The organism is Lysobacter sp. N42 (assembly GCF_004344885.1).
Map to the genome: position 1 here is coordinate 1 of NZ_SKFB01000002.1, position 57,671 is coordinate 57,671.

Annotated in this window: 49 protein-coding genes, 1 rRNA gene and 1 other RNA gene (1 of these 51 running past the window's edge); 12 read left to right on the plus strand and 39 right to left on the minus strand. The window is 46.2% G+C overall.

Annotation, left to right across the window (positions count from 1 at the left end):
- Positions 1–17: 17 nt before the first annotated feature.
- The 15 genes from EYQ95_RS05295 to EYQ95_RS05360 form a co-directional block, all read right to left on the minus strand.
- A 16S ribosomal RNA gene (locus tag EYQ95_RS05295) occupies positions 18–1,560 on the minus strand.
- A gap of 405 nt (positions 1,561–1,965) precedes the next feature.
- Positions 1,966–3,891, minus strand: a complete 1,926-nt coding sequence (gene htpG / locus EYQ95_RS05300) for a molecular chaperone HtpG (protein WP_111914869.1) — start codon at positions 3,889–3,891, stop codon at positions 1,966–1,968.
- Between the two features lie 87 nt (positions 3,892–3,978).
- A complete protein-coding gene (recR, locus tag EYQ95_RS05305; RefSeq protein WP_111914870.1) occupies positions 3,979–4,584 on the minus strand; it encodes a recombination mediator RecR in 606 nt (201 codons plus the stop codon).
- 11 nt (positions 4,585–4,595) lie between these two features.
- Complete coding sequence (locus tag EYQ95_RS05310; RefSeq protein ID WP_111914871.1) at positions 4,596–4,928, minus strand: YbaB/EbfC family nucleoid-associated protein; 333 nt, start codon at positions 4,926–4,928, stop codon at positions 4,596–4,598.
- A gap of 63 nt (positions 4,929–4,991) precedes the next feature.
- Complete coding sequence (gene dnaX, locus EYQ95_RS05315; protein WP_111914872.1) at positions 4,992–6,887, minus strand: DNA polymerase III subunit gamma/tau; 1,896 nt, start codon at positions 6,885–6,887, stop codon at positions 4,992–4,994.
- Between the two features lie 54 nt (positions 6,888–6,941).
- The gene (locus tag EYQ95_RS05320) at positions 6,942–7,505 is read right to left on the minus strand and encodes an adenine phosphoribosyltransferase (protein ID WP_111914873.1); all 564 of its coding nucleotides are present in this window, start codon (positions 7,503–7,505) and stop codon (positions 6,942–6,944) included.
- The gene (locus tag EYQ95_RS05325; protein WP_165831947.1) at positions 7,506–7,883 is read right to left on the minus strand and encodes a response regulator; all 378 of its coding nucleotides are present in this window, start codon (positions 7,881–7,883) and stop codon (positions 7,506–7,508) included.
- A gap of 42 nt (positions 7,884–7,925) precedes the next feature.
- The gene (locus EYQ95_RS26965) at positions 7,926–8,054 is read right to left on the minus strand and encodes a hypothetical protein (protein ID WP_256371950.1); all 129 of its coding nucleotides are present in this window, start codon (positions 8,052–8,054) and stop codon (positions 7,926–7,928) included.
- 174 nt (positions 8,055–8,228) lie between these two features.
- On the minus strand, positions 8,229–9,536 hold the full coding sequence (locus EYQ95_RS05330) for a tetratricopeptide repeat protein (protein ID WP_111914875.1): 1,308 nt from the start codon (positions 9,534–9,536) through the stop codon (positions 8,229–8,231).
- Positions 9,537–9,539: 3 nt separating this feature from the next.
- Positions 9,540–10,154, minus strand: coding sequence for a TonB family protein (locus EYQ95_RS05335; RefSeq protein ID WP_111914876.1), 615 nt, complete (start codon positions 10,152–10,154; stop codon positions 9,540–9,542).
- Between the two features lie 2 nt (positions 10,155–10,156).
- The gene (locus EYQ95_RS05340; protein WP_111914877.1) at positions 10,157–10,558 is read right to left on the minus strand and encodes a biopolymer transporter ExbD; all 402 of its coding nucleotides are present in this window, start codon (positions 10,556–10,558) and stop codon (positions 10,157–10,159) included.
- A gap of 12 nt (positions 10,559–10,570) precedes the next feature.
- Positions 10,571–11,098 (minus strand): MotA/TolQ/ExbB proton channel family protein, encoded by a 528-nt coding sequence (locus EYQ95_RS05345; protein WP_111914878.1) that lies wholly within the window; start codon positions 11,096–11,098, stop codon positions 10,571–10,573.
- A gap of 3 nt (positions 11,099–11,101) precedes the next feature.
- A complete protein-coding gene (locus EYQ95_RS05350) occupies positions 11,102–12,487 on the minus strand; it encodes a MotA/TolQ/ExbB proton channel family protein (RefSeq protein ID WP_111914879.1) in 1,386 nt (461 codons plus the stop codon).
- Positions 12,484–13,272: a DUF3450 domain-containing protein gene (locus tag EYQ95_RS05355; RefSeq protein WP_111914880.1), complete on the minus strand. Its 789-nt coding sequence runs from the start codon at positions 13,270–13,272 to the stop codon at positions 12,484–12,486. Before EYQ95_RS05355 ends, EYQ95_RS05350 begins: the two co-directional genes overlap by 4 nt.
- 366 nt (positions 13,273–13,638) lie before the next feature.
- Complete coding sequence (locus EYQ95_RS05360; RefSeq protein WP_111914881.1) at positions 13,639–16,380, minus strand: TonB-dependent siderophore receptor; 2,742 nt, start codon at positions 16,378–16,380, stop codon at positions 13,639–13,641.
- 499 nt (positions 16,381–16,879) lie between these two features.
- Here EYQ95_RS05360 and priC point away from each other — a divergent pair, with 499 nt between their 5' ends.
- Entirely contained in the window at positions 16,880–17,458 is a 579-nt protein-coding gene (gene priC / locus EYQ95_RS05365) for a primosomal replication protein PriC (RefSeq protein WP_111914882.1), read from the plus strand.
- Here priC and EYQ95_RS05370 read toward each other — a convergent pair whose 3' ends face one another.
- Positions 17,459–18,547, minus strand: a complete 1,089-nt coding sequence (locus tag EYQ95_RS05370; RefSeq protein ID WP_111914883.1) for a tryptophan 2,3-dioxygenase family protein — start codon at positions 18,545–18,547, stop codon at positions 17,459–17,461. It abuts the gene before it with no gap.
- Positions 18,548–18,617: 70 nt separating this feature from the next.
- The gene (locus EYQ95_RS05375) at positions 18,618–19,373 is read right to left on the minus strand and encodes an enoyl-CoA hydratase (RefSeq protein WP_111914884.1); all 756 of its coding nucleotides are present in this window, start codon (positions 19,371–19,373) and stop codon (positions 18,618–18,620) included.
- Between the two features lie 177 nt (positions 19,374–19,550).
- Between EYQ95_RS05375 and ffs the strand changes: the two genes are divergently transcribed.
- Positions 19,551–19,647, plus strand: an RNA gene (gene ffs, locus EYQ95_RS05380) — signal recognition particle sRNA small type.
- Between the two features lie 7 nt (positions 19,648–19,654).
- Here the strand turns inward: ffs and EYQ95_RS05385 are convergent.
- Both EYQ95_RS05385 and EYQ95_RS05390 read right to left on the minus strand, forming a co-directional pair.
- Positions 19,655–19,930, minus strand: coding sequence for a late competence development ComFB family protein (locus EYQ95_RS05385; RefSeq protein ID WP_111914885.1), 276 nt, complete (start codon positions 19,928–19,930; stop codon positions 19,655–19,657).
- A gap of 2 nt (positions 19,931–19,932) precedes the next feature.
- Entirely contained in the window at positions 19,933–21,018 is a 1,086-nt protein-coding gene (locus EYQ95_RS05390; protein ID WP_111914886.1) for a ketoacyl-ACP synthase III, read from the minus strand.
- Between the two features lie 140 nt (positions 21,019–21,158).
- Between EYQ95_RS05390 and EYQ95_RS05395 the strand changes: the two genes are divergently transcribed.
- From EYQ95_RS05395 to EYQ95_RS05410, 4 genes are read left to right on the plus strand one after another with little or no spacing between them, the layout of a single operon-like run.
- Positions 21,159–21,710 carry a YajG family lipoprotein gene (locus EYQ95_RS05395; RefSeq protein ID WP_165924690.1) on the plus strand — a complete coding sequence of 184 codons (552 nt, stop codon included), beginning with the start codon at positions 21,159–21,161 and terminating at the stop codon, positions 21,708–21,710.
- Between the two features lie 44 nt (positions 21,711–21,754).
- Positions 21,755–22,354, plus strand: a complete 600-nt coding sequence (locus EYQ95_RS05400) for a peptidylprolyl isomerase (RefSeq protein ID WP_111914888.1) — start codon at positions 21,755–21,757, stop codon at positions 22,352–22,354.
- Entirely contained in the window at positions 22,355–23,971 is a 1,617-nt protein-coding gene (locus EYQ95_RS05405) for an MFS transporter permease (protein ID WP_207801088.1), read from the plus strand. It begins immediately after the preceding gene.
- Positions 23,972–23,974: 3 nt separating this feature from the next.
- Entirely contained in the window at positions 23,975–24,871 is an 897-nt protein-coding gene (locus EYQ95_RS05410) for a ketopantoate reductase family protein (RefSeq protein ID WP_111914890.1), read from the plus strand.
- Here the strand turns inward: EYQ95_RS05410 and ribBA are convergent.
- From ribBA to glyA, 4 genes are read right to left on the minus strand one after another with little or no spacing between them, the layout of a single operon-like run.
- Positions 24,868–25,989, minus strand: a complete 1,122-nt coding sequence (ribBA, locus tag EYQ95_RS05415) for a bifunctional 3,4-dihydroxy-2-butanone-4-phosphate synthase/GTP cyclohydrolase II (protein WP_111914891.1) — start codon at positions 25,987–25,989, stop codon at positions 24,868–24,870. The genes EYQ95_RS05410 and ribBA overlap by 4 nt on opposite strands.
- 15 nt (positions 25,990–26,004) lie before the next feature.
- A complete protein-coding gene (ribD, locus tag EYQ95_RS05420) occupies positions 26,005–27,120 on the minus strand; it encodes a bifunctional diaminohydroxyphosphoribosylaminopyrimidine deaminase/5-amino-6-(5-phosphoribosylamino)uracil reductase RibD (RefSeq protein WP_111914892.1) in 1,116 nt (371 codons plus the stop codon).
- Positions 27,113–27,562, minus strand: coding sequence for a transcriptional regulator NrdR (gene nrdR, locus EYQ95_RS05425; protein WP_111914893.1), 450 nt, complete (start codon positions 27,560–27,562; stop codon positions 27,113–27,115). Before nrdR ends, ribD begins: the two co-directional genes overlap by 8 nt.
- 19 nt (positions 27,563–27,581) lie before the next feature.
- The gene (gene glyA, locus EYQ95_RS05430; protein WP_111914894.1) at positions 27,582–28,841 is read right to left on the minus strand and encodes a serine hydroxymethyltransferase; all 1,260 of its coding nucleotides are present in this window, start codon (positions 28,839–28,841) and stop codon (positions 27,582–27,584) included.
- 223 nt (positions 28,842–29,064) lie between these two features.
- Between glyA and EYQ95_RS05435 the strand changes: the two genes are divergently transcribed.
- Positions 29,065–29,745, plus strand: coding sequence for a TorF family putative porin (locus EYQ95_RS05435; protein ID WP_111914895.1), 681 nt, complete (start codon positions 29,065–29,067; stop codon positions 29,743–29,745).
- A 69-nt stretch (positions 29,746–29,814) separates the two neighbouring features.
- On the opposite strand, the gene ettA is transcribed toward EYQ95_RS05435, so the two are convergent.
- The 6 genes from ettA to prfC all read right to left on the minus strand — a co-directional run bounded on the left by ettA (position 29,815) and on the right by prfC (position 40,441).
- Positions 29,815–31,479: an energy-dependent translational throttle protein EttA gene (ettA, locus tag EYQ95_RS05440; protein ID WP_111914896.1), complete on the minus strand. Its 1,665-nt coding sequence runs from the start codon at positions 31,477–31,479 to the stop codon at positions 29,815–29,817.
- 74 nt (positions 31,480–31,553) lie between these two features.
- The gene (locus tag EYQ95_RS05445) at positions 31,554–34,058 is read right to left on the minus strand and encodes a PilZ domain-containing protein (RefSeq protein ID WP_111914897.1); all 2,505 of its coding nucleotides are present in this window, start codon (positions 34,056–34,058) and stop codon (positions 31,554–31,556) included.
- Between the two features lie 103 nt (positions 34,059–34,161).
- Positions 34,162–35,529: a DNA repair protein RadA gene (radA, locus tag EYQ95_RS05450; protein WP_111914898.1), complete on the minus strand. Its 1,368-nt coding sequence runs from the start codon at positions 35,527–35,529 to the stop codon at positions 34,162–34,164.
- On the minus strand, positions 35,529–36,830 hold the full coding sequence (locus tag EYQ95_RS05455; protein WP_111914899.1) for a dicarboxylate/amino acid:cation symporter: 1,302 nt from the start codon (positions 36,828–36,830) through the stop codon (positions 35,529–35,531). The genes radA and EYQ95_RS05455 overlap by 1 nt, the downstream gene beginning before the upstream one ends.
- A 54-nt stretch (positions 36,831–36,884) precedes the next feature.
- Positions 36,885–38,822, minus strand: a complete 1,938-nt coding sequence (locus EYQ95_RS05460; protein ID WP_111914900.1) for a M1 family metallopeptidase — start codon at positions 38,820–38,822, stop codon at positions 36,885–36,887.
- A gap of 29 nt (positions 38,823–38,851) precedes the next feature.
- A complete protein-coding gene (prfC, locus tag EYQ95_RS05465) occupies positions 38,852–40,441 on the minus strand; it encodes a peptide chain release factor 3 (protein WP_111914901.1) in 1,590 nt (529 codons plus the stop codon).
- Between the two features lie 190 nt (positions 40,442–40,631).
- Here prfC and EYQ95_RS05470 point away from each other — a divergent pair, with 190 nt between their 5' ends.
- Positions 40,632–41,519, plus strand: coding sequence for a DUF368 domain-containing protein (locus EYQ95_RS05470; protein ID WP_111914902.1), 888 nt, complete (start codon positions 40,632–40,634; stop codon positions 41,517–41,519).
- Between the two features lie 15 nt (positions 41,520–41,534).
- Here EYQ95_RS05470 and EYQ95_RS05475 read toward each other — a convergent pair whose 3' ends face one another.
- From EYQ95_RS05475 to EYQ95_RS05485, 3 genes are read right to left on the minus strand one after another with little or no spacing between them, the layout of a single operon-like run.
- Complete coding sequence (locus tag EYQ95_RS05475) at positions 41,535–42,335, minus strand: DUF6671 family protein (protein ID WP_111914903.1); 801 nt, start codon at positions 42,333–42,335, stop codon at positions 41,535–41,537.
- 10 nt (positions 42,336–42,345) lie between these two features.
- The gene (locus EYQ95_RS05480; RefSeq protein WP_111914904.1) at positions 42,346–44,796 is read right to left on the minus strand and encodes a DUF2309 domain-containing protein; all 2,451 of its coding nucleotides are present in this window, start codon (positions 44,794–44,796) and stop codon (positions 42,346–42,348) included.
- Positions 44,796–46,199, minus strand: coding sequence for an NADH-quinone oxidoreductase subunit L (locus EYQ95_RS05485; RefSeq protein ID WP_111914905.1), 1,404 nt, complete (start codon positions 46,197–46,199; stop codon positions 44,796–44,798). The genes EYQ95_RS05480 and EYQ95_RS05485 overlap by 1 nt, the downstream gene beginning before the upstream one ends.
- Positions 46,200–46,328: 129 nt before the next feature.
- Between EYQ95_RS05485 and EYQ95_RS05490 the strand changes: the two genes are divergently transcribed.
- Both EYQ95_RS05490 and EYQ95_RS05495 read left to right on the plus strand, forming a co-directional pair.
- Positions 46,329–47,219: a LysR family transcriptional regulator gene (locus tag EYQ95_RS05490; protein WP_111914906.1), complete on the plus strand. Its 891-nt coding sequence runs from the start codon at positions 46,329–46,331 to the stop codon at positions 47,217–47,219.
- A 15-nt stretch (positions 47,220–47,234) separates the two neighbouring features.
- Complete coding sequence (locus EYQ95_RS05495) at positions 47,235–48,440, plus strand: iron-containing alcohol dehydrogenase (RefSeq protein ID WP_207916238.1); 1,206 nt, start codon at positions 47,235–47,237, stop codon at positions 48,438–48,440.
- An 86-nt stretch (positions 48,441–48,526) separates the two neighbouring features.
- Here the strand turns inward: EYQ95_RS05495 and sohB are convergent, their stop codons facing one another.
- Both sohB and EYQ95_RS05505 read right to left on the minus strand, forming a co-directional pair.
- Complete coding sequence (gene sohB, locus EYQ95_RS05500; RefSeq protein ID WP_243699867.1) at positions 48,527–49,543, minus strand: protease SohB; 1,017 nt, start codon at positions 49,541–49,543, stop codon at positions 48,527–48,529.
- Positions 49,544–49,684: 141 nt separating this feature from the next.
- The gene (locus EYQ95_RS05505) at positions 49,685–52,144 is read right to left on the minus strand and encodes a VolA/Pla-1 family phospholipase (protein WP_111914907.1); all 2,460 of its coding nucleotides are present in this window, start codon (positions 52,142–52,144) and stop codon (positions 49,685–49,687) included.
- A 216-nt stretch (positions 52,145–52,360) separates the two neighbouring features.
- Between EYQ95_RS05505 and EYQ95_RS05510 the strand changes: the two genes are divergently transcribed.
- A complete protein-coding gene (locus tag EYQ95_RS05510) occupies positions 52,361–53,119 on the plus strand; it encodes a YciK family oxidoreductase (protein WP_111914908.1) in 759 nt (252 codons plus the stop codon).
- A gap of 5 nt (positions 53,120–53,124) precedes the next feature.
- Here EYQ95_RS05510 and EYQ95_RS05515 read toward each other — a convergent pair whose 3' ends face one another.
- Positions 53,125–54,069: a CpcT/CpeT family chromophore lyase gene (locus EYQ95_RS05515; RefSeq protein WP_111914909.1), complete on the minus strand. Its 945-nt coding sequence runs from the start codon at positions 54,067–54,069 to the stop codon at positions 53,125–53,127.
- A gap of 155 nt (positions 54,070–54,224) precedes the next feature.
- Between EYQ95_RS05515 and EYQ95_RS05520 the strand changes: the two genes are divergently transcribed.
- The gene (locus tag EYQ95_RS05520) at positions 54,225–55,217 is read left to right on the plus strand and encodes a hypothetical protein (RefSeq protein WP_111914910.1); all 993 of its coding nucleotides are present in this window, start codon (positions 54,225–54,227) and stop codon (positions 55,215–55,217) included.
- Here the strand turns inward: EYQ95_RS05520 and EYQ95_RS05525 are convergent.
- From EYQ95_RS05525 to EYQ95_RS05540, 4 genes are all read right to left on the minus strand, one after another.
- Positions 55,207–55,614 carry a hypothetical protein gene (locus tag EYQ95_RS05525; RefSeq protein ID WP_111914911.1) on the minus strand — a complete coding sequence of 136 codons (408 nt, stop codon included), beginning with the start codon at positions 55,612–55,614 and terminating at the stop codon, positions 55,207–55,209. The genes EYQ95_RS05520 and EYQ95_RS05525 overlap by 11 nt on opposite strands.
- A gap of 11 nt (positions 55,615–55,625) precedes the next feature.
- Positions 55,626–56,798 (minus strand): hypothetical protein, encoded by a 1,173-nt coding sequence (locus EYQ95_RS05530; protein WP_111914912.1) that lies wholly within the window; start codon positions 56,796–56,798, stop codon positions 55,626–55,628.
- A 146-nt stretch (positions 56,799–56,944) separates the two neighbouring features.
- Positions 56,945–57,175, minus strand: coding sequence for a (Na+)-NQR maturation NqrM (gene nqrM, locus EYQ95_RS05535; RefSeq protein ID WP_111914913.1), 231 nt, complete (start codon positions 57,173–57,175; stop codon positions 56,945–56,947).
- A gap of 43 nt (positions 57,176–57,218) precedes the next feature.
- A protein-coding gene (locus tag EYQ95_RS05540; RefSeq protein WP_165831948.1) for an FAD:protein FMN transferase crosses the window boundary here: on the minus strand, positions 57,219–57,671 show its 3' portion. Its footprint extends 405 nt past the window's final position; the window shows 453 of its 858 coding nt (coding positions 406–858); its start codon lies off the right edge, out of view; the stop codon is at positions 57,219–57,221.

The window sequence follows — 57,671 nt, forward strand, 5'->3', positions numbered from 1 at the left end:
AAAAAACATCTTATCGTTAAGGAGGTGATCCAGCCGCAGGTTCCCCTACGGCTACCTTGTTACGACTTCACCCCAGTCATGAACCACACCGTGGTAAACGCCCTCCCGAAGGTTAAGCTATCTACTTCTGGTGCAGCCCACTCCCATGGTGTGACGGGCGGTGTGTACAAGGCCCGGGAACGTATTCACCGCGACATTCTGATTCGCGATTACTAGCGATTCCGACTTCATGGAGTCGAGTTGCAGACTCCAATCCGGACTACGACGCACTTTATGGGATTCGCTCACTATCGCTAGCTCGCAGCCCTTTGTATGCGCCATTGTAGCACGTGTGTAGCCCATCCCGTAAGGGCCATGATGACTTGACGTCGTCCCCACCTTCCTCCGGTTTATCACCGGCAGTCTCCCTAGAGTTCCCGACCGAATCGATGGCAACTAAGGATAAGGGTTGCGCTCGTTGCGGGACTTAACCCAACATCTCACAACACGAGCTGACGACAGCCATGCAGCACCTGTCTCAGAGTTCCCGAAGGCACTAATCTATCTCTAGAAAATTCTCTGGATGTCAAGGGATGGTAAGGTTCTTCGCGTTGCATCGAATTAAACCACATGCTCCACCGCTTGTGCGGGCCCCCGTCAATTCATTTGAGTTTTAACCTTGCGGCCGTACTCCCCAGGCGGTCGACTTAGTGCGTTAGCTGCGTTACTCACTTCGTTTATGAAACGAACAACTAGTCGACATCGTTTACAGCGTGGACTACCAGGGTATCTAATCCTGTTTGCTCCCCACGCTTTCGCTCCTCAGCGTCAGTTTTTGACCAGGTGGCCGCCTTCGCCACTGGTATTCCTTCCAATCTCTACGCATTTCACCGCTACACTGGAAATTCTACCACCCTCTTCAAAACTCTAGCCTGCCAGTTCTAAATGCTATTCCCAGGTTGAGCCCGGGGCTTTCACATCTAGCTTAACAAACCGCCTACGTGCGCTTTACGCCCAGTAATTCCGATTAACGCTCGCACCCTCCGTATTACCGCGGCTGCTGGCACGGAGTTAGCCGGTGCTTCTTCTGTGGCTAACGTCAATCGTTGCAGCTATTAACTACAACGCCTTCCTCACCACTGAAAGTGCTTTACAACCCGAAGGCCTTCTTCACACACGCGGCATGGCTGGATCAGGGTTGCCCCCATTGTCCAATATTCCCCACTGCTGCCTCCCGTAGGAGTCTGGGCCGTGTCTCAGTCCCAGTGTGGCTGATCATCCTCTCAGACCAGCTAGAGATCGCAGGCTTGGTAGGCCTTTACCCCACCAACTACCTAATCTCGCTTGGGCTCATCTTGTGGTGTATGGCCCGAAGGTCCCATACTTTGGCCCGAAGGCATTATGCGGTATTAGCCACCGTTTCCAGTGGTTGTCCCCCTCCACAAGGCAGATTCCCAAGTATTACTCACCCGTCCGCCGCTCGTCAGCGAGAAAGCAAGCTTTCTCCTGTTACCGCTCGACTTGCATGTGTTAAGCCTGCCGCCAGCGTTCAATCTGAGCCATGATCAAACTCTTCAATTTAAGATTTTGATTCAAGGTGGTCCGTTAGGACCTGCTCAACTTCGAATTTCTGGTTCTTACTTATTTAGTAAGGCTCTTTCATTCTAAGCTTCGCGTTTTTGCCAAATTAATGGCTATAGTTCGATGCTTATCCTGTAAGTGCCCACACAGATTGCTTGGCTTGATATATTGTTAAAGAACGTTGCTTCATTCCGAAGCAGGGAAGCGAATTTTACGCTTCCGAGCGCTGAAGTCAAGTGCTTTTCGAAGGTTTTTGTAAGCTTCTTAAAGTGACTCCGCCGTTGCCACTTATTCGGTGACAACGGCGGCGCATTATAAAGATCATTGAACAACGATCAAGATCTTTTTTGAACTTTATTTTCAACTGCTCATAATTCCATCATTACGAGCAAAAAACAGTCCAAATTAACGTTGAGAAAGCTCCAACATCATTTTGTTTAGCTTACGCACATAGCTACCAGGATCTTTCAGAGAACCTCTTTCAGCTAATGTTGCTTGGTCAAGTAGCAGTTCCGCCCAAGAACCAAATCTAGATTCGTCTTGTTCTTCTGCTATTTTCTCAACCAATGGATGCGAAGGGTTAAGCTCGAAAATATACTTAGTTTCCGGCACACTTTGCCCCGCAGCTTCCATAAGCTTCGCCATTTGCGTGCTCATGTCGTTTTCATCCGTCACGATACACGCAGGAGAATCTGTTAAACGATGCGTTAAACGCACATTTTTAACTTTATCTCCTAAGGCTTCTTTGAATCTATCCACAACAGGTTTGAACTTCTCCTCTGTTGCTTCTTTCTCTTCTTTCGCTTCTTTATCGTCTAGATCACCAAGATCTAAGTCTCCGCGCGTCACTGACTGGAAAGATTTCTCTTTAAATTCGGTCAAGTGACTCATTAACCATTCATCAATACGATCTGAGAGCAATAGGACTTCTATTCCCTTTTTCTGGAAGATCTCTAATGCAGGGTTGTTACGTGCAGCTTCATAACTATCTGCAACGATATAATAGATCTTGTCCTGCCCTTCCTTCATACGCTCAATATATGCATCTAATGATACACGTTGCTCAGCAGTGTCTTCATGAGTCGACGCGAATCGTAATAATTCAGCGACCTTTTCTACATTTGAAGGATCGTCTGCCGGGCCTTCTTTTAAAACATTACCGAAGTTATCCCAGAACTCCCCATAGCCAGCTTCATCGTTACGAGCGAACTTACTCAGCATACTCAAAACTTTTTTGGTGCTCGCAGAACGCATTGCGCGGGTTACTTTATTGTCCTGCAATATTTCACGAGACACATTCAACGGTAGATCATTAGAGTCAATTAACCCGCGGACAAAGCGCAGGTATGTCGGCATAAACTGTTCAGCGTCGTCCATAATGAAAACGCGTTGAACGTATAGCTTAATACCCTTCTGGCTTTCACGATTCCATAAATCGAATGGCGCTCGCTTTGGAATATATAAAAGGCTGGTGTACTCGTGCTTACCCTCTACTTTGTTGTGGCTCCACAATAGAGGGTCGTCAAAGTCATGTGCGATCGACTTATAGAAGTCTTTATATTCTTCATCAGAGACATCTGACTTTTCACGTAACCAAAGTGCTTTACCGGCATTAACGGTTTCCCATTCACCTGGCTTCGCTTCAATTTTTTCACCGTCTGGGCCTTCGCGCTCTTCCTCTGGCTCTTTCCACATTTGTACCGGCATGCTTAAGTGATCAGAGTAAGTTTTGATAATACCTTTCAATTTCCACGCATCTAAGAACTCTTCAGAATCCTCACGAAGGTGCAAAATAATGTCAGTACCACGTTGAGGCTTGTTGACTTGAGACAGCGTATATTCGCCATCACCTTGAGATTGCCACTCAACGCCCTCACTTGGTTCGATACCTGCGCCTCGCGTTTGAACTGTTACTCGGTCAGCGACAATAAATGCTGAATAAAAACCCACACCAAACTGGCCGATTAATTGAGAATCCTTAGCTTGGTCGCCAGACAATTGACTGAAGAATTCTTTTGTTCCCGACTTCGCGATAGTCCCCAAATTATTCATAACTTCATCGCGAGTCATACCAATACCGTTGTCGCTGATGGTAATGGTTTTTGCGTCTGGGTTTACGCTTACTCGAACAAAAAGTTCAGCATTGTCTTCAAAAAGTGAATTGTTTTGCAAAGCTTTGAAACGCAACTTGTCCGCTGCGTCAGATGCATTTGAGATAAGCTCTCGTAGAAATATTTCCTTATTCGAGTAAAGCGAATGAATCATTAGATTCAAAAGCTGTTTTACTTCCGTTTGAAAACCGTGTTTTTCTACATTTTGCGTCTCAGCCATGGCTGACAATCTCCTGATCTAGGTTACCAATATGTTCTGGTAAAGATATGGGGACGCTGTCTGCTTTTTAAAGGGATTTCTTAGAAATTACTCAAACGCCTTACGGCCAGAAAACGCATGGCCTAACGTTCGATGGTCGACATATTCAAGTTCACCACCCACGGGGATGCCGTGAGCAATTCGAGTGGTAGGTATTTTATATTTTGTAGCCGACTCCGCAATGTAATGCGCTGTTGCGTCGCCTTCCGCTGTGGGATTGGTTGCCAAGATAACTTCTGTTACACCGCCTGCCGAGAAGCGCTGCTCTAAAACATCAAGACCAATGTCTCGTGGGCCAATTCCGTCTAATGGAGATAAATGTCCCATTAAAACAAAGTACTGGCCTTCGAAAGACTCTGTTTGTTCTACAGCTATAACATCTGCAGGAGATTCGACGATACACAGTGCGCCAGTTTCTTCACGCGTAGGGTTACTGCAAATATGGCATATCGTCGTTTCTGACAAAGTTCTGCACTTTTCACAACGCCCAACTCTTTCTAAAGCGTTGGTAATAGCTTGAGCCAATTTTTCCGCACCTTGTCTTTCGCGTTCCAATAATTGAAACACCATTCGTTGCGCACTTTTTTGACCTACGCCAGGTAGAACGCGCAGGGCTTGAATAAGTGACGCTATAGCTGGGGAAAATTGGCTCATCTTTAATTACCTTAAAACGGCATTTTAAATCCAGGAGGTAAGCCCATTCCTCCGGTAACACTCGCCATTTTTTCCTTTGAAGCTTCTTCTACGCGGCGAACAGCGTCATTTGTTGCTGCAGCAATAAGGTCTTCCAGCATTTCACGGTCATCGTCGTCGCCAAATACACTTGGGTCAATTTCAACGCGCTTAACATTATGGTTACCGTACATGGTTACTTTAACCATACCAGCACCTGCTTCACCGGTAACTTCCATGCTTGCTACTTCTTCTTGCATTTTTTGCATGCGCTCTTGCATTTGCTGCGCCTGCTTCATCATGTTACCCATTCCGCCTTTAAACATGCTTACTCTCTCTTTATTCAATGAACTAAATACATTTCTTAATGTGCGGTTATTCTATCAACCTCACACTCTAGGTTGAATACTTCCAGCTACAACTTGTGCGTCTAATTCAGACGCTATTTTTTGTACTTCACTGTGGTCGTTCAGTTTTTGCTCAGCTAGTCCTAGCTGAAAGCGATTAATTTCTTGTTGAATAATAAACGGTGTTCCCGACAAGCTCGCAAACCCTATATCCAAAGGCTCATCCATTATAAGCTTTGATAAAACTGAGCGAAGCTGCTCTTCCATATCGTCGCTAAATAGCGCTCGTTGGTTATCGTCTATAAGTAACCGATAGCCATTATCCAACTGCTCTAGCTTGGTATGTAACAAAATTTGCCGAGTAATACCGACGGTATTCAAACCGTCCACCGAAGCCGACCAAGGATCTATGTCCGCTGCTGATCTTATATTTGGAGTTAAATCCAAAGTTTCAGCTTGTTTCGTGATCTGAATAGGCTCTGACACCTGCTCGGTTTGCTCCGTAGCAGGTGCTTCCTTAATTTCCGGCTTTGGGGGGCTAGTAGACTCCGGCTTGTCTGAGCTAGAACGAATCGACTGCATTATGTCGCTTCTTGTAGCTAGCAAGTCATTCAGCTCGTCGTTTACTGGTGCGCCTTGTTGAGCATTGTGCTCATGCCTCTCTTCAGGCTCCGAAACTTGTTGTGTTGGCACGGAAGGCTCTGGTTCTGCCTCCACACTAACTTCAGCTTTAGGTTCTATTACTGGTGCTTCTGGTACAGACTCAGGAGTCGCTGGCGTTGCTACAGTAGGCGCTGCTTTCGGTTGCGGAGCAACTTCGGATCGAGACTGTTCAATACTTACCGAGCCATCTCCTAACCGAAAATTAAGCATCCGTAATACGGTCATCTCCACAGAAGAAAACGTGTCAGCCGAATAAGGCAGCTCTTTTCTACCTTCCAGTACTAATCGATACCAAACCTGCACTTGTTCTGCAGGGATGTTTTGCGCAAGCTCCTGTAAACCCTCTTTGGCTTCAGCAAGGCCTGAATCAACAAACTCTGGGGCGAGCTGGGCTAAAGCAATTTGATGCAATACATTTTGAAGTTCTGCCAACAAATCAGCGATATCCGTCATGCGGTTTGGTAGCTCTCGCAAGTAATTAAGCGCTTCTTTACCGTGACCACTAGCGACAAGTTTAAGTAGCTTAATGTTGTCGTTTGGGTTCAAAGACCCAAGCATCAACGCTACTACCTCTTCACTAACGGCTTGGTTTCCCTGTGCAATAGCTTGGTCAGTTAAACTTAAGGCATCCCGCATACTTCCGCGTGCAGCACGCGCAATAAGCTGCAATGCACTGTCGTCAAACTGTAAGTTTTCTGCGGAGAGGATCTTGTTTAGCTGCTGCGCTATTTCGTCTTTGGTTAATGCACGCAGCTGAAATTGCAAGCAGCGTGAAAGCACGGTAACAGGCAGCTTATCTGGGTCTGTGGTCGCCAGTAAGAAAATAGCATGCTCAGGAGGTTCTTCTAATGTTTTGAGAAGCGCATTGAAACTATGGCGAGAAAGCATGTGCACTTCATCTATCAAATATACTTTGTAGCGCCCTTGCGTAGGACGATACTGCACGTTTTCAAGAATTTCGCGTGTGTCTTCAACTTTAGTACGTGAAGCCGCATCTATTTCTAATAAGTCGACGAAGCGACCTTGGTCAATTTGCTGACAAATTTCACATTGACCGCATGGTGTCGCAGTAACGCCTTCAACACAATTTAAGCTTCGGGCAAGAATCCGCGCGATCGTGGTTTTACCTACACCACGTGTTCCAGAGAGTAAATATGCATGATGTAAGCGTTGGTGAGTCAGCGCATTAGTTAAGGCTTGTAAAACATGTTGTTGCCCAACAACTTCCGAGAAAGACTTCGGACGCCACTGTCTCGCTAACACCTGGTAACTCATGCAAACCTCTCTCGACGCATATTGAAGACGGAGTATAACTTAGAGGTTTCTATCCTACTTCAAGTCGTCGTACGCAACAATGGCGTAGCTCGAGATACCTTTGTTTGTGAGCGCTTTTCGTCCAGGAAGGTATAGAAGTTCAGCCAAGAATGCAGCTTCTACAATGGTTGCAGGTGTTTTCTTCAAGAGGTCTATGGCGGCCCCAATTGTTCCACCGGTTGCTAACATATCGTCCATCACAACTACGCGATCGCGTTTTGTTAGACCGTCTACATGGAGCTCCAATGCGTCTGTACCGTATTCAAGCTCGTAGTCTTCGCGGTGGCATTCACGAGGAAGTTTACCCGCCTTGCGAATCAAAGTTAGGCCAATACCTAAACGGTCTGCCAGAGCCGCAGCAAATATAAATCCACGCGCTTCTACCGCAACAATTTGGGTGAGGCCGTAATTTTCATAACGCTCGTGAAAAAGGTCGATGCTGTAACGAAGAGCCTTAGGATCTGCTAGTGCTGTCGTGATGTCTCTAAAAACCACCCCCTTTGTAGGGAAGTCCGCTACGTTAGTAATAGCGCGTTGAATATAATCACTTCTTAGGTCAGCACACACATAATGGGTCATTTAGGCAATATCTCGCTCTTCGTATTCGTCTAAAACATTTCCAAGTTCTTCGAAAGAAACTGGCTTCGGTAAAACTAAATTAACGCCGAGTTTTAATGCTTTTTGTTCGACATTTTGAAAATCGTCGGTGGTAAGCAGAACTATTGGCGTATCTTCATAAGTTGCATTGTCACGCAAGTTGCGTGCTAATGCAAAACCGTCCATGAGAGGCATTTTATGATCAGTAATTATCAGGGAGAACTCCTGATTCAACGCTTTATTGAGGCCGTCTAAGCCGTCAACAGCTGTAATGAATTGATAACCCGCCTGTGCTAAGAACAACGAGAGCTGCTCACGCGTTTTGGCATTATCTTCCACTAATAAAATTTGCTTACTCATCATGCGTCCATGTTTCGCTTTAACTCCGCCTTTATAGGCAAGTTAAGCTGCGCCAAAAAGTTGCACCAAACGAAGTACTGGTGTTAGTGAAGCAATACAAATAAAAGCAACTACAGCCATAGCTAAATGACGTTTACTCGCCGACTCTTTGAATTCAGTATTCTCTGACATTTGAACCTCAATTTCTTAAATATCAACAACTTGAGAAACGCTAGGAATATTGCACCTCTCAACCGCGGCGAATTTTACAGGAAAAGGAGAATATTTGAAAGTTACGGTTCAAATACAAAAAACCCGCACCGGATACCGGTACGGGTTTCTATTACAAAATAACGAGCTGTTACTTTACAAGTCTACGCCACGGTTACTTGCTGTTTGGCGAATAAATCCAATCCAGCTTTCCGCGTTACGACGTGTTGCTGAATAACGCGTAGCGTTCTCCATAGCATTCAATGCCTGACGATATTGACGGCTATAGAAGTGCGCTTCAGCCAATGACATGTAAATTCGGCCTGTCGTACTATCGTCTTCAGGGCCTAAATCTAATGCCGCTTGGAAAGAACGCGCCGCATTGCGGTATTCTTCAGCAAGTGCATAAGCATCGCCTTGCGCACGGTAGTAACCCACACGATCCTGAGTGTCTTCAGCAAGTTCAATTGCCTTGCTGTAGGTTTCAGCAGCTTGCTCAAATTCACGAGCTGTGTAGTAACTACGTGCTGCAGACGCCCAGTTAGACTGGCTCTCATCGATATCACCACTCTCAAGATGGCGAGTCATTACAGTCGCCGCATGATATGGGATACGAGCATTAGAGAACATCTGTACCAAATAACGGAAATCAGATGAACGCTCTAAATAGCCTGCGTCATAAGCAATAGCCAAAGTTTGTAGTGCTTTGTCGTTTTGCTCATTAAGTGCATAAAATGCACCTAATTGGCTCCACCAACGCGTCTCTGAAGGAATCGCGTTAATGCCGTCTTCAAGCACTCCAATTGCGTTTGGAATATCGTTTTGCTCGTAGTACGCACCAACCATTAACACATAAGGGTTACGGTTAGGTTCGGCATAATGCTCATTCGCTTTGCGAGCAAATGCTACTACAGAGTCAAAGTTTTTCAGCTCCATGTGCGCTGCGGCCATGCGGAATAAAATGTCCGCATCCCACTCGCCGGTAAACTGAAGATACGTTTGCATCGTTTGTAGCGAATCTTCATAACGCTCTTCTTGCAATTGCAAGTTACCTAGCAATTGCAATGAAGCGCTTTGGTCCGCAAAACTCAACATATCGTAACCCACAGCTTCCTGTAGCATCTCCAGTGCCTTTTCAGGCTGAGCTTGCTCTTCAGGAAGAGCCGCATACATCGTACCTAAGAAACGGTTTACATACGCTCTTTCGTAGTCTGTACGTGGTTCAACTTCCTCAAGAACAGTAATTGCTCCTGGAATGTCTTCAGCTTCATAAAGCTCGAATGCCTCAACTACAGCACGCGCCAAACGGTCACCCAAAGCATGCGTTCTGCGTGCTTCTTTAAAGGCTTCCACTTCTTCCTGAGTTGGAATAGTAAAACCAACATCAGTACCTTGCGCGTGCACTGGAAGGAAACTTGCGCCTAACAATGTAGCTGCTGCGAATAATGTTTTCATACGCATCATGAGTTAGGTTCCTTCTATGTTGAAGTCAAGTTGCACTGTCATGCCTTCTTGACGCTGCGGCGTGCCATTTACTACTTTCGGTGCATATCTCCACCGACGTAGAGCTTGACGAGCTGCTCGGTCAAATACTCGGCGTGGCTCTGCCTCAATAATCTCGATATCTTCAACACCACCGGTTTCGTTAATAGTGAAGCGCAAACGCACCCAACCATTAATACCGTCACGAGCTGCTGCTGGCGGATAACTTGGTTCTACTCGCACTAACGGCTGAGCGTCACCATCTCGCGTCATACCAGCACTCGGTCCAGATAACCCAGTGTCTGCACCACCAATATCGATTTCACCTACGTTAAGGTTAAAACCTACCGCATCGTCAGACTGCTGAGGTTCCTGTGGAGGACTCTCAGGCGGCTGCTCAGGCGGCTCTGGTGGTGGAGGCGGAGTACGATCTCGACTCGCGATATCTTGATCCGCCTGTGTTTGAACGATTTCGATCGTGGTCGGAGCTTCAGGCGGCTCATGCCGTGTCTCCCCGCCACTGATCAGGTATGCCATTAAGACAAACAGAGCGAAAGTGACAGCAGCGCCTAGTAATATCGATACTAATACGCGCACCATAATTAATCGTCCTCTGCTGCTATTGAAATTTGGGCAATACCCGCTTCTTTAATTTGGTCCATGACCTTCACAACTATGCCGTGACGCGCTTGGTCGTCAGCTTGAATAACTACCATGTCAGTAGGTTGTTCCGCTAACAAGCGCTCAAGGTTTGCTGCTACACGCTCCACGTCCACCTGACGACGGTCCATCCATACTTCGCCATTCTCACGAACCGCGATAAAGATGTTTGCCGAAGGCTTACTGGTAGCCTGTGAAGCTTCAGGACGATTTACGTCAATCCCTGCTTCTTTCACGAACGAAGTTGTTACGATGAAGAAGATCAACATGATGAATACGATGTCCAACATCGGAGTCATGTCTAGTGTTGCCTCTTCCTCTTCGCGTATACGTTTACGTGCCATAATTCTACTCTCTTAGTGATGAGGCATGCTGTCAATTAAGTTCGACTTCTCGCGGTTGATTCTTGAATCAAGTCGCTGAGCGAAGAACATTCCTGACAGTGCTGCCACCATTCCCGACATGGTCGGGATTGTCGCCATTGAAATACCGCCAGCCATAAGACGTGGGTTACCTGTACCCTGTACCGACATGATTTCAAATACAGTAATCATACCGGTTACGGTTCCCAAAAGTCCGATAAGCGGACAAATGGCAATCGTGGTCTTAAGTAGCAGCATTCGCGCTGATAAATTATCCGACGCTTTGGAAATCCATGCATCACGGATTCTATGTGCGTACCAAGAGGTGGTGTCATCCCGGTCATGCCATTTTTGGATGATCTGGTCTCGCTCGCGCGGGAACACACCCAAAAGGTACCAATAGCGCTCTATGAGGCAAATCCACATAATAAGGAGCGCTATCGCCACCAGGAATAAAACATTACCACCGGTGCCAATAAAATCCCTGACAGATTCCCATAGTCCTATCAGGTACAATTCCATGGCTTATTCCCCTTTAGCCGCTGTTGCGTTAGATTTTTCAGCGTGCTCTGCAACGATACCTGCAGCTTGCTCGTCAATTACATGAAGAATTGACTTCGCACGTGCAGCAACGATGCTGTGCACAATAATCAATGGCAATGCAGCAATTAGACCCAAGGCAGTTGTTACAAGTGCCATTGAGATATCACCAGCCATAATTCTTGGGTCACCAGTACCGAATAATGTGATTGATTGGAACGTACCAATCATACCGATTACCGTACCTAATAGACCCATCAACGGAGCGATTGCCGCAAGAATCTTAATCATGCTTACGCCTGATTCGATACGCGGTGTTTCACGTAGAATAGCTTCGTCGAGTTTCAATTCTAGGTTTTCAACGTCAGCTGAACGGTTGTCGTGATAAACCTTCAAGATACGACCTAGCGGGTTGTTATCTGAAGGGTTCTCAGTGTTCTTCAACTGTGAACGAATCTTACCGCCTACCGCTGTTAGTGTAACAAGCTTGTAGATTGCGATAAGGAAACCAAGTGCTAGCAATACAGTGATTGCGTAACCTACGGTGTCACCATTGTGGTAGTGCTCCATAAGTGTCGCTTTCTGAGTAAGCAAGCTCAAGATTTGGCCACGAGACGGGTCAAGGAATACACCAGCTGAACCAGACTCTAGCTCTTCGAAGTTAGATACCGCTGACAATACGTGACCTGCAGGTTGACGAGCGATTGGCTGCATCTGGCCTGTAGAGTCGTTGTAAGTTAGGTATTCACCGTCTGAAATAAGGTTGAAAGAACCAAGGCGGATAACGTCACGAGTCTCTGTACCACCTTCAAGCAACGACACTTCACCTTGGAAGCGAGAAACGTTACCAGACTCAGTCATTTCAGTAAGAAGCGCTAACCATAGCTCTTCTAGCTCAGAAATGTTTGGTAGCTCACGAGCTTCAGCAAGTGACTCAAGTACTTGGTGACGATCAGGGTACTGTGCACTTACGATTGAAGTTGAGATACGACCGATAGTGTCAGAAGCTGCACCACGGATAACACCGAAGATTTCACCCAAAGTACCGATCATGTTGTCTAGTTCGGTTTCTTTGTTGCCGATGTTAATTTCGTTTTGTGCGTATTCTTCTTGCAAACGCTGAGAACGAGCTTCTTCGTTTGCTAGCTGTTGCTGAGCTTCGCGAAGTAGAGCTTGTTTGTCTGCACGGTCCTGACGGAACGCACGCTCACGCGCCTGGTCGATTTGACGGTTTTCTTGACGGCTCTGTTGAACCTGTTCAAGTAACTGTTCCAAAGTTTGCGCTTCTTGAGCAGAAGCTGTAACCGAAGCTCCAGCTGCAATTGTGAAAACTGCTGCGGCGCTTACTAATGTTTTCATTAATTGTTTCATTCTGCATTCTCCGCGGCAAATACTGGAAGACGTACGATATCGAACGCAGTTTGACGACGTGACATTTTAATCGCTTCATTTAGCGGGCTAAGGAAGCTGTCGTCAGCTTCAATCCAGTCACGAGCAGAGTTGTCCCACAACCATGCTTGTTTACCGTCAAGTGTTTGCGCCATCATGACAACACGACCCATGTGGAAAAAGTCTACTGCAATTTCCTGGCCGTCGATGTTCAAGTTGCCACTGTATGAATTAGGACCGATGCCGTAATCCATTTCAATTTGATACGCTTCAACAATTAAGCGGAATTTCTCAGATTCAGTTACATCTGAACGTGTCATTACGTCACGTAGACGCTGAACACGTGCTGTACGCGAGTCGCTGTGAATTGGAATATCCAATTGTACGAATTCATCTAGAGCGTCAATCATTTTGTACATCAAAGGAACAACACCTTGACGTGTTTCTTCGATACCATCAATTTGACGCTGCAAAGATGCTAGCGTTGCGTTCTGATCATCTACAAGCGTTTGTACGTGATCGTTGTACACTTTCAACGCTTCGTATTCCGCTACTACTGCACGGTAGTCCGCCAGTAAGTCACGGCTTTGATCGAACAGCGAATCAATACGCTCTTGCGATGCTGCTTGATTACGATGTGTCTGAGACTGTTCAGACTGTAGCTGTTGCAGGTCTTGTGCAGATGCTGTTGCCAGTCCGCTTCCTGCAAGCGCCATCACACCAACCATGGCAGCGGCGATTTTGCTTCGTTTGATAACTGTGGTCATAGTTCCCAACCAATTTGACTTAACTTTACTTACAACGTTATCCAACTCGAAAAAATGAAGTTTGGCTAACCGTGTAAGCTCCAGTTGTGTGAGTGATGAAAAAAGTTATTAACACCAAAATACGCCATTCTTAAAAAATGGCATTGCCAGAATACTCCCACGAAGTGCGCAAGCATGTCAACCAGACAGTTAGGCTTAAAATGTCACCCATATGTAAAGCATAGTAGCGCTCACAAAAAGATCATAAAAATGACATAAAAACGTCTAAATTTCGGTCAACATGCACAAAAAAAAGCCGGCCCTCAAAGAGGACCGGCTTACTTTCTTTCCTTTACAAATTTTCTAAAACGTTACTAGGTAACTAGATTAGAAAGTTTGCGTGTAACGTACGTAAGTGAAACGTCCGTTCGCGTTGTAAAGGTTGAAGTTGTAGTTACGACCACCGAATGCGTACTCACCACCAGCGCGGTTAGCAGTACCGATCTTAGGTAGCTTCTCGAACAAGTTCTGAGCACCTACAGTGATACGGCCGTTCCACGGAGTGTTATAGCTAAGTTGTAGATCGTGAGTTACATAAGTACCCCAGTTACCACAGCGAGCTACGTCTACACCAGCGCCTGGATCGTTACAGTCGTCGAAGTTACCGTCAGCATCGCGGCCTTCAACAGTAGTGTACTGAGTACCGATAAGGTTCATGTTCCACGCTACAGTAAAGTCGTTAAGGCTCCACTGAGTTTGAAGGTTAACACGTTGCTCTGGTACACCTGGGTCAAGAACTAGGTCACGTCCGCCATCCAAAGAGTAGTCAAGCATGTGTGACACTTGGAAGTTTGAAGACACAGCACCTAAACCACCGAAGTCGAAGTTAACGCGAGCGTTGAGGTCAACACCAGAAGTTTCCAGTGTACCTTCGTTCACGAAACCACGTACAACACTAGTAACTTCGTCACGAGCGTTAACGTTTACTTCAGTACCTGCAGGTAGTGGGTCACCAGCGCGGTATGAGTTAATCAATGCGTCAGAGCTGATGCTACGGATACGGTTTTCAATCTCGATTGAGTAGTAATCAACCGCGAAGTTCAACCAATCAGTCGCTTGGTAAGCAGCACCGAAAGAGTATTGAGTTGATGACTCAGACTCAAGCTCTGGGTTAGCAATGATGAATGCGTTGATCTGACAGTTGTTTGAAGTACCACCAGATAGTGCTTGACAGGTGATTTCATCAGTTACTGAGTCAGCAGAGAATGAACGCTTCTGAGTTAGGATGTCCAATGTTGGAGCACGGAAACCTTCACCGTAAGAACCACGAAGCAACAAGTTGCTCATTGGCTGCCAGCGGAAGCTCACTTTAGGTGAGAAATCGCTACCGTAGTCAGAGTAGTCATCCTGACGACCAGCAATAGAAAGCTCTAGGTCATAAGTTACTGGTACTAGGAACTCGAAGTAAGCAGCGTCAACTGAACGGCCACCACCTGCAGAGTTACCAGAAGAACCACCAACTAGGCCAGCTTCTGACTGAGAATCGTATTGGTCATCGAAGAATTCGTCACGAGTTTCAAAGCCCAAGAAACCTTGAACCATGCCACCGCCGATTTCGAATACGTCGAACGCACCAGAAACATACATTTCGTCAATGTTGAATTGAGAAATACGTGAAGTTGTAACAACACCTGCAGATAGAACCTGATCTGGGTTATCTAGAGGACGGTTGATGTTATAACCAACGCGGCACGAATCTGGGTCGAATGAACCGTCTGCACAGTAACCTGGGTTAAAGTTGTTCACGTTACCCCAAGCTGTACGTGCAGCTAGGTAGCCATCACCCAACTCGTAAGTTTTGTTACGAACGCTACGAACACCGAAGTCCCAATCGATACCGAAAGCACGGCCTTCAGCACCTACTAAGAAGTCTAGGTTTTCGTTGTTCACTTCGTTGTCACGGTTACCCATCGCCGCGAAGCGGTGATAGATAGCTACTTGAGCCTGAGGACCAACAACGTTTGGATCGTAAACTACCGCGTTAGGGTTGTTTGGATCGTAGAACCAAGCATTCGGGTTAGTTGGGTTGTTGTATGAATCTTCAGGAGTCAACAATCCATCATAGAATACTGGGTGGTTGATATCTGGAACTGGTGCATAACGACCAAATGAACGTGTTTGTGCAACACTTGCATTTGAGTATAGAGTCCAGTCGTCGTTGATATCGTGACGTAGCTTAACGAATAGTGATTCGTTTGATGAAGAAGCTTCGTTCGCGTTAGTCGCGTTGAAGTTATATAAGCAACGTCCGTTAGGCGCGATGTAGAAGTTCTCTGTAGTACAAGAACCAGGAATCGCAGTTAAGCGACCATCTTGCCAGTTGATGAAGTTGTTACCGTATGTAGATGCACCCGGAGTGTTCCATGGGTAAGCATTTTCGAATACGATTTCACGTTTGTTCCAAGAAACACCACCAATTACGCTAGTTGTGTCGCTTGAAGAACCGAATACTAGTGAACCATTTTCACGGTCACCACCTTCTGAAGGTACGCTTACGCCACCTTCACCAACAGTTAACTCAGCGCCGTTGAAGTCACGACGAGTGATAACGTTGATTACACCACCGATTGCGTCTGAACCGTAAACCGCTGACGCACCGTCAGACAAGATTTCGATACGCTCGATAGCTGCCATTGGAATTGAGTTCAAATCTTGCGAAGAACCTGTAGAAGGAGACATCGTTAAACGACGACCGTCAACAAGAACTAGTGAACGGCTTGAGCCGATACCACGCAAGTCAACCATGCTCACGCCCTGTGCTGATGAACCAGACTGTGGACGGAATGAACCAGTTGAGTTGAAAGTTGTGTTACGAATAAGTTCAGCAGCTGAGATGTCACCAGACAACTCGATTGCTTCACGATCGATAACTGTTACAGGCAAAGCGCCTTCCATATCAGTACGCTGGATACGAGAACCAGTTACTTGGATACGCTCAACGCGCTCTTCTTCTGCTTCTTCGTCTTCGTTTTGGTCCTGCGCATTGGCAACGCCAGTCATCGCAGTCGCAGTAGCACCGAACATCAGTGCTAAACGAATAGACTTCGCTAATTTACTATTGGTGTGCATGTAAGTTCTCCCTGGATCACTTATTGTGATTTTTAGGTTTATATAACCTCAGGTTTTACCCCTTGGTCTAAGCTTCGATCAGCAAATTTGCTAACCAATCGAATCTGATACTAATCAAAAAAAAACATAGTGGCAACACTTGTGTTACAAGGTTTGACACAATTTTTTACAAGCTAAAGCATTGTTTTCTCGTTAAACCTCGTGCTAAGGCTTTTTACACAACCACAATGCTCGCAAATAAACCCTTAACTTTCAGTTACTTAAAAACAAGTAAATACAAGCACAAAACTCGTAATAAATATTTAACAGTCTTCTGAATCACTGAAAATTAGTTGTTTACGCAACCGACTATAGCAAACCGCATAGCGTTAGCAAGGGCTATTTATAAAGATTCTTCAACTAAAATGACGATCTGGCAATATTTTCACACTGACTTCCGCTTCGCCCTCTGGCACAATGCCTTGGCTTATCGTGAAAACTTGTATGGATAAACGAACCAATGCGCCAAGACGATTCATTCACAACCTTATTCAATACCCTGCGTGGCAAGGCGCATGAATTGAGTGGTGAGCTACTCCGGCCCTGGTTACATAGTTCAGTGTTTCATACGCAATCCACACATATCAGTGACTATATCGATGAGGCAGAAAACAATCTCAAAATTTTGTCAAATATCCAATCAAGATCAGAGCCTGAATTTGAGGTTCAAGCCGCATACTTATCGGAGCGAGTCACCCAGCAGCTTGAAGCGCTAACCCGAGCTTTATACCGCACCAAGCCACCCATTTCGGAGTCGGCCTCCGAGATTCGTCAGGCATACAGTGCAAAAACACAAACCAAGGTTACAAGCACGAATCCAGAGACATTAAAAAAATTGTATTCGACTTTAACTCAGTACAAGGGCTACGAACAGCGATTGGAAGACCAACTAAGGCTTGCGCAACAGAGTAACGATAAAAACCAACAAGAACTTGTGCTAAAGGCACAGCAAAGGCTTCTTCGTTGCCAAAGAGCCATTGTAGACATTGAGAAGAAAATTTACTGGTGTGAGAAGGCTCTCACACCAGACATTGATTGACTATGCATTCCCTCGTCGTAACTGCTCTTGCAACCCTTCTGGAAGTGGAGGTAAAGCAGACTTGGGTAGTAGATAAGTCGAAAGATTCATAAAATCCGCGAAGATACGGTTTTTCTCAGTCGTTTTGCGCAGGTATTCATGGCCGGAAGAACCACCGGTGCCAATTTTACTTCCTAACATCCGTTGTACCATCATTACGTGCCTGAAGCGCCACAACGTGATCTGCTCGTCTATATCAACCAAACTACTTAACACCTGCCACGGCAAGTTAAACACGGGCTCTTCCCGATACATGTATATAAACAACGCAGCTTGCATGGCCTTCTGAGACAGCCGCACGCGCCCAGCATTTTGAATTTCGGTATACTTCTCCGTATCGAACAGCGCTGCAAAATTGTCTTTTGTAGCTTCTAGACCTTTCAGTTCTTGTTCGCGCTCTTCTTCACTCAACAACGGATTGCCGTGAATAATCTCAGCGTCACTATCAAGTTGTTGTGTAATGGCTTGTTGGTAATGCTTCCAAAACGAAAACTCTTTCGTTTCTAAAAATGGCATACGCGACAACCAATCGTCCACTAACGAGAATAAGTCAGGCTGCTTCTCAAGCTTTTCCAAATACGCTCTGTCTTTGTCGTTGATCCGGTTATAAAACGACGCTTGGTCAAAGGCAATACGTGTATCCCTTTTCACACCTAAAGTAATTTCTAACTCTTTGAATTGAATACTTTGAAAGCCGCTTGCTGGTACTAGGTAGTCTCTAAACTCAAGAAAGTCTTGCGGTGTCATGGTTTCTAACACCTTAATTTGTTGGTTAATGAGTTCTTGAATCGACACCACCCTATTTAACCGGTGTACTACGGTCATGAGCTTTTCGTCAGGAATAGAGTCCTGGTTAAATAACGCATATACAGAGTGCAATTCATGCAACATCTGTTTAAACCAGAGTTCATACGCTTGATGCACAACGATAAACAACATCTCGTCATGGGCTTCTTCCCCGTACTTAGGGCTTACTGGCGCTTGTGCATCAAGCAATTTATTGAGCTGTAAATACTCGCTGTAATAAACAGGATCAGGTTTACGTTTCATATTTCTCGCCTTCCATTCATTTGCGGCGATAGTACGAAACCCCGCTCATACTCGCAACTACAACTCCGTATTAACTCTTCGACTTACGCTGAGCCTTTGCTGCAATAATCTTTTGCGTGTCTTCACTTGCCAGCACTCGTAAGAAGTCTTTTAATTCAGTTTGAATTCTTTCCTGCACAGTTTCCATCGGCGCTTTCAAAAGCTTCTTAGACAAACGCAAGCTCTCTCTTGGTTTGCTCGCTAAGCTTGCGCTTATTTTAGCAACCACATCATCTAGCTCATTCGACGATACAACTTTATTCACAATATTAAACTTCTCGGCTTTTTGCGCGTCTATAGTTTCACCAAGCAGTAATAGCTCCGATGCCTTCACATGACCACACAACAACGGTAACAACTGACTTGAACCCGCTTCAGGAACTAACCCCATGTCCACGAAAGGCATCACAAAAACGGCCTCTTCAGCTGCATACACCAAATCACAATGAAGCAACAGCGTGGTACCAATGCCCACAGCTGGTCCTTGCACCTTCGCAACCACAGGGACAGTAACCGAAGAAATCGTGTCTAAAAATTGGAATACCGGCGAATCTTGCGTCAAATCGCCGTGCCGAAGGAAGTCGGCTAGGTCATTGCCCGAACAGAACACGTTACCCTCACCCGAAAAAACAACTGCCGCAGTGCCTTTGGTGTCTGCGTCCGCCTCTCTCAATGCACGCGTCATCTCGGCATACATATCTTGCGTTAACGCATTTTTCTTTTCTGGACGGTTCAGGTGCACATTCACAATGCCGTCGGCTTTAGATACTTGAACCCAATCTGTCATCGAATTGTCCTCTGTCGATAAGAATGAATTCACCTTACCACTCGTCCGACCAGAACTCTACGCGAAAAATCGGTTTAAGAGGATTAATTGACTAATGATTAACCAGTGGTCAAAGGGGGGAATAAAAGAAAGGTTGAGAATCATAATTCAATCATGGATAATGCGCCGCGGTGGCCCCACGGGTCCCCTCGCAACGCGAACCAGCGAACCCGGTCAGGCCCGGAAGGGAGCAGCCGTAGTTGGGGTAGTGTGTGCCGAGGTGTGGCTTGTGGGGTTCACCACTACTCCTGCTCCGAAGCTTTCCTTTTTTCCAAGAACTTAACGCCCTTTTCGACAGCTTCCTGTACCTGCATATCCATTTCCATGCGCTTAGCAGCTGAAAGAAAAAATGCCATATCCACTTCATAACGAATATATCTTGGCGGCAACTGGTTCAATACCAAACAAATTAGGTCAGCCAAAAACTCATCGTCATACTTTTCATGCAAACCTTGTGCTTGCAGTTGATCAACCACAAGGCTCTCATAATAATTGTGAATATCGTCATTAATCTTCATTACTATTCCTCACGTTTTGCCCAAGCTGCCTTTGCCCCTTCGAACAACGGAACAATCAAGTCTAACGCTGTTTGTCCATTGTTTTCCAAAGATAGCTGATTATCTCGTAAAGGCGTAACGCGCTCGCCCCATTTAATCATTCCGGCACCGCATGTTAAGCCACCGCCAAATACGGCTGAAACAATCGTGTCACCAGGCTTTACCATGCCTGTTTCTAACGCTTCGCAAAAAGCGATCGGTAAAGTCGCAGAAGAGGTATTCCCGTACTTCTGAATGTTTACCATAGTTTTACCGTCAGGAACCTTACACATTTTGGCAAGGAAATCGATAAGGCGTTTATTGGCTTGATGAGGAATCAATGCGTCTACGTCGTCAATACTTTTACCGGTTTCTTGAAACACGGCTTCTACAGCTGCACTCATACCTTTAACGGCACGCTTAAATATTTCTTGGCCTTCGAAGTTAAACTCCATTACTCCGTCGAAGTCATAACGGTCGAAACTCATTCCGAAATCAAGTGACAACACATCACGAGCATCTGCGTCACAACTTACCTTAGATGCCAATAAGCCTACTTCTTTGTCTGTTTCCTGCAATACCATTGCGCCAGCACCATCGCCGAAAAGCACTGCACTCTCGCGCTTAGTCCAGTCTAAAATTCGAGTTAAACGCTCAGCGCCAATAATAAGAACGTTTTTATGCATGCCCATTCGAATAGTAGACGTAGCAAAGTGCATGGCATAGAGGAAGCTACTGCATGCAGCATTCAAGTCGAAAGCAGCCGCATTTTTTGCACCCAAGTCTTTTTGCACTTTGGAAGCTACGTTGGGAATAATTTCGTCTGCGGTGCAGGTTCCCACAATAATCAGGTCGATTGCTTCTGGCTCTAAATCTGCTGCCGCCAACGCATTTTTCGCGGCCACAGTAGCCAACGCAGAGGTTCCTACGGCACTTACTCGACGCTCTTCAATTCCCGTTCGACTACGAATCCACTCGTCGGAGGTATCTAAGAACGTTGCCAAATCGTCGTTGGTTAAAACCGCCGGCGGTACGCATTTTCCCCATCCTGTGATTTCAGCGTATTTCATGTTGTAGGTTCCCCTTTACTACTTTCACGCAAACGCGTGACTCAATAATTTTAATCGTATACCTTTATATCCATAACTCAAATTTAGAGAGGATATCGCTCGTGGTTCGTTGTCGTTGTTATTTTAAACTTACAATGATTATGCTTGGCTCGCTGCTTTTATTGTCGGGTTGTAAGAGTACCCCAGAGTCAGCGCTAAACCTTGAATTTGATGTCGAACAACAGCGCTCGCTTCCGCCTGTTCAACTCAGTGTTGTCGACCATAGGCCTCAAAACCATGTGGTAAGACTACACCGAGGAAATCAACCTGCAGAGTTTGCCACGACTGAGCGTCCTTTGGCTAGTCTGATGAGTGCCGCGCTTCGCCAAGCCATAACCACTTCAAACGAGTCTATCCAAACCCTAACTGTCACCGTCGACAAAGCGCTCTGTACAGTTGAGCAGTCACTAAGCAGCCATCGTGCTATTTGCGAGGTTGTAATTATTGCCGCAAGTGAAGACCCGCGTGGCGTACTTACGAAAACCTTCTCTCGTCGCAGAACCAGAGAAGGCAGTCTACAAGTCGATTTCAAAGATCTTGAAAACGACCTTTCTGCCCTATTTTCCAGTACACTCAACTCGTCTTTGCAAGACTCTGGAATGAGGCAATGGTTAAATAGCTATGAAAATTCAGAACTCGCTACTTCGAATTAAAACGATTAGATAAATTATAAACACAGCATTAACAGGACAATTTCATGTTTCGTACGTTTATTAGCGTTTTACTGCTCGCACTTTCGTTTACAGCGTCTTCCCAACAATCGGGTGAAGAAATACAGCCGAACAACCTATTCCCTCGTGTGAAATTTGTCACAAGCCATGGCGAGCTCGTTGTGGAACTTAATCGTATGCGCGCTCCCATTGCCGCCAATAACTTTCTCGGCTATGTAGCCGACGGTAGCTATAACAATACCCTCTTTCATCGTGTGGTGGTCGACTTTGTAGTACAAGGCGGAGGATTTGACACCGAATGGAATGAACTTCCAACGCGAGACCCTATATTCAATGAATCAGGAAACGGTCTCACTAATCGCTACGGCACCATTGCTATGGCAAGACAAAGTGACCCACATAGCGCCACAAGGCAATTCTATTTTAACGTCAGCGACAACGACACACTAAATCCAAGCACACGCAGATGGGGATACACAGTGTTCGGGGAAGTCGTTTCAAATATGCCGTTATTAGACGAATTAGCAGCGGTACCTGTTGGTGTTCACGAAGCTTATGGTTATGAAAATGTTCCCATTCAGCCTCTGATACTCGAGCGTGTTGAAATTATTCCGGCTGAGTTTTAATTGATGCAAGTTCCACCGCTGTCCAAGTTTGGCGAAGTCTTGAAGTTTTACTTCCAACGCCGATTACTCGTTATATTCGTTTTCGGCATCGCCAGTGGCTACCCATGGGTTCTTATTGGCTCGGCAATGTCTGCCTGGCTCAACGAGTCAGGTATATCTCGATCAGCTATCGGGTATTTTGGCGTCGTATTTGCCATGTACTCCATCAACTTTTTGTGGTCGCCCCTAGTTGATCGCATAAAAATACCTGTACTCAGCAATGCGCTTGGACACCGCAGAGGCTGGATTCTATTTTGCCAACTCGGTATAGCAGCAAGTTGTTTGTTACTGTCACAAGCAGACCTCGTCAATGGCAGCCTACACACTGCGGGTCTTATCGCTCTCTCTATAGCGCTTTTCTCTGCAACTCAAGACATTGCCATCGACGGCTATCGCATAGATTCTATTGCCGAAAACGAAGCAGAAGTTCAGTCTGCCGGCGCAGGAATGGCAACTTCCGGTTGGTGGACAGGCTATGCTGGATTAGGAGCCATTCCATTCTTCCTCAGTGACAGCGATGCATGGAATTGGTCATCCATATATGTTCTGCTAGCCGTCATTGTACTTGCAATAGCTTTACTGGGGTTATTCGCCAGAGAGCCAAAAACAGATCGGGCTATACAGCAACAAGAGGCCGAGCAGAAGTTTCGTCGAGACGTCGCCAGTCACCCAGGTGCTGCTGCAATTCTTCCCTTTGCAGCGATTACCATGATGACATTGTTAGGCTGGGCTATTTTAGGATTTGCGGGCCTCACAAGCGTAACGTATAAAACCTGGATAATTTGGGCTTTAGCTCAAACGGCTCTGTTTATACTTATCGTACGCACATTAATCGGGCTTCACAGAAACTCGCACGGTGTTCATGCCTCCCACCAAGTCCAACTCACTATTAAAACTAGCCATAAGATCATCGCCTGGCTTATTGTTACGCTTATCGAACCGCTGGCAGATTTTTTCAAACGCAACGGCACACGCTTCGCCTTATCTATTTTGCTATTCGTTCTGCTCTTTAAGCTCGGCGAGGCTTTCCTTGGACGCATGTCTATTGTGTTCTATCAAGAGATAGGCTTCACCAACTCGCAAATTGGCACTTACTCCAAACTACTCAACTGGGGAGTAACAATCGCCTTCTCACTTATTGGTAGTTACATCACCATGCGCGCAGGTATTCTAAAGGGGCTATTTATCGGTGGAACAGCAATGGCCCTAAGTAACCTATTCTTTGCCGCAATTGCGCTCACCGGTCCTTCTGTTCCCATGCTCGTAGCTGCTGTGATCATTGACGGCTTCACTGCCGCATGGTCTACGGTGGCTTTTGTTGGCCTAATAAGTTTACTCGCCAACAGAGCTTTTACAGCGTCCCAATATGCGCTTATGGCTTCAATCGCAACCATGGGAAGAACCGTAATTGGCAGCACTAGTGGCGCTTTAGTCGACTGGTTAGGAGGAAACTGGGCGCTATTTTTCTTACTCACTACGCTTATGGTTATTCCTGGTCTGTTGTTCTTGTATAGTATTCGCAAACCCATACAAGCTATCGAGCAAAAGCACCGTGCCAAATCCAATACAGGCGCTTAAAGCATGAGTAGCTACGAGTGGAATATTGTCGGGCATGGTAACTTAGCTAGCATACTCGCTAGCCGCCTAGCCAAAGAGCAACAACACGTACGTTTCGTGCTTCGCTCTGTTGTTGCCAAGAAGTCGGTGCAATTATCTGTAAACGGGCATACCGACTTCAACGGGGAAATAGAAACCTATCAGCATGCTTCATCCCCTATAACGGCACGTCAAATTTGGGTTCTGCCTTTAAAAGCTTGGCAACTTTCTGAAGCTATACATGAGCACCAGCAAAGCCTTCGCGATGCCGACGCCATTATATTTAGCCATAATGGACTTGGCGCCGGTGAAGAAGCGATAGCAACCCTAGGAGACATCCCACTTTACGACTGGGTCACCACGCATGGTGCATTTCGACAAGAATCCTCAGTTAAACATTCAGGTTGTGGAGAAAGCTGGATTGGTCCGCGTAACGCCAACCAGCAACAACCTGAGTTCGTAAGTACATTACAGCAGGCTCTCCCGCCTTTTCATTGGGATCCTAATATTCAAATGCGCCGCTGGCAGAAGCTCGCTATGAATTGTGCCATTAATCCGCTAGCAGCAGGAGAAAAGCTCTTGAACGGAGCGTTGTTGAACCCTAAGTACAAACCTATGATTGAAGGTGTTTGCTCCGAAATTGCACAAGTTATTGCCGTAGAGCTGCCACAGTCGGATTTGAATTCAGAAGCGTTAGTCGCTTCGGTCTATAAAACCATTGAACATACGCAAGAAAACGCTAATTCAATGCTGCAAGACATCAACAATAATCGTGCAACCGAAATAGACTTCCTGAACGGTTATGTCATAAAAAAAGGGCAGGAACACAACATTCCTACCCCTTTCAATCAAGAGCTATTTAACAGCATTAAAAGGCTTTAGTCTTTTTGATCCTCAATAAACTCAACGACTTCAAGGCCAAACCCTGAAAGCGCAGAGTACTTTTTCGGTGAACTCAACAACCGCATTTTACCTACGCCCACGTCCGACAGTATTTGCGAGCCAACACCCACATTCCGAGACTGGTTAGACTGCGTTGCAGTCGGCGTAGACTCACCCTTGTCTTCTAACTCAAAGTGATGCACTTGTGCAATCAAGTCTTGTGGTGATTGTTGGCGTCCTAACATGACAAAAACACCACCCTCTGCCGCAATTTTTCGCATAGCGCGGTAAACAGGCCAGCTTCTGCGCTCTGCTCGATCGGTCGCTAGCACATCGTTAAAGGTGTCTTGTAAATGCACTCTTACTAGCGCTGGTGTGTCCTTATTTACCTCACCAGAAACCAATGCGAAATGCACTTGACCGTCTACTGTATCTTGGAAAGTTATGCAGTCAAACTCACCGTAAGCCGTAGGTAGTTTACAATGCCCTACACGCTCAACAGTGTGTTCTGTCACAGAACGGTACTCAATTAAATCAGCTATCGTTCCAATCTTAATACCGTGTTGCTTCGCAAAAACTTCAAGGTCTGGACGGCGAGCCATAGTTCCGTCTTCATTAAGAATCTCAACGATTACAGACGCCGGTGTAAAGCCCGCTAACCGAGCCAAGTCACAGCCAGCTTCAGTATGACCCGCGCGATTCAGAACACCACCTTGGCGTGCCTTTAACGGGAAAATGTGACCTGGCATCACCAAGTCTGTCGGCTTTGCTTCTTTTGCTACCGCTGCTAATACCGTTTTTGCACGATCAGCCGCTGAAATACCGGTAGTTACACCCTCTGCAGCTTCAATTGAAACCGTAAAGTTAGTCGCATAAGGCGTATTGTTTTGGTCAACCATAAGTGGCAAGCGAAGTTGCTGGCAACGGTCTTCAGTAAGCGTGAGACAAATAAGTCCTCTACCGTATTTCGCCATGAAGTTAATTGCATCAGGCGTAACACATTCTGCAGCCATGATAAGGTCGCCTTCGTTTTCGCGATCTTCATCGTCCATCAAAATCACCATTTTACCGGCTTTGATGTCTTCAATAATCTCTGCAGTGCTATTGAGGCTACTCATACTACGAAAGCTCCTTTACTGAGAATGCTCAGCAATTTGATAAATAAGTTTAATATCTTCGCCAATTTTATCCATGGAAGACAATTTCAATTCAACGATGTCGCGCATAACCGCAAAGTCTGGCAAATGAACTAAAGGCTTAGCCATATTGCCCATGAGCTTAGGAGCAATGTAAACCAGTAACTCATCAACAAGGTCCTGTGTAACTAACGCGCCGGCAAGCTGGGCACCGCACTCGGCCCAAACCGAATGTATGCCTAGCTCGGCAATTTTACTGACTACTGCGGTTAAATCGGCCTTCTCATTTTGCTCAGGCACAACCCACTCGGTAACATGCTCAGGTAATTCTTGTTCACTTGCTTTGGTTCTTACTAAAAAGACAGGAACACCGTCTTGAAAGACCTGTAGCGCCGGAATTAAACGGCATTGTGTATCAATAATTACGCGAACAGGCTGGCGTAAATTTTCTAGCGCCTTTAACTCCTCTGTTTCTGCTCTCACGTTGAGCTGTGGGTTATCAGCAAGAACAGTGTCCGCGCCTGTTAAGATAGCACCAGCGCAAGCCCTGCCCTCATGTACATCCTGTCGCGCAGACTTGCCGGTAACCCACTTACTTTTACCATTCGAAAGCGCAGTTCGCCCATCTAGGCTCATAGCTAACTTCAGTTGTATTCTTGGCTTTTTTCGCTCACATAGTGAAAGAAAGCCTAGATTCAGTTGTCGCGCTTCTTCGTATTTCACGCCGACATCTACTTCAATACCTGCTTCCCGAAGTTTATTAATGCCTCGTCCAGAAACTTGCTCAAAAGGGTCTTCCATAGCCACCACAACTCGAGCAACTTCAGCTTTAATTAACGCATCAGCACAAGGTCCGGTTTTTCCTTGATGACTACACGGCTCCAAGGTTACAAACACCGTTGCATTCTTTGCCTGATTTCCAGCCATAGCTAAAGCATGAACTTCCGCGTGAGCTTCTCCCGCTTTTTCATGCCAGCCCTCACCCACAATATTCCCGTCGCCATTTACAATGACGCAGCCTACATTGGGGTTAGGGTGAGTTGTAAATCGACCTTTGCGTGCAAGTTCAATCGCACGACTCATGTAGTAATCGTCGGTAGAGATATCAGTCATCGAGTCGCGCAATTTCTTCACCAAATTCGCGAATATCTTCAAAAGAACGGTACACGGAAGCGAAACGAATATAAGCCACCTTGTCGAGCTGCTTAAGGTTTTCAATCAGCAAGTTTCCAAGAAACTTACTCGTCACTTCACGTTCACCAGTTGCTCGTAGTTCAGACTTAACTCGATGAACAAGCTTTTCAACCGCTTCAACACTTACAGGGCGCTTCTCAAGTGCGCGCTGCAAACCAGCACGCAACTTGTCTTCATTAAAAGGCTCGCGAGCGCCGTTCGTTTTAATCACCCGAGGCATCACCAATTCTGCTGTTTCAAACGTGGTGAAACGTTCCCGGCAAGCATTGCACTCGCGGCGTCTGCGCACAGACATACCGTCTGCAACCAACCGCGAGTCGATAACCTTTGTTTCTTGGGTATTACAAAACGGACAATGCAAGTGAGCTCCTCAACTTGGTTTAATCTTTATATACAGGAAGTTTCTCGCCAAGCGCTTTCACCTCTTCACGAACACGAGCTTCTACACTTTCGTCGCCTAAGTTGTCGAGTACGTCACAAATCCAGTTAGCAACCTGCTCTGCTTCTGCAACTTTGAATCCACGACGTGTAATCGCCGGTGTACCTAAACGAAGACCAGACGTTACAAAAGGAGAGCGCGGATCATTCGGTACAGAGTTTTTATTCACGGTAATATATGCACGGCCTAGAGCAGCGTCTGCGTCTTTGCCCGTAATGTCTTTATCGATGAGGTCGACCAAGAATAAGTGGTTTTCTGTACCGTTAGACACAATCTTGTAGCCACGCTCTTGCATCACTTTAACCATCGCCTTGGCATTGTCTAACACTTGCTTTTGGTAAGCTTTAAACTCTGGCTGTAACGCTTCTTTAAACGCCACAGCTTTAGCAGCGATCACGTGCATTAAAGGGCCACCTTGGTTGCCTGGGAACACTGCACTGTTAAGCTTCTTGTGTAAGTCTTCGTCGTCCTTACCTGAAAGAATCAGACCACTACGAGGACCAGCTAGAGTCTTGTGCGTTGTAGTCGTTACTACGTCAGCAAATGGTACTGGGTTAGGGTACAAGCCAGCAGCAACCAATCCTGCTACGTGCGCCATATCCACTAAAAGGTAAGCACCTACTTCGTCGGCAATTTCACGGAACTTTGCCCAATCAACAACACCTGAGAACGCAGAAAAACCTGCAATAATCATTTTCGGCTTATGCTTTCGCGCCAGCTCAGCAACTTCTTCATAGTGAATATCACCAGTTTCTGGGTGTAAACCGTATTGCACAGCATTGTATGTTTTACCTGAGAAGTTTACGCCAGAGCCATGGGTAAGGTGTCCACCATGCGCCAAGCTCATGCCTAATACAGTGTCACCCGCATTTACAAGCGCCATAAAAGCTGCAGCGTTAGCCTGAGAGCCTGCGTGAGGCTGCACGTTTGCGTATTTTGCACCAAACAATTCTTTAGCACGTTCAATCGCTAGGTTCTCAGCGATATCTACATACTCGCAACCACCGTAATAACGTTTGCCCGGATAACCTTCCGCATATTTGTTGGTCAGTTCTGAACCTTGCGCTTCAAGTACGCGTGGGCTGGTGTAATTTTCCGAAGCAATTAGTTCGATATGATGCTGTTGGCGCTCGCGCTCAGCTTCCATCGCTTTCCACAATTCAGGATCAAAATCGGCAATTTTCATATCACGGCTTAACATGTCTACTCCCAGCAGGTTAAATGTCGCACACAAGTACAGACTCAAAAAGTGTACGCATTATAGCGACTCATGCCCTTTGGGGAAACCTATCAAGGTAATTTCAATCAAGGCTGACCAATCCCGTATAAGCACAGCAAAGAAATTTGTATTTTCACTCACTAAAGACCTTATATTATTGAGAATTAGACTAAACTGAAGTCATCTTATTTATGAGGATTAAATCATGAAGCGTATCCTAGCTTTGTCTGCATGCCTGCTTAGCTTCAGCCTCCCAGCGAGTGCTGAATGGTCTTCAACATTTACTCTAGCGAGCGATTATTTGTTCAATGGTGTATCGCAAACAGACGAGTCTCCGGCATTACAAGCGAGTATCGACTGGGAAGGTAAGTCTGGGTGGTATGCTGGGGCGTGGGCTTCAAACGTCGATTTTGGTGACGACACCAACTTAGAAGTAGATTTATACCTAGGCCTTTGGCAGGAACTCAATGACAACCAATATCTAGATTTTGGTTTTGCACAATACACATACCATGGTGGCGACTTCAGCGACGAAGGGAATTATGCAGAAGTTTATGGTGCTTACGGTTTTGGTAACACCGAAATAAGAGCTTGGTACGCCTGGGACTATTTTGGCACCAATGCAGGTCACTACATAATTATGGCCACGCATACCATTCCATACACCGACCAGCTCTCCTTCGAGCTAGGCATCGACCGCTCGGCAAGCCTAGATGACAACAACTTTGAATGGGAGGCAGGAAATGCCGCCTATGTTCATTACCACGCCACAGCGCACTACTCACTCCAACACTTCGACATATCGTTGGGCATACACAGCACCGATCTAGACACCTATGGAGATACACGCTTACTGCTTATGGTGAATAAAACGATAGGTTGGTAACAAATAAAAAAGCGAGCTCCTTTCGGAAACTCGCTTTTCTTCTAACTTTAATAGCTCACACGCTGCACGTTAACCAATTCTCTTATACTTAATACGATGTGGCTCCATCGCGTCAGCACCGTATGTGGCTTTCATGTACGCTTCGTACTCGGTGTAGTTACCTTCGTAGAACGTAACCTGACCCTCGTCACGATAATCAAGTATATGTGTGGCAATTCTGTCTAAGAACCAACGGTCGTGCGAGATAACCATTGCGGCCCCCGGAAACTCCAACAACGCTTCTTCAAGTGCTCGCAGAGTTTCGACGTCGAGGTCGTTGGTTGGCTCATCCAGAAGTAGCAAGTTACCGCCAGCTTTCAAAAGCTCTGCTAAGTGAACACGGTTTCTTTCACCACCTGAAAGTTCGCCAATACGTTTTTGTTGGTCGTTACCTCGGAAGTTAAATCGACCTACATACGCACGGCTTGGAATTTCGAAGTTGCCAATTTTCAGAATATCTAAACCATCTGAAACTTGTTCCCAAACGGTTTTAGAATCGTCCATTTTGTCGCGGAACTGATCGACCGAAGCCAGCTCTACAGTTTCCCCTAAATCAATGCTACCTGCGTCTGGTTGCTCTGTGCCGGAAATCATCTTAAACAATGTTGATTTACCAGCACCGTTCGGTCCAATAATACCTACAATGGCGCCTTTCGGCATGCTGAAGCTTAAGTTATCAATCAGTACGCGTTCGCCAAATTTCTTGGTTAATCCATTAACGTCTAGTACCTTGTCACCCAAGCGAGGTCCTGGTGGAATAAATAACTCATTGGTTTCGTTACGCGCTTGATGATCTGAGCTTTGCAACTCTTCAAAGCGAGCCAAACGCGCTTTACTCTTCGCCTGACGCCCTTTCGGGTTCTGGCGTACCCACTCCAATTCTTTTTGAATCGACTTCTGGCGCGCAGCTTCTGTACGCTCTTCTTGTTTCAAGCGTGCATCTTTTTGCTCAAGCCAGCTCGAATAGTTTCCTTCCCAAGGAATACCGTGGCCGCGGTCAAGCTCAAGAATCCAACCCGCAACATTATCAAGGAAGTAACGGTCGTGGGTAATCGCCACAACAGTACCTTCGTAGTCGTGCAAGAAGCGCTCAAGCCATGCAACAGATTCGGCATCTAAGTGGTTAGTTGGTTCGTCGAGAAGCAACATATCTGGCTTCTCTAGTAATAATCGACAAATCGCAACACGTCTGCGCTCACCACCCGAAAGATGCTCTATTTTTGCGTCCCATGGTGGCAAGCGAAGCGCATCTGCCGCCCGTTCTAGTGCATTTTCTAAATTATGGCCGTCTTTTGCCTGTAAAATAGCTTCAAGTTCACCTTGGCGCTTTGCTAACGCGTCAAAATCAGCATTTTCATCGGCATAACCCGCATACACTTCGTCTAACTCTGCTAATGCGTTTTTCACATCAGAAACAGCTTCTTCTACAACTTCACGAACTGTCTTTTGTGTGTCTAGCTGCGGCTCCTGCGGCAAGTAACCAATATTAATACCAGGCTGCGGTCTTGCTTCACCTTCAAACTCGTTATCAACGCCTGCCATAATACGAAGCAGGGTTGATTTACCCGCACCGTTCAAACCCAGCACACCTATTTTCGCGCCTGGGAAAAAGCTTAACGAGATGTCTTTCAAAATGGTACGTTTCGGCGGTACAACTTTGCTTACGCCAAGCATGCTGTAAATATATTGCGCCATAGAACAGAATTCCTTTGAGTGCTTCTTAAAATTGCGGGAATTGTAACATAAGGGTAGGTGTCGAACAGCTCTGGTTAACCGATTTGCTCACTAAATCCATAGCGCATCAGAATTTCACCTGTAACCGGGGTAACATCCACCAAGCCCACTACACTCCACATTTCTTCTTCTAGCGCGTCAGCTCTATGCGGCGAGTATTGGTAAAGGTAACGAAACTCGTTAGCAATAAACTCGGTGTCGGGTTGCCCTGTATGCACTAAGGTGTATCGCAAGGCATATATTTCCCCCTCATCCAAACCTTTTTGGATAAATTCGCATACCTTTTCGCTATCAATTTGCGCGCTAAGCATAAGTCTTCGCGTTCTCAACTCTCCGTCTTCGATAGAACGGCGAACTAAGGTGGTACATGTCCATGGCGCACTATTTTCTTCCATGCCTAGCCAAGTCGGTGCCAAATACTTTTGAATAAAAGACTCAGACAACAGCGGCTGTAAATTCAAGTTGTAGCCTTCCGACAACTCCTTGCAGCTCAACTTCAATGGCTCTTTCAGTGGAGAAACACCCGCCCGATGCATCGAGAACTTCTGTCCCTTCGGCTTTTTCAGGAAAAGAGGTAACGACATTAACGCGTTGCAATACAAATTCCGCAAACACAGCTGCAAGCCATGTACCGTGCCAGACTGTTGATGGGCTTTTAAACTCTTACGGTTCGCACGGATCATAAAGTCGAAAAACTGTCTGCCAACGTGCTCGTCTAGCTCTTCAACAATAGCCATATGAATAATAGTGAGGTCAGGACTTAAATTCATAACCCGGTACGGTAGCTTTTTAAGCTCGTACTCGGGGAAGTGCTTTCCTAATACAGGAAAGTCGATATGAACAATGTCACCTTCATGAAGGTCGATTGGACGCTCTACCTCAATTTGCAATCCGTGGGTCGAGAAGTCTCGAGTCATACCTATCTGAGACTCTCCCTCAAAAACCACCCTCACTTGCGATCGGTAATTGAATCGGCTTTCTTTGCGAACATTAATAAAGTCAAAAGATGCGCGCTTTAACGGAGCTAAACCGCGTCTTGGATGAACAAAGTCGTTTAGCAGGTGTAGCTTGTCTTTGTTCGGCACATAATCAGCATAGCTTTTAGGTGACGGAGTGATATCCGTTAACACCCCAACATGGGTTAGCCCTTCAAGCTCTTTCATCACCACAGGCGTAGGAGGACGCTGAATCATGCCCTCCTTTTCAGCAACATCTTTAGGTAGTGTTGAAGGAATCCATGCTTTACCTAGGTCTAAGCGCGTTAAGCTAAAACGATACACTTTGAAATGGTTTTTACGGCACGCATAGCCTAAAAAGGTATGCCTTAATTCTTCACTTTTCAGCTCGTCTTGGGTTGCGGAGTAAAAATAAACACTACCTTTTCGAAGCACCTGAAACGTATAAATAATAACGTCGGTCATGCCTTTCGGATTATCTTTCAGCTGCTTCAAAAGCTTTGCTAATCGCTTACCCGAAAACAGTCCGCCCACCACGCAGTTGTTATTTTCATCTGTCCAGCTGTCGAGTACTTCTGCATTAAACTTAGTTTCTAGAGCAACTTGAGGGAACATTCTCTTTTCAACACGCTTAAAGAAAAGCGGAACACCCACCATGCGTGGCAAATACAATTGCTCATGCGCCTTGCTTGTCAACGCATCAACGACATTATCCACGTTCACCTTATAACGGCGTTTATAACCGTCTATAAACTTCGACAAGAAGCTGTCAAAGTCATCGAAATGCATCTCAGTGTCTCGCTTTAAGCGCAAATATGTCCCATTGTCTTTTTGCTCTACGGCAATCACTGAATAAGGTACTCCACCTTTAATGTTTAGTGTGAATTCGCTCGAGAATCCTGTGAACGAAACATCTACACTATCTTCGGTCTTAATAGGATAACGCTCTAGGTGTTCACTAGGCACCTTCAATTTCACGCGAATACCACTCACCGAAACATCCGCAGTAACCGCAGGTATTTCGGCATTTCGCCACTTCAGGGTGACTGCAGCAGCGTAGTTCATACGCTCTTCATTTCGATGGGTATATTTGCCGAATGTGAAGAAAGGCACTTCAATCGACTGTTCGTGTTTTAAGTCGGCAATATTTTGATGCACTTGCTCGGCGTGAGATTGGCCTGGCGTTAAACTTTCGCCTCTACGTTTCGCTTCAAGTCGTTGCTGCTTCTCTTTCTCGGCTATAACGCGAAGGTTGTTCTCTGCCGCATAAATTCGATCGTAAGTATCTTGCGTAAAAACACCTTGGTACCGCTCTAAACCATCTTCGAAAATCGCAATGGCAACAGGGTCCATGTAATGCACTTGGCCTTTATGTGTATAAGCTCGAACATCGCCAACAACACGTTTACGCAGATCAATTTGAGCATTACACGCCGCAGCTAAACGGCGTAATTCAGACTTGAGTCGGAAGCGTTCAGGGCCACTGAGGTCGGCCGTTAACATGGCAAAGATTTGATCAAACTCCGGTTCGTTCACAACCGGCTTTAGCTGTTCAATCAATTGTTCGCGCGCGGAATTGTCCATGCATAACGTCCTAAGCTAGCTACCTGAAATAATGTCACTCGTGTAATTATTGTTTTCGGCTTAATTTCAATAGTCTAAAGCACAGTTGCCCGTTCCACTATTGTTAAATGAACTCCAATGCTTCCGCTATGGTCGTTACGGCTTGAACTTCCATTCCTTCTGGAGCTTGTTTAGGCTTATTGGCTATCGGCACAATGGCTCTTTTAAAGCCGTGCTTCGCAGCTTCATTAATACGTTCAGAGCCATTCGGAACCGGGCGGATTTCCCCGGAAAGACCGACCTCACCAAACACAATCAAGTCGCGCGGAAGTTGTTGATCTTTAAAGCTTGAAACAATAGCGAGTAACAAGGCCAAATCTGCGCTAGTTTCGGTAATTTTGACACCACCCACTACATTCACAAACACATCTTGGTCCCCTAATGCCAAACCACCATGTCGGTGTAACACAGCTAGCAATAGCGCAAGCCTATTTTGTTCAGTACCTACCGCTACACGTCGAGGGTTAGACAACTGGGAGTGGTCAACCAACGCCTGAATTTCTACCAATAATGGACGTGTACCTTCCCACACCACCATAACCACCGAGCCAGTACCATGGTCATCGCCTCTAGAAAGGAATATCGCAGAGGGGTTTTTCACTTCCTTCAAACCTGCGCCGGTCATAGCGAATACACCTAATTCATTGACCGCACCAAAACGGTTCTTAGTACCGCGCAATGTTCGGTATCTGCCATCGGCGTCACCGTCTAACATCACCGAGCAGTCTATGCAGTGCTCGAGTACTTTCGGGCCAGCTAAAGAACCGTCTTTTGTGACATGGCCAACCATGATAATCGCCACTTGGTTTTGTTTAGCGTAACGCGTTAAATAGGCTGCAGCTTCTCGAACCTGTGAAACACTGCCCGGCGCCGACTGAATATCGCTCAAGTGCATCACTTGAATCGAGTCTATAACCATAACCTTTGGCTTTTCTTCGTCAGCCAAATGGCAAATGGTTTCTACTGAGGTTTCCGCCAACATGTTGAGTTTTTCAGTGGGTAAACCTAGGCGTTGTGCACGCATGGCTACTTGCTGCAAAGACTCTTCACCCGTCACATACAACGCGTTCATCTGCTCGGCAAGCAAACACATGGTTTGAAGAAGCAAGGTACTTTTCCCTGCGCCAGGTGAACCACCAATAAGAATGGCAGAGCCCGGTACAATACCTCCGCCTAGCACGCGGTCGAACTCACTAAAGCCACTGGAAAATCTTGGCACTTGTTCTAGGTCGACTTCACTTAGTCGCTGCACTTTGGCTTGGGTTGAACCAGCGAAACCTGAACGTACATGCTGTCTTGCAGGAGTAGCACCAAGTCGTACTTCACTAATCGTGTTCCAACTTCCACATTCTGAACACTGACCTATCCAACGAGGATAGTCTGCACCACATTCGGTGCAGACATAACCGGTCTTTTGTTTAGACTTCGCCATTATGAATTGTTAGAGCTCTGCACGTTTAAGCCTGCTTCAGGGTCGTTATATACCGTTTCGTCGAGCTTACCTTCGCTCTTGCCAATTACCGTAGTCACCATCGCGTCACCAGTAATATTCACTGCGGTACGGGTCATATCTAACAAGCGATCCACGCCAATGATCAACGCGATACCTTCAACCGGTAAGCCTACTTGGTTCAATACCATGGCCAGCATGATTAGGCCCACACCAGGAACACCTGCGGTTCCAACAGACGCTAGAGTAGCGGTAGCCACCACCATAAGGTAGTCAGTGAACTCTAATGGAATACCATAAATTTGAGCAATAAATACGGTAGCAACACCCTGCATAATGGCAGTGCCGTCCATATTAATAGTCGCCCCTAGGGGAACTGTGAACGATGCTACAGAATTGTCTACGCCGAGCCGCTGTTTCACTGTTTTTAGTGTTACAGGAATAGTGGCGTTCGAGCTTGAAATACTAAATGCGAAAACCTGATTACCGCCCATTTTGCGAATGAAGGTAAAAGGGTTCATGCGTGCCATCAATGACAGCAAAGTGGGGTAAACAATAAAGCCATGGAATAACAGAAGGCCCAATACAGTTACAAAATACTTTGCAAGCCCTTGTAATAGTTCGCCGCCCGCCAAGTCGCCAAAAACGCGTGCCATCAATGCAAATACACCATAAGGTGCAACATGCATCAGCAGCATAACCAGCTTCATGATAATTTCATTGACGTCATCGAAAACGCTCTTCAGGCGTTCACCCGGCTTGCCCGCTAACGCCATCGCAATACCGAACAACAATGCAAACACAATAATTTGCAGCATATTGCCTTCAGCCATCGCATCGATAGGGTTTCGTGGAACCATGTCTACCAATACATCCACAAAACTTGGTGCTTCACTCGCGTCGAAAGAGCCCGTGCCCGGTCTCTCTAAACCTACGTTATTACCAGGCTTCACGATAAGTGCAGCAACACTTAAGGCAATGGAAATAGCGATGGCGGTTGTAAACAAATATAGGCCGATGGCCTTTCCACCGAGTCTTCCAAGACTGGAAGGATCAGAAAGCGAGCAAGTACCCACAACTAACGAGAAGAACACCAACGGTACAACCAGCATCATTAAACTGGTGACAAAGAATTCACCAACCACACGGAATACGCCGTCAATCAGGAAAAAATTGACCCAGCTGCCGTCAACATTAAAAGGATTGAGAACAAAACCTAAAATACCACCGGCGATCATGCCGATAAGAATTCTTCCCGTAAGTCCGAGCTTTTTCATGCTCATAAAAACCTCTTTGTCATTATTATTTTGAATACAGTATCACACCAGTATCGAATATTATTCTTGTTCTAAGATAGCCTCAACGCCCGCTCGCGTTAATAGGTGGTAACCAGGCTTAGCTTCCTCATAAATGGCCATAGCTCTCGCTCTGCCCTCTTCTGTTTCCAACAATGCTTGGTAAACAGGACGTAGAAACTTCATGCGCCCCATACTGGTCAGCATTTGACGAACTCGAGGCATTGCCGGTTCATATTGGTTATGTATAGCTATCGGCAACCAAGTAGCAAGTACTTCGTTGTTTTGAGTTTGCGTCAAATTAAACTCACGATCTAATCTCGCCATTTGCTCCGGCGATAAGTCTTCTGGCAACGTGTTCAAGAAATACAAACGCTCATGAATAGACCACTGGTTTACGTCCACTAACGCTTCAATAGACTGTCCAGCAAGCCATACTGTTTGAATCTCATTCACGCGTTCAAATGCTTGCACCACAGGCACAGTTGCTGTTTCTGGCAGTCCCGGTTCATACAACCAAGTTTTAACCTCTTCTACACTCACCACGCCAGGGTATTTCTCCAGCAAGTTCTCGGTTAAGTAAACTTCAAAAGACTCAGTGTCTAAACTCTCAAAGCTAAAGTGTTCAAAGTAACCACGCACAAAGGCATCGAAGTACTCCCGACCAAACCGCTCTTCTAAGAAAAATAAGAACTGCTGCCCTTTAATATAAGGAATGCTCGTAAATACTGTATCAGGGTCTCGTTGCTCCAAAGTTAAGTGCAACACTTGCTCGCGTTCTGGCAACGTTTCTAGCGAGCTACGTAGCGATTGACCGTCTAACATGCGCTCCATTTTAGCTCGCTCTTCCCCATACACAGCTTCCATGATTCGGTTTTCAACATACGAGGTAAAGCCTTCGTTTAACCACAAGTCACGCCATGTTGCATTCGTCACTAAGTTACCCGACCAACTATGTGCTAGCTCGTGTGCTATCAAATTAACAAGGCTTTGGTCTCCTGCAATGACTGTAGGAGTTAAGAACGCGAGTTGCGGGTTTTCCATACCACCCATAGGAAAGCTAGGCGGTAATACGATTTGGTCATAGCGGTCCCATTCAAACGGGCCAAACATCTGCTCAGTGGCAACCATCATATCTGTGGTGTAACCAAACTCGGCAACAGCGGCGTCTATCACTTCCGGCTCGGCATAAATAGCCATACGGTCATCTAACGCTTGAAACTCTAGGTTACCCACAGCAATAGCCATTAAATAAGAAGGAATAGGCTGCTCAGATTCAAATTCATAGTGTCCAGTAATTTCTGGGTTTGGCGTGTTGTGAGCACCCATTAGACCCAGTAAATGTGGAGGCGTAGTTAACTCTGCAGTGAAGGTGAGTCGCTGTGCAGGTGTATCCTGAATCGGAATCCATGTTCTCGCATAATGCGGTTGCGACTGACTGTATAAAAACGGATGCTCTTTACCCGCTGTTCCTTCAGGTGCAACCCAATCAAGACCTGTCGCTTCAGGTGAGGTCGTGTAGTGAATGCGAATTTTCGGCGTTTGATTAGGTAAATCTACGTACACCGGTGTGCCCAACACAGGGTCTGAACTTCCTAACACAAACGTAGTGGCTACCCATGCCTCGTCAACCCATGCTTCTGCCCGCTCTATCGTAATAAACTTAGAGTCTAAAACCATCATGTCGGCTTCTGGCTTCACATACTCTAAATCATATTGCGCGTAGCCTGAAAGCGTCTCGGTTTCAAAGTCTACGTTTAAGTTTAAATGTAAATGGGGCGCTCGTACCTCGTCGGTATTCGCAAAACTATGAAGGTCTTCGGTAGGTGTCGGCACGCGATAATGTTCGGTCGCCTGAAATTCCGCTTCCGGCTGCGCAATGCGCTCTTCAAGCGGCGCAGGTCTCTCAGAGCAGCCTATCAAGGCTGCGCTCAGCAACGTACAGGTTGCCAAATAACTTGTCCATCCACGTACATTCATACCGTTATTCCTTATGGTTAGTCTTGCAATTACACTTCTCGCGTTCTGTGGAACTCAATATCTGGGTAGCGTTCTTGTGTTAACGACAAGTTCGCCATTGTAGGAGCAATATAGGTTAAGTTATCACCGCCGTCTAACGCTAGGTTAGCTTGCGCTTTTCGTTGGAATTCATCCAATTTCTTGGCATCGCTTGAACTTACCCAGCGCGCCGTAGCGACCTGAATATTCTCATACAATGCATCTACACCATATTCAGACTTCAAGCGGTGTACAACCACGTCAAACTGCAGCACGCCCACAGCGCCAACAATTAAGTCGTTCGAAATCATTGGTCTGAATACCTGAACCGCACCTTCTTCAGCAAGTTGCACCAACCCCTTCAACAGTTGCTTTTGTTTCAATGGGTCTTTTAATCGAATACGTCTAAATAATTCAGGAGCAAAATTAGGAATACCCGAGAACTTGAAGTTGTCTCCCCAAGTAAAGGTGTCACCAATTTGAATGGTCCCATGGTTATGCAAACCGATAATGTCACCAGGGTATGCCTTCTCAACAGCTTCACGGTCTCCTGCCACAAACGTCAACGCATCAGCTATACGAACGTCTTTACCCGTTCTGGCATGTTTCATTTTCATGCCTTTCTCATATACACCCGAAACAATACGCAAGAACGCCACCCGGTCTCGGTGTTTTGGGTCCATATTCGCTTGGATTTTAAAGACAAAGCCCGAAAACTTGTCCCCGTCGGCGGCAACTAATTCGCCTTGCTCTGTTGCACGCGGTTGCGGTTTAGGTGCCCACTCCAATAAACCGTCGAGCATGTGGTCTACACCAAAGTTACCTAATGCCGTACCAAAAAACACAGGGGTAAGCTCACCCTCTAGGAAAAGCTCTTTGTCGAATTCATGAGAAGCACCTTTAACCAACTCAATTTGTTCGCGTAGCTCTTCAGCGTAAACACCAATTCGCTCATCTAACTCAGGGTTGTCTAGGCCCTTGATCACGTCTAAATCTTGAATGCGATGACCTTGACCCGTTTTATAAAAAATCGTTTCGTCACGCATTAAATGGTATACGCCTTTAAACTGTTTACCCTGCCCAATAGGCCAAGTAATAGGAGCACACATGATATTCAAAACACTTTCAACTTCGTCTAGAAGCTCTAGCGGATCACGTATGTCGCGGTCTAGCTTATTCATAAAGGTAAGAATTGGCGTGTCGCGTAACCGTGTAACTTCCATCAACTTAATGGTTCTGTCCTCAACACCTTTGGCAGCGTCAATCACCATCAAGCACGAATCCACCGCCGTTAGTGTGCGGTATGTATCTTCAGAGAAGTCTTCGTGGCCAGGGGTGTCGAGTAAATTAATAAGTCCGTCGTGATAAGGAAACTGCATTACCGACGTAGTTACCGAGATACCACGCTCTTTCTCCATTTCCATCCAGTCCGACTTGGCATGCTGCCCAGACTTCTTCCCTTTTACCGTTCCCGCTTTCTGTAACTTCTGACCGTGTAGAAGCACTTTCTCGGTAATTGTGGTTTTACCCGCATCCGGGTGAGAAATAATTGCAAAAGTTCTGCGTTGATCAATGTGTTTTTTTAAGTCGACACTTGCCATGTAACTTCTATCCCAAGCTTCTGTTTGTCTGTCGCGGGCCATCAATAAGGTTGGCGCAAGCGGTTCAATAATTTGCCGTTATATTAGCAGAATTTAGCGTTACATCGCACCTTATAACTTACGGTAAAAGGATTACTTCGTTTCCTTCCTCAGGTAAACTAGCCCCATAATTAAAACAACTTATATAGTCATGAAAGAATACATACAGTGGTTTATAAAAGGCGCCAGCATGGGTATGGCGGACATTGTGCCGGGAGTTTCCGGTGGAACGCTTGCCTTTATTCTGGGAATTTATGAACGATTCATTGCTGCTTTAACCTCTTTTGATGTAAGCGCAGTGCAGCTTTTACTTAAAGGTCAAATCAAGAAACTTTGGCAACACGTAGACGGCACATTCCTTCTGTGTGTTTTTCTAGGCATTCTTACCGCTATATTTAGCCTCGCCAACTTGATTAGCTTTTTACTGGAAACTCACCCTGTGCCAGTGTGGAGCTTTTTCTGTGGGCTTATTATTGCCTCACTGCCTATGTTGCTCAAAAAGGTGCAGTGGAGCGCTTTGCGAGCATTGCTCTTTGTCGTGGGAGCAGTATTTGCCGTGCTCGTCACCGCACTAACCCCCATGCATAACGACCCGTCGTTAGTATTATTTTTTGGTGCCGGTTTTATTGCCATTTCCGCCATGATGCTACCTGGTATTTCAGGCAGTTTCCTGTTACTGATTATGGGAATGTACGCGCCCATCACAGCAGCAGTGAGTAATCTTGAAATCACCGTATTAGCAGTTTTTGCTTTGGGCTGTATCTCCGGTCTATTGGTATTCTCACGGGTACTCAATTGGGCATTGCACCGTGTGCACGACGCAATGCTAGCCGTGCTCTCAGGAATAGTGCTCGGTGCGTTACTACGTATTTGGCCGTGGCAAGTCGAGGGGAACTTGGTCACGCCCGCGCAGTATGCCGAAGTACATACAGAAAGCTATCTGCTTATCGCGGTGATTACGTTTATTCTGGGCGGTGCTTTAATTCAATTGTTGCTTCATTTAGAAAAGTTATTCGGCACCACCACAGAAAGCTCATAGTTCATAGCGAAGAGTTCAAGGGTTACACAAAGCACAATGCTGAGAGCTTGCCTGCGAGCTCTCAACCGCTTTCTTCTCTTCGTGTCCGCACTCATCACAAGCAAGTACTTCATATAGCGGAAGCTGAGTTGGCAACGTACATTGCTCACAGGGTAAACCAGCTTCTCGGGTTTTCACCACGTAGTTAGGTGCTTCACACTCTGGGCACATAGAACACAGTCTCACAGCTAAGTCTTCCGCTGCCTTTTGAATAATTTCTCGACGTTGTGGACAATTCATCGCCCGCAGGTCAGGCTCAACGATTAACGGCCAAGTTAAATGCTCTGCGGAATTCACCAAAAGAGCTCTGAATTGTTCTGGAAAGACACCTTTTAGAAATTCATCTTTCACCGTTAAATTTAACGCCTGCTCCTTTTCTGCTTGGTTCACAAAATCCATCGCTTCACTGTGGCTTCTCAGTGTTATCGTTTTGCCATTGAAAGGTCCCGAGGCGTGCGCGTAAATGACTCGGTCAGTGCTTTTTTGGTAGTAGCAAAGTATTTCTTCATCCCAGTTCATAATGCCTGGCATAGGACCTCCGCCAAACGTACCCTCACTTCCTAGTCCAATGTCCATCCCTGTCACTTCAACCGCTTTTTTAGCCTTAATTAACGCACATTCTTGCGCAGAATTCTTTCTCGCCTTTTCGCCACTAAACGTACCTAATTGGTCAGTGTCCCAATAAGGATTCTCAACAACACGAAGACCCACATTGCGAAGTACCGGCGCAACTACTTTTCCCTTGTCATGCTTAGTCATTAAAACTGCGAATGCCATAACTATTCCTCTACTGCCCTGCGACTTGTAGCCAAGTGTCACCGTTAAAGCGAAGTAAGCTACCGCTGTCTTGCCATTGCAAAATATGCAGCCAGTGATTGCTCACCAAGTTTTGGAGATCTGGATGTTTATTTAACACGCTCTCTATATCTTTTTGCTCTGCAGCAATCACCACTGAGAGACGTTGCGGCGTGTGCAACCACTTACTTCCGTCATGTACCGACTGGCGAGACAGGCCAATACGCAAATCACCTCCATTCCCCTCAAAAACGCCTATTCCACCACCCACAGCGTTATGCAGCAGTTTATTGCCACTCCCGAATTTAAATGGCTCACAAACAGACAAGTTGTATTGCATGTTTATCCAGTGGGCGACCACCATTGGCGCGGTCATGAGTAGCTCTAGAATGCTATTATCAGGGTCGGAATCCTTCTCGTAACCATGCATAAACGCCCTGCCGCCAAAGTCGAGATGTTCAGTTTTAGCGCGAGGCGCAATAACAAAGGCGGCGTTGTCTGCCAGCCCTCGCTCAGGGCGTTGTTCAGACCATCGGGTCGCACGCTTTTCCAATGTGCGCTTTATTGCCTTGTCGCTTTCTAACCCTTCGTTCTGAATTTGATCAGGCTGTTGTGCGGCAAACCGTAACTTCCTACAAAGCAGCGAAGCACGCTCGAGTGTCTCTTGTAAGTTCGTAGAACACTGTTCTGCAGCAGAAATCTGGTCGGTCGTGGTGTTGTGGATAGCAGGGATAAATTGAGTATCTGCAGGAATACTTAAACCACGCTGCGCCAGCTGTGAGCGAACTTCTGTGTTGTTCAATATTTGGCACAGCACTTGAGTATTAATCGCACCACTTTGCCCGCAACAGGCACCACAGTCTAAAGATGCTGCGTGCAAGTTATTCTGATTTTGACTTTCATGCCCAACAAGTAGAACCGTAGGTGCAAACGAATAGATACCTATACCCTTCAAAGCACCGTAAGCAATATCCGTCTGCGCATCCAAGGGCACATCGTTTTCACCTTGATACAGTCTCCACTGACTCACTTTGCTCAAATCGTTCAGCTTATTGGGCTGGGTTTTACCTTTCAGCAATTTCAAGCCATAGCTAATTCCTAAACTTTCTACCATGGAAAATGAAGATGCGGCAGCGCTTGACCACGTTTTCACGCGTGCTTTCCAGTTCAATTTCTTTTTACGACTATTCAGTTGCTGGTTCGATAACGACTCAGAAACATTAACAGCCGGACTCAATAAGCCAGGGAGTTGAGGTCGGCTAAGATTACTGCCTAGTGGTCGATAAGAAATTGGCATCCCAAAAAAGCCGGCAAAACCGAAAGTTTCGATACCCTTGCCCTGCTGCTCAAGAGCTCTTCGCATCGCTTCGGAACGCACATCAATACAAAATACGGCTTGTAGCTGCTTCTTCTCTTCTCCCGTTTCTACTGGTTCGCTTTTACTTAATGTTGTCGCCAGGTGTTGCTGGTAACTGAACTCAAGGGCTAGAGCTCCTACTTCCAAGGCTTGGAAATAGCGTTTATGTACCGCTAAGTCACTCATACTCAATTCTGACTGCTCTTGCCAACGCGCTAGGCAATCGTCAAACATCAGCGCCTCGTGGCGCTGCATGTATTTAAAAACAATCCACTCCCATGCCAAACGAATAGTGAGTAGCTCTTTAAGCTCGTTCGGTTGCACAAAACTGGCGTGCGAAGTATCACCAGTGGGGTGTTGCTCATGCCATTGCCGATAGGCCACCCAAGAGGCCCAACCATGAATGTCGTATAAACAAGCCAAAGCAAAGTCTTCAAGGGCATCGTCAGAAATCTCTAATTCTGAGACCATCATACCCAAAGCTTCTTCGGCATCGGTTGGCAATAGTTCTAAATATTGCCGTACATTCGGTGCGGACAACACGATAGAAAGTCCGTAATCGACACGTGTCACCTCTAACCAGTGTTGGTACAGCGACATTTTCTGCTCGACTTTAGGCTTTTTCAGCATGGCGCGCAGAGACTGAAAGTGAGCAGCGCAGAATTGGCTAATTTGGTGTGTAATCTCCTCTTCCCACTTCATGTAGTGGCGATCTCTAACTGCGTCTACATGAGCAGAGAATAATGGTTGTATGCGCGCAGGTTCAGGTTGACTCAAACATGCCTGCCAATCTTCAAAACTCCCCTCGAACTCGGTACTCACTATCGCTTGCTTCACGCAATCTTTATCGATGGCGCCAGAGGCCAACGCATGTATATATTTTTCAGCCCCCATATAACCGCGCACACCGGCAAGCCTATGTAGCTTCTCAGCTGTTTCCACATAAGAGTTGTCTTTAAAATTCCACCACGGGTTTACCGCGATACTCTTGTCTAAAGGCCACGTAGGAGCAATGCGTGAGCAGGCTTGTAGCACAGCACTCTCTTGTGTGTCAGACCAAGTAACATTGGTTTGAACATTTAACATTATTGGCTACCTCCATTGCTTTGCTCCACGACAACGCCTTTAACGCGCTCTTGATGAATCGGCCATAAGGTTAGTGTTAGTCGTGTCGCCCACTCGTCGATGTAAAGGCCTGCGAAAAGAACCATAGAAAGTTTCTGAGCCCATTGCGTATGTGGAAATTGATGAAGTAGCAAACTCAGAAAGGCTAAAACAAGAACCAGAGTGCTTATCCAGATATCTGCAAGAGAAAGGAAAACCGCCGGAGTATTGACGTGTCTCGGAACAACCCATGAAGCGAGAAACTTCAGACTGAAATACAATGCCACGATGCCCAAGGCGGCAAACAGGTAAGGCACTAATGCGCCTTTGTGCAAAACAGAGTGGCGCTGCGCAATAAACATGGTCACCGCAACCGCCAGCAGCAAGAGCATTGCTAGTGACTCTTGCTTATGTACTCGGAATTGCTCCACTAGCACACTAGACACAAACTGTTGCATGGTAATAATCATCAACACTGTAAAAAGCCCTGCGATCAACCAGTCCCAAACATTTACACGCCCTGCAACGGCAAGGCGACGTACACCCGTTTCATTCACGGCACTGCCAGAGCTTAGAAAGGCGTAAGCTTTATAGAACGAATGCGCAACAATATGCACAACAGCGAGTTCGTACATACCAAGTGCAATCTCAACCAACATGAGTCCCATTTGCGCACTCGTCGACCATGCAAGGCGAACCTTATAGCTTATTCGAGTGGTCATAATAAGTGCCGCAACAATACTGCCCAGCCCTGCAACAACAAGAATCACCCATCTTGCCGCGTCTACCGCAAGCACGATTGGCGCAAGAACAATGAGCAAGAAGCCACCCAGGTTTACGACACCAGCGTGAAGAAGAGCGGAAACAGGTGTGGGGCTTTCAACAACTTGAATAAGCCATCCGTGCGCGGGAAGTTGTGCACATTTGAGTAGTACTGCAACAGCAATAAGCGTCGAGCCTGCTACTATTGCAGGTGCGCTCATGTCTAGTTCTGGGGCACGGCTTAGTAAATCAGAAAGGTAGAAGCTATCGACATGAAAACCGTAGAGAAGAAACCCACCGAGCAGTGAGATCTCGGCAATACGTGCAATGATAAACTTCTTATGAGCAGCAAGGAGTGCGCGCGGACGTTCAGGATAAAACAGTAGAAGGTTATGAACGCATAAACTGATACAAACCCAAGCAAGCCACAAAATCAGTAAGTGGTTACTTACGATCACGATAAAAACAGAACCCAACGTACCAAACAAGTACCGCCAGTACACCGACTTCCGAGGCTCTTCCTGCAACGCAACCTTCGAGAAGTTAATAACCGCAAAGGCCACAACTAGAATCATCAGCAACATAGTGACTCTAAACGGTGTGAAAACAAATAGTTCTGCCATATCCCCTCCTGTAGTGACAGGATTCTTTCAACATCGCAAACGCAAGTAAAATAGATTAAACTTATAAAACACTTAAGAAAATCTTAAGTAAGATATTTGAATATGCAATGCAGAATCTTCTGAGGATTTATGAATCGACTAAATTACAAGCACTTACATTACTTTTGGAAAGTGGCAAGTACCGGAAACCTAACAGAGGCGGCGCATCAACTTCATGTGTCGCAGTCGGCTTTGTCGATGCAAATTAAGAATTTAGAAGAGGCTACTGGGCATCAGCTTTTTAAAAGAGAGAAAAAGTCGCTTGTGCTTACCGAAGCAGGAAAACAGGTACTTGAGTATGCAGAAGTCATTTTCAGCACAGGAGAGTCGTTAGAAACCTTATTAAAAAGTGGTTTTAAAGAAACACAAAAACATATTCAAATTGGCGTGCTCACTAATCTATCTCGGAATTTTATTGAGCACTTCATTCGCCCGTTACTCAGCCAAGACAACTTAAAGATTTCACTGCATACCATCGCTGCCGAACAACTTCTACCAAAGCTTCGTAATCATGAAATAGATCTAGCCCTCACCAATATGGTGCCGAGCGATTTTTCTACAGATTCACAATGGCAGTGCCAGTTAGTATCTCGACAACAATTAGCCATTATTGGCCCACCGGACTTAAGAGAAACTTACAGCACTTTTCCGGACCATTACGAAAATGTGAATTGGGTCGTACCGAATAAATCGACGGAGCTTCGCAAAACTTTCGACGCATACTGCTCCACATTTGAATATACCCCAACCATTAAAGCCGAAGCTGACGATATGGCTATGTTGCGCCTCTTGGCACGTGACAGTGGCTGCCTATCGATGCTCCCACCCGTGGTGGTGCAGGACGAAATTCAAAATGGTTTATTAAAAGTGTATCAACTACTTCCACATACGTTCGAACACTTTTATGCTGTAACTATGCGCCAGCGAATGCAAAACGACACAGTTCGGCAAATCTTAAAAGCAAATTTGAGCCGACACTGAATAAAAGGGAAAACCATGACACAACCGATTAGCACGCCACTTTTGCGCGTTTATATGCAAATTTTTAAAGCAGTAACAGCTGCTTTACCTATTAATTGGCCGAAAGAGTTTAGAGGCACAGGTTCAACAGAACAACTACTGCAGCACATCGTTAGTAGCGGTAATCCAAAGGTTTTGTTGGTGAGCGATCAGAACCTATTAGATGTTGGCGTAGTACAGCCGATTCAAACGAAATTACAAGAACTGGGCTGCGAAACTAAGTTGTTTAGTGAAATTACACCCGACCCACCCATGCAGCAAATAGAGCATGGCGTAAACACATTACATGAATTCGGTGCTGTAGCGGTGCTCGCCGTCGGCGGCGGTTCAGTCATCGACGCTGCAAAGCTAATTGCAGCTCGAGCACTGAACACCAAGCCAGTCCAGAAAATGACTGGATTGTTCAAAGTAACCAAAGGAACACTGCCACTATATGTAATTCCTACAACAGCAGGCACAGGTTCAGAGGTAACCATAGCCGCGGTGGTTTCCGACACACAAGCACAAAGAAAGTTAGCCGTTATCGACCATCGCCTTATGCCCAGTGCAATGGCGCTCGATGCCAACATTATGCTTGGCTTGCCGCCTGCGATTACAGCGGCGACTGGCATGGATGCGCTCACCCATGCAGTGGAAGCTTACATATCTCGTAACGCTACCTCGACCACAAGTGAGCAGTCACTTACTGCAGCGCAAGCAATACTGAGTAACTTACCGGCAGCATTTGAAAACGGAAAAGACACTGAAGCGCGCCAGGCTATGGCAGAAGCTTCAATGTTTGCAGGTAAAGCGTTTACCATTGCGGGGGTTGGCTATGTTCACGCTATCGCCCATAACTTGGGTGCGCGTTACCATATTCCTCATGGACTCGCGAACGCTATGGTTATGCCTTATGTGCTCAGTGCATCTATAAGCCACTGCTCAAAACGCCTAGCAGAGCTAGCACGTACCTGTGGTGTCAGCGATGATAAAGACGACATGAAAGCCGGACTTGCGTTTATCGACCATATTTCAGAGCTCAATCACACGTTCAACATTCCTTTGAAAATAGAGCAACTTAAACGAGAAGACATTCCTGCTATTGCAAAAGCAGCCCGCCAAGAAGCTAGGTTCACTTATGCGGTGCCTCGTTACTTCTCTCAACAGGAAATGTGTAGCTTGTTAGAGCTCATGCTTCCTTAACTCTTAATAGACACCCAAAAATAAAAGGCAGCTTTTTCAAGCTGCCTTTTGCTAAATGCTCTATTAAGACTTGTTTCTAGTCACGATCAGTAAAAACGACTGTTTTGATACCAGCGCATTAATGAACGCTCTATTGCCGTGCTAGCTTGCTGGGCAAGCTTGTCGCCTATTTTCTGCTTTTGCTTGTAGCGAACACGAATCACGTCTTTGTCTTTTACCGCTTCAAGAAGCAAGTCGTCACTAGTGCCAATACGGTCAACTAAGCCCTTATCTACAGCTTCTTGTCCGTACCATACTTCGCCTGTTGCCACCGCGTCGATGTCTAAACTTTCACGGTTTTCTTTCACGAAACGCTTAAACATTGCGTGAATACCTTCAATTTCTTCTTTAAACTTAGAGCGGCCTTTCTCGGTGTTCTCGCCGAAAATCGTTAACGTGCGTTTATACTCGCCTGCAGTAATCTGCTCAAAGTCGATGTCGTTTTTCTTCAATACTTTATGAAAGTTAGGAATCTGAGCAAGTACACCAATAGAACCCACCACAGCAAAAGGAGCAGCTACAATTTCTTGCCCCACACAAGCCATCATATAGCCACCGCTTGCAGCTACTTTGTCTACAGAAATAGTAAGCTTCACGCCCTTATCACGCAGTCGTTTTAACTGCGCAGCAGCTAAACCGTAGCCATGTACCACTCCACCAGGGCTTTCAAGCTTCACTAATACTTCATCATTTTCCTCAATTACGCCTAAAATAGCCGTTACTTCCCGGCGCAAGCTCTCCACTTCTTTTGCGTCCATGGAGCCTTTGAATTCAACGACAAACAATCGGTTTCTAGTGTCGTCATTAGAAGACTTCTCTTTCTTAAACGTTTTCTCAAGCTGCTTCTTGGCTTTACCCGAAGCTAAACTTAAGCGCAGATCATTACTGCTACTTTTCAAGTCATCGGTTAAATTATCAACGTGCAGCTCGCCCTCACCGCCCTTTTGACGTTGTGCAGCATTCACAATCATGCCAATCACAAACACCACGGCGAATACCAAGGTAAGGGTTTTCAGCAGGAAAACGCCATAATCGCTCCACAGAGCCGCTAAAATATCCATCATTGCTTGTCTATCTCTTCTTAAAATTGAATCGCAACATCATACCTGACAGGTTTAACAGCAGCAAAAATAAAGGGCAGGTCACTTTCGTGAACCTGCCCTTTAAATTTTTAGCTTAATTACTGTTTACTGAGGCACCTATGCTTATTGAGGTACTAAGCTCGGGTCAACAGGCAGCATTAGCTGGTTACTTTGCAACCAAACACCAATCGCTTGCTGTTGGTTTGCTGTAGTCGCCGCATCGTCAGATGGGTCTAACAAACCACCGTGACCACCATTGATGTAGCGCGCAGCACCAGACAACGGTTCACCGTCTTGTGAAACGATGGCCGTAGTAATGTTTTGCAGGCCTAGCAAGCGGATAAGAGGCTCTGTACCACCTAATGGATGCGCAGTTGAGTTCGGAATAGTTGCATCACCAATAGCTTCGATTAAGAAAGTTGGCGTTTCAGTCGCAACAAGCGCTCGTGCGTAGTTGATTGGGTCGCCCGGATCAACGATAGACTGAGCCGCGAATTGGAACTGAGCTAACAGAGAGTCACGCGCTGCAATTTCTGCGTCTGTCGCAATACCGCCGTAGTACATTGCATAGTACTGAGCAACTGCACCTAGGAACTGCGGGTTGTCTAAGCCAGGTACGATACCTGAGTTAGTCGCTTCTTCTAGTGCATACGCTTGGAACCCGTCAAAGCTTTGGAACGCTAGTAAGCCACCAATCAGATTACCGAAAGACTGAGACTCAACTAGGAATGGTGCAATACCGCCGCCAGGCATACCTAATGCAGCAGCTTCAACACTGTAAAGTGGGTCTGCAGCAGCAGCGTCGCCTGTCATGCCAGTGTTCGCTAGCGCAACAAAGTTGTGACCTGTAATCGCACCTAGCGAGTGACCTACAAAGCTAACGTCCATACCGTTGATGTTCGCGCCGCCAAAATTAGCTGCACCGTTGCTTAAGCTTAAACGTAAACCAAGCAAGTCAGAAACAGACTGGCGTAGATTGTCACGCGCTGTAAGCAAGCTAGCAAGGTTCAAGTAGTTGGTCGGAGAGCCTTGACCTGAAGTTGCGTTAATTCCGCCTGGGAAACCACGCTCACCGTGTAACGGATGGTCGATAGCTACAGCAGCTTGACCGAATACAGCCAAAGTACCTGCAATTGCTAGGAAGTTCTCTTTTGAACCCGTGATACCGTGTTGGAAAATAACAACCGGCCAACCGCCTGCTGGTTCAGCAATTGGGTCTAAGCCCTGCTGAGCACGCACAGCATTTACCACAGCTACATTAGGAACAGACATTCTCAGTGGAACTGTTTGCACCGTTGAAGGACGTGGAATTGGGTTGTACTTAGTTAACAAGCGCTCTTGGTCCAAGCCACGAACAGAGTCTGGGTCTGTTGCATCGTAGTCTGGGTTGTATAGAGCCACAGGCGCTGCTTCGTAAGGAATAGCACCTGCTAAGTTAGCTGGGTTTGCCAATACAACTGCAGGGTCTAAACCTAAGCCCACTAGAGTTGCTGCTAACTCTTCTTGCGTAATCGCACCAGAGTTCAAACCAATCTGAATAGCTGCAGGGCTAACTGCAGTTGCCTGCCAGCGACCCGTTAAAGGTGCACCAGGGTTTTCAGCAGTTGGAATTGCACTGAAGTAAGGTAGCGTTACTGTACCTGCGTATAAATCAGCAGAACTCGCAATAGCTACGTTAGGGTTTGTAGGGTCGTTTGGTAACTGACCAGCGCCAATTAACGCGTCAGCAACAGTCATACCCGTAGGACCAGCAGTAAGTTGTGGAGCTAGTGCAGGTTGCAACATAAGTTGCTTCACTACGCCCAGTACGTCTCCTACTGACTGCGTCGTGTACGACTTGGTATGAACGATAGTTTCAACGTCTACACCCGCGCTTGCTAATGCACCGCGCTGACTATTGATAATACCTTGTAAAGCTTGCTCTTGCGCACCGCCGATTGGGTCGGTTGAAAGAGGCTTGCTTAAAGTGAAGTAAGTTGTAGACGGCTTAATCGAACGACCTAACGAGTCTACGATTGAGTCTGTAAGCGCTACAACATAGCCCGTTTTAGGTAAGAACGGTACAAGAGGAACTACCGATGCACGACCGTTGCTCCATGCTACTGTGAAGTCTTCACCGTGTGTTAATTCCGCTACGATAGTACAAACCGCACCCTGAGGAACGCTTGTACACTCTTCTACGCTAGTGTCGCCACCCATGACAGCTTGGAACACACGAATACCGCCAGCGGCAGTTACACTACTGCTGTCTACTGTAATTGTTTCGCCAAATTCGTCGGTCGCCAAGTCGAAACCGAACTCTTGTGGCATAGCTGTTGACCAGCCATCTAGTGTACCCAAGGCAACCTGTGGGTCAGCGTAATCTGTTGGGTCGTCTACAGGAATGTTTAAAGTGCCGTCTGTAGTGCCCCCTAACAAAATATCGTTTGGTAAGCTGATCTTACTTAAACCCGGGTCGAATACGACACGGACAGCAGCAGAATTAATTTCTTCATCGGTCACCGGCGCATCAGTGCCGTCTGACAAACAACCGGTCAAGCCTAGAGCTGACGCGACTGACAAAGACAGAAGCAGTTTTTTCATGAGGTTTCCCCAATCCTTGTTGTTCTAATTCTAAGCCCATTCTGGGCATGAGTACGGGCCCACTTTGGGTAATCGTTTACGAGTTTTATACACCGCTAAGCACAAAGATTAAAGGTTTTTCTTAACCTTGGCGCAAAGCTGACTAAGATTCTGTATGTATCTACTGTACAATATGAAGCACTCGAATGCACAAGTACAACTATTAAAGTATAAATTATGTTGAATACACAAAGTTTCCAAGCGTCTGCAGACGCATTACAAAATAAAGTTATTCTGGTAACCGGCGCAGGAGACGGCATTGGTCGTGTAGCGGCTCTAACTTACGCGAAGCACGGTGCCACTGTTATTTTACTGGGTCGCACGGTAAAAAAACTAGAAAGTGTTTACGACGAAATTATCGCGCAAGGTAGTGCCGAGCCAGCAATTATTCCGTTAGACATGAAAGGCGCCACCGAACGCCACTACCAAGATATGTGCGCCACCATTATCGACCAGTTTGGTCACTTGGACGGCATTCTTCATAACGCAAGCTTACTGGGCGTGCTTTCACCGTTCGACCAAATTCAAGCTGATACTTGGAATGACGTTATGCACGTAAACGTAACCGCGCAATTCCTAATGACCAAAGCACTTATGCCTGCATTGCTTAAAGCAGAGTCTCCGTCGGTGGTGTTCACATCATCAGGCGTAGGCAGAACGGGTAGAGCGCATTGGGGTCCTTATGCCGTTTCCAAGTTTGCGACGGAAGGAATGGCGCAAGTTATTGCCGACGAATACGAAAACTCTCATTTGCGTGTGAATGTCATTAACCCAGGCGCAACGCGCACGAAAATGCGCGCTAAGGCATACCCTGCAGAAAATGCAGAGAAGTTAAGAACTCCAGAAGACCTTATGCCTACTTACCTATACTTCATGGCAAACGAAAGTGTTGGTGTAACCGGCCAGTCTGTAGACGCGCAACCTCCGCGCAAATAAACGCGTTAGTCTTGCTCTCGAAGAACAAAACGCAATGGAGCTTCGGTTTGTGTCCAAGCTCCATTTTCCTTTTCTATCAACCACTGTTCTATTGGCTGACTGTAACCCACAGAGAACAAAGTAATGTCGAGCATGTTAGGCTGCTCGGGAACAAACGTTACTCTGATTTGATACGGTGAGGCCAACTCACCCAAGCGCAAGTTTACACGTTGCCCATGATCGTGAAGCTGGTTTTCAAGCTGTACTGGCATCCAAGCATCTGCATCATCTATTTCAGCTCCTGCGGGCAATAACGCGGCTTCTAGCTGAAGAAGGCGAATAGGTTCTAATAACAGAGTTTGTGCCTCGTCTTCCGCAGTAGGTTCTCCTTCTTGATTTAAAACTGTTTCGTCCAAAACCAACTGTTCGCTATTCACCTGAAACTGAGACCTCAGATGCACTTGCTGACCACTCTCATCAACAAAGTAACAACGCTCAGCTGTGCGGCTCCCTACGAAACCATCTGCTCCCTTTTGCCACCTCACTTCACAGCCAGGTAATCTCTCAAAAGCAGATAAATCGCTCAGGCTTTCTTCTTCAAACTCGATAGAACTCGGTAGTGGATATGTAATCTGCAATATACCCTCACTTCGGCTCGGAATCATAAATCGTAATAACTGCCTACGAAAAGGGTCAGTGACATTAGTTATAAAAGATTGTTCAAGCAGTAAGACACGCTCGCCTGTTGCTAATGAAATCAATTTACCGGTTTGCACAATCGGCGGAAAGTTGCCGACAATATCGGGGCTTTCAAACAACGGATGGAAGTTCGAATAACGCTTGGCTAGAAGACCAAGTAATTCCTCTTTTTGAATACTTCTTATATCTTCATTCTCGTCTTGGGCGATGGCCTGGTGAGAAGCGCTAAAAAGAAATATGAATCCAAACAATAAGAAAATGAACTGCTTCATTCGTTTGTCTATCCTAAAAGGTTTACACTGGGTCCATACGTTTGAATAAAACCATGTGCGGTTGCTCAACGTATAAAAGCCATAATTAATGATAATGATGGACTATACCATACAGCTTCAGGCTGTCACGGGGCATATCAAAGGGTCGTCGTTTTATGAGTTTTTACAGGTTTAATTGCTTACTATTTATCCTCCTGTTGTGGACCATATTTAGTTCAGCATTGGCGTCAGCACAGATTCAATTGTCCTCAGAGCAGAAATGGACTGCACTTTCTGTGGTGAATGAAAACACATGGTGGGTAGGAAGCAACACTGGCACTATTTGGATTACAGAAAATAACGGAGAAAGCTTTTCTAAATCCGTTCCCACCGGTGAAACAACCCCCTTGCGCGTACGGCAGGTTCACGCCATTGATCAGCGTCGAGCATTTATTCTTAGTAACGACGGCGAAGGCGACTCTCGATTCTACACCACGCGTAACCAAGGTTTCAGTTGGCAACGTTTGTACCGCAGTACCGGAGACGAAGCCCTGCGCTGCTTCGCAGTCATTCCCGATGGCGAGGGCTGGATATTCGCGGACACGCGGTATGGTGACTGGCACATTATCAGGTCAATCAACGGTCGCAACTGGATTGACTCAAGAAACGGCTTTGCGGGTCCCGTGCAACCCGGAGAGCAACTAAGCAACAATAGTGACCAATGCGCACGTTTTGTAAACGACACCTGGGCAGCCGGAACTTACCACGCTCCTAAAGCCAGACTCATATATAAAAATCGTAATGAGCTAAGATTTGAAGTTGTGGACACGCCGCTGACAGGTGGTTCAGGTGCCGGCGTTCATGCCGTATGGCCTTTTTCCAGTAACAATATTCTTGTAGCCGGAGGTAACGAACAAACCGCAGAACTTTATCGTTACTCAAACGGTGAGTTCACTGCCATAAATACTCCCCCCACCGAACAAGCCATTACTATTTTATATGGTAACAACGAAAGCATTTACGTGGGCAATCAGGAAGGACTGTGGGTGAGTCACAATGAAGGTGAGGAATGGAACGTCGCAGCCACGCAAGGCGTGCAAGCCTTTGACTGTGGCTACGACAATACTTGCTATGCCCTCAGCCTTGAGGGCCAAGTCATTAGAATGTAGCGATAACCGTTAAGCCACCGGCTTTACTCGCATCGCTAATATAGCCTACGGTGTTCGCGTTACCACGAACGAACTCTAGAACTTCTTCGTCACTCTCTAGAACTCGCAACTCCACTGCACGACCAGTAAAGATCAAGCGCGACCAATGTGCTTTCATCTGATCTGGAGAACGGCCTACAAAGTTATTCTCAAACGCGTTTCTTGCATCGCTACCCTCAGGCAAATTCGCAGCAATAAGCTGGCGTGTTTGACCAAGATAAATACGGCGAACAATTTCAGCGTCTACAGCAGCTTGAGTTACCACAGCGCCTTCAGCCATAGCTTTTGGCGCAAATGAAAACCCTGCTACCAACGCAAGCGACATTAAACCGCCAATAATAAGTTTCTGAATATTCATGTCAGTACTCCTTAAAATACGGTTTGAATTGCGAAGGTAACAAGCGTTGCGTCTGTGTTTAACACGTTGTCTTCAGCTGTGGTTACATCCAGCTTGAAAGCTACGCCTGTATCAAAGTCGTAACGCATACCCACTGTGGTGTAATCAATTTCGCTAACCTGCGAAGCAGCAACAGCAGCAACAGTTGGAGCAAGCGCTGCGTATGAAGGTAAACCAGGGATTTGTGGAGCAACAGGAGACGCTGCAGGCAACAACGCGTCAGGCGTTGCTCTGTCGTCTTGTGTTTGCTCGAACGTTACATGCAAAGTTACTTTGCCAAAACGCTTACCCGCAGTGATGTACTGAGATTGTTGCTCAGAAACCAAGCTATCTTTTACTTCTAGCTGGGTAAATTCACCGCCAATAAACCAATCAAAGTTGTCGTACATTAAGCCGAAGCCTAAGAATGTACCTTCGTCGTCGGTTGGAAGTAATGCATCACCCACTTCAGGAACACCGTATGCACCTAATACTTGCACTAAGCCAAGAAGTTGTGGGTCTTGCGTAGCTAAAGTTACAGAGTCAGACATCATGTAACCACCACGTACCGTGAAGTTACCGATGTAAGCCGTAACATTAGCGCCTAGAATGTTTTTAACGTCTGCTTCAACTTCAGAGCCGCCGAAGTTGATGTCACCATTAAAACGACCCGCAACGAATTGTGTGTTTACAGAAGCAGACCCAACGAACGTGCTATTGGTTAAGCTTGCACCCATGTAGGTGTCGAATGGCACACGGTAAACACTCGCAGGTGGACGAACCCAATGATATGTATAACCGACGTCAATTGAGTCAGAGTAACTATAGGTAGGCAAACGTAATTGCCCTGCATTAAGTGTCCAGCTGTCGTTTAGGCGGTATTGTAAGTACCCCCACTCCAATTCTAGATCAAAGTCGTTTTCTGCGCGTCCCATTACCTGAACCGTTGCAGTTAAACGATCAGAAATTTGTGAAGTACCTTGTAACGCGAATAACGTGTCAGGCTTGAAACCTAAGTCGTCGTTATAACCTAGCAACTCTTCATCACTACCAGAAGTGAAGCCAGCACCAATGTTTGCAAAGCCACTCCACTGCACTTCTGCAGATGCTGGAAAAGCAAGTAATGCGGTTAAAGCACTTACAGCAAAAAGTTTACGTTGAAACATACACAGTCCTTAATCGTTAATTTACGGGTCGTTCCCAACTGCGTAAATTATAGACAATTCTCAAGAACTGTTTGTTTGAAAGATTGTTGTTTTTTTAAACGAAGGGGGTGAAAACCCTATTCATTTTGCGTAAAGCTATGTTTAATTTAATGAATACGGTTGTTTTGCCACGCTTTTTCTTTCTCTTTGCGGGCTTCTTCGGCGAGCTTCGCTTGCTTCTTGTCACAAGGCTTGTCGCAATCACATGCTTTGTCCATACCCAACGCACCAATGCCGCCACAACTTCCAGCCAAAGACTTACGTTGTACTAGGACACCAATGGCCATACCGCCGAAAACGATAAGCATAAGAACAAAAGCCAATATTAATGTTTGCATGGACTACCTCACCGTGCTTGAAACGTGCAGTTCCAGTATTTAACTAACCGGAAAATGCACTTTGGAATGCAGGACTAGTATAACTTTTTGGCGAACCGTTTTCATCTAATTGAATCTCTAACGGTATGCTTAGGGCTGACGCTTTCTCTAAAGCAGTATCGGTACCCATTGCAGCGAACCAAGCACTTAATGCAGTTGCCGCCGCAGACGACTCGTGTACCACGAGTATATGCGCCCCAGAAATGGTCTGACTTTGCCCTACCGACGCATCGGCAAGTTGAAGTGTTTCGCCGTTGCTCACATCAATATTCCAAGGCTTCCGTTCTAAGTCGAAACCTCGCGCCCGAACTTGACCATTAATGTCGATACGATAGTTCTCAACATTCATAAGTTCCATAAGATGCGCTACTCGGTCCACAATAAAGCCGTGTAGAACTAACTCCATATCTACTTGAACGTCTTCTGTAGATTTAAATAACTGATGATTCACCACCCG

What these genes read in the sequence shown, in the direction of transcription:
- htpG (WP_111914869.1), bottom strand. Translation starts at nt 3,891, where the DNA reads ATGGCTGAGACGCAAAATGTAGAAAAACACGGTTTTCAAACGGAAGTA.
- recR (WP_111914870.1), bottom strand. Translation starts at nt 4,584, where the DNA reads ATGAGCCAATTTTCCCCAGCTATAGCGTCACTTATTCAAGCCCTGCGC.
- EYQ95_RS05310 (WP_111914871.1), bottom strand. Translation starts at nt 4,928, where the DNA reads ATGTTTAAAGGCGGAATGGGTAACATGATGAAGCAGGCGCAGCAAATG.
- dnaX (WP_111914872.1), bottom strand. Translation starts at nt 6,887, where the DNA reads ATGAGTTACCAGGTGTTAGCGAGACAGTGGCGTCCGAAGTCTTTCTCG.
- EYQ95_RS05320 (WP_111914873.1), bottom strand. Translation starts at nt 7,505, where the DNA reads ATGACCCATTATGTGTGTGCTGACCTAAGAAGTGATTATATTCAACGC.
- EYQ95_RS05325 (WP_165831947.1), bottom strand. Translation starts at nt 7,883, where the DNA reads ATGAGTAAGCAAATTTTATTAGTGGAAGATAATGCCAAAACGCGTGAG.
- EYQ95_RS26965 (WP_256371950.1), bottom strand. Translation starts at nt 8,054, where the DNA reads ATGTCAGAGAATACTGAATTCAAAGAGTCGGCGAGTAAACGTCATTTA.
- EYQ95_RS05330 (WP_111914875.1), bottom strand. Translation starts at nt 9,536, where the DNA reads ATGATGCGTATGAAAACATTATTCGCAGCAGCTACATTGTTAGGCGCA.
- EYQ95_RS05335 (WP_111914876.1), bottom strand. Translation starts at nt 10,154, where the DNA reads ATGGTGCGCGTATTAGTATCGATATTACTAGGCGCTGCTGTCACTTTC.
- EYQ95_RS05340 (WP_111914877.1), bottom strand. Translation starts at nt 10,558, where the DNA reads ATGGCACGTAAACGTATACGCGAAGAGGAAGAGGCAACACTAGACATG.
- EYQ95_RS05345 (WP_111914878.1), bottom strand. Translation starts at nt 11,098, where the DNA reads ATGGAATTGTACCTGATAGGACTATGGGAATCTGTCAGGGATTTTATT.
- EYQ95_RS05350 (WP_111914879.1), bottom strand. Translation starts at nt 12,487, where the DNA reads ATGAAACAATTAATGAAAACATTAGTAAGCGCCGCAGCAGTTTTCACA.
- EYQ95_RS05355 (WP_111914880.1), bottom strand. Translation starts at nt 13,272, where the DNA reads ATGACCACAGTTATCAAACGAAGCAAAATCGCCGCTGCCATGGTTGGT.
- EYQ95_RS05360 (WP_111914881.1), bottom strand. Translation starts at nt 16,380, where the DNA reads ATGCACACCAATAGTAAATTAGCGAAGTCTATTCGTTTAGCACTGATG.
- priC (WP_111914882.1), top strand. Translation starts at nt 16,880, where the DNA reads ATGCGCCAAGACGATTCATTCACAACCTTATTCAATACCCTGCGTGGC.
- EYQ95_RS05370 (WP_111914883.1), bottom strand. Translation starts at nt 18,547, where the DNA reads ATGAAACGTAAACCTGATCCTGTTTATTACAGCGAGTATTTACAGCTC.
- EYQ95_RS05375 (WP_111914884.1), bottom strand. Translation starts at nt 19,373, where the DNA reads ATGACAGATTGGGTTCAAGTATCTAAAGCCGACGGCATTGTGAATGTG.
- EYQ95_RS05385 (WP_111914885.1), bottom strand. Translation starts at nt 19,930, where the DNA reads ATGAAGATTAATGACGATATTCACAATTATTATGAGAGCCTTGTGGTT.
- EYQ95_RS05390 (WP_111914886.1), bottom strand. Translation starts at nt 21,018, where the DNA reads ATGAAATACGCTGAAATCACAGGATGGGGAAAATGCGTACCGCCGGCG.
- EYQ95_RS05395 (WP_165924690.1), top strand. Translation starts at nt 21,159, where the DNA reads ATGCTTGGCTCGCTGCTTTTATTGTCGGGTTGTAAGAGTACCCCAGAG.
- EYQ95_RS05400 (WP_111914888.1), top strand. Translation starts at nt 21,755, where the DNA reads ATGTTTCGTACGTTTATTAGCGTTTTACTGCTCGCACTTTCGTTTACA.
- EYQ95_RS05410 (WP_111914890.1), top strand. Translation starts at nt 23,975, where the DNA reads ATGAGTAGCTACGAGTGGAATATTGTCGGGCATGGTAACTTAGCTAGC.
- ribBA (WP_111914891.1), bottom strand. Translation starts at nt 25,989, where the DNA reads ATGAGTAGCCTCAATAGCACTGCAGAGATTATTGAAGACATCAAAGCC.
- ribD (WP_111914892.1), bottom strand. Translation starts at nt 27,120, where the DNA reads ATGACTGATATCTCTACCGACGATTACTACATGAGTCGTGCGATTGAA.
- glyA (WP_111914894.1), bottom strand. Translation starts at nt 28,841, where the DNA reads ATGTTAAGCCGTGATATGAAAATTGCCGATTTTGATCCTGAATTGTGG.
- EYQ95_RS05435 (WP_111914895.1), top strand. Translation starts at nt 29,065, where the DNA reads ATGAAGCGTATCCTAGCTTTGTCTGCATGCCTGCTTAGCTTCAGCCTC.
- ettA (WP_111914896.1), bottom strand. Translation starts at nt 31,479, where the DNA reads ATGGCGCAATATATTTACAGCATGCTTGGCGTAAGCAAAGTTGTACCG.
- EYQ95_RS05445 (WP_111914897.1), bottom strand. Translation starts at nt 34,058, where the DNA reads ATGGACAATTCCGCGCGCGAACAATTGATTGAACAGCTAAAGCCGGTT.
- radA (WP_111914898.1), bottom strand. Translation starts at nt 35,529, where the DNA reads ATGGCGAAGTCTAAACAAAAGACCGGTTATGTCTGCACCGAATGTGGT.
- EYQ95_RS05455 (WP_111914899.1), bottom strand. Translation starts at nt 36,830, where the DNA reads ATGAGCATGAAAAAGCTCGGACTTACGGGAAGAATTCTTATCGGCATG.
- EYQ95_RS05460 (WP_111914900.1), bottom strand. Translation starts at nt 38,822, where the DNA reads ATGAATGTACGTGGATGGACAAGTTATTTGGCAACCTGTACGTTGCTG.
- prfC (WP_111914901.1), bottom strand. Translation starts at nt 40,441, where the DNA reads ATGGCAAGTGTCGACTTAAAAAAACACATTGATCAACGCAGAACTTTT.
- EYQ95_RS05470 (WP_111914902.1), top strand. Translation starts at nt 40,632, where the DNA reads ATGAAAGAATACATACAGTGGTTTATAAAAGGCGCCAGCATGGGTATG.
- EYQ95_RS05475 (WP_111914903.1), bottom strand. Translation starts at nt 42,335, where the DNA reads ATGGCATTCGCAGTTTTAATGACTAAGCATGACAAGGGAAAAGTAGTT.
- EYQ95_RS05480 (WP_111914904.1), bottom strand. Translation starts at nt 44,796, where the DNA reads ATGTTAAATGTTCAAACCAATGTTACTTGGTCTGACACACAAGAGAGT.
- EYQ95_RS05485 (WP_111914905.1), bottom strand. Translation starts at nt 46,199, where the DNA reads ATGGCAGAACTATTTGTTTTCACACCGTTTAGAGTCACTATGTTGCTG.
- EYQ95_RS05490 (WP_111914906.1), top strand. Translation starts at nt 46,329, where the DNA reads ATGAATCGACTAAATTACAAGCACTTACATTACTTTTGGAAAGTGGCA.
- EYQ95_RS05495 (WP_207916238.1), top strand. Translation starts at nt 47,235, where the DNA reads ATGACACAACCGATTAGCACGCCACTTTTGCGCGTTTATATGCAAATT.
- sohB (WP_243699867.1), bottom strand. Translation starts at nt 49,543, where the DNA reads ATGATGGATATTTTAGCGGCTCTGTGGAGCGATTATGGCGTTTTCCTG.
- EYQ95_RS05505 (WP_111914907.1), bottom strand. Translation starts at nt 52,144, where the DNA reads ATGAAAAAACTGCTTCTGTCTTTGTCAGTCGCGTCAGCTCTAGGCTTG.
- EYQ95_RS05510 (WP_111914908.1), top strand. Translation starts at nt 52,361, where the DNA reads ATGTTGAATACACAAAGTTTCCAAGCGTCTGCAGACGCATTACAAAAT.
- EYQ95_RS05515 (WP_111914909.1), bottom strand. Translation starts at nt 54,069, where the DNA reads ATGAAGCAGTTCATTTTCTTATTGTTTGGATTCATATTTCTTTTTAGC.
- EYQ95_RS05520 (WP_111914910.1), top strand. Translation starts at nt 54,225, where the DNA reads ATGAGTTTTTACAGGTTTAATTGCTTACTATTTATCCTCCTGTTGTGG.
- EYQ95_RS05525 (WP_111914911.1), bottom strand. Translation starts at nt 55,614, where the DNA reads ATGAATATTCAGAAACTTATTATTGGCGGTTTAATGTCGCTTGCGTTG.
- EYQ95_RS05530 (WP_111914912.1), bottom strand. Translation starts at nt 56,798, where the DNA reads ATGTTTCAACGTAAACTTTTTGCTGTAAGTGCTTTAACCGCATTACTT.
- nqrM (WP_111914913.1), bottom strand. Translation starts at nt 57,175, where the DNA reads ATGCAAACATTAATATTGGCTTTTGTTCTTATGCTTATCGTTTTCGGC.